Origin of the sequence: Dactylosporangium sp. CA-139114, from assembly GCF_050955725.1 — a bacterium.
In the GTDB taxonomy this organism is placed as follows: Bacteria; Actinomycetota; Actinomycetes; order Mycobacteriales; family Micromonosporaceae; genus Dactylosporangium.
Genome location: NZ_CP192080.1, coordinates 8,174,164 through 8,230,288, shown reverse-complemented (window position 1 = coordinate 8,230,288; position 56,125 = coordinate 8,174,164). Strand labels below are relative to the sequence as shown.

At 74.1% G+C, this 56,125-nt stretch carries 53 protein-coding genes (1 of these 53 cut by a window edge); 22 read left to right on the top strand and 31 right to left on the bottom strand.

Annotated features, from left to right (window positions below):
* Positions 1–169 precede the first annotated feature (169 nt).
* On the bottom strand, positions 170–1,336 hold the full coding sequence (locus tag ACQP2P_RS36730) for a S8 family peptidase (RefSeq protein ID WP_433608877.1): 1,167 nt from the start codon (positions 1,334–1,336) through the stop codon (positions 170–172).
* Positions 1,337–1,455: 119 nt separating this feature from the next.
* Between ACQP2P_RS36730 and ACQP2P_RS36725 the strand changes: the two genes are divergently transcribed.
* From ACQP2P_RS36725 to ACQP2P_RS36700, 6 genes are all read left to right on the top strand, one after another.
* Positions 1,456–4,263, top strand: coding sequence for an FHA domain-containing protein (locus ACQP2P_RS36725; RefSeq protein ID WP_433608875.1), 2,808 nt, complete (start codon positions 1,456–1,458; stop codon positions 4,261–4,263).
* 507 nt (positions 4,264–4,770) lie between these two features.
* Positions 4,771–5,505 carry a dienelactone hydrolase family protein gene (locus ACQP2P_RS36720; protein WP_433608874.1) on the top strand — a complete coding sequence of 245 codons (735 nt, stop codon included), beginning with the start codon at positions 4,771–4,773 and terminating at the stop codon, positions 5,503–5,505.
* 1 nt (position 5,506) lies between these two features.
* A complete protein-coding gene (locus ACQP2P_RS36715; RefSeq protein WP_350617431.1) occupies positions 5,507–5,785 on the top strand; it encodes a DUF6295 family protein in 279 nt (92 codons plus the stop codon).
* Between the two features lie 174 nt (positions 5,786–5,959).
* Positions 5,960–7,837 (top strand): propionyl-CoA synthetase, encoded by a 1,878-nt coding sequence (locus tag ACQP2P_RS36710; protein ID WP_433608871.1) that lies wholly within the window; start codon positions 5,960–5,962, stop codon positions 7,835–7,837.
* 163 nt (positions 7,838–8,000) lie between these two features.
* Positions 8,001–8,576 carry an ATP-dependent Clp protease proteolytic subunit gene (locus ACQP2P_RS36705; protein WP_433608869.1) on the top strand — a complete coding sequence of 192 codons (576 nt, stop codon included), beginning with the start codon at positions 8,001–8,003 and terminating at the stop codon, positions 8,574–8,576.
* Between the two features lie 87 nt (positions 8,577–8,663).
* Positions 8,664–9,878: a serine hydrolase domain-containing protein gene (locus ACQP2P_RS36700; RefSeq protein WP_433608867.1), complete on the top strand. Its 1,215-nt coding sequence runs from the start codon at positions 8,664–8,666 to the stop codon at positions 9,876–9,878.
* Between the two features lie 18 nt (positions 9,879–9,896).
* Here ACQP2P_RS36700 and ACQP2P_RS36695 read toward each other — a convergent pair whose 3' ends face one another.
* Positions 9,897–10,604 (bottom strand): hypothetical protein, encoded by a 708-nt coding sequence (locus tag ACQP2P_RS36695; RefSeq protein WP_433608865.1) that lies wholly within the window; start codon positions 10,602–10,604, stop codon positions 9,897–9,899.
* Positions 10,605–10,655: 51 nt separating this feature from the next.
* Between ACQP2P_RS36695 and ACQP2P_RS36690 the strand changes: the two genes are divergently transcribed.
* Positions 10,656–11,222, top strand: coding sequence for an O-methyltransferase (locus tag ACQP2P_RS36690; protein WP_433608863.1), 567 nt, complete (start codon positions 10,656–10,658; stop codon positions 11,220–11,222).
* A 67-nt stretch (positions 11,223–11,289) separates the two neighbouring features.
* Entirely contained in the window at positions 11,290–11,772 is a 483-nt protein-coding gene (locus ACQP2P_RS36685) for an STAS domain-containing protein (protein WP_433608861.1), read from the top strand.
* Here ACQP2P_RS36685 and ACQP2P_RS36680 read toward each other — a convergent pair.
* Positions 11,717–12,385: a pentapeptide repeat-containing protein gene (locus ACQP2P_RS36680; RefSeq protein ID WP_433608859.1), complete on the bottom strand. Its 669-nt coding sequence runs from the start codon at positions 12,383–12,385 to the stop codon at positions 11,717–11,719. The genes ACQP2P_RS36685 and ACQP2P_RS36680 overlap by 56 nt on opposite strands.
* Before the next feature lie 52 nt (positions 12,386–12,437).
* Here ACQP2P_RS36680 and ACQP2P_RS36675 point away from each other — a divergent pair, with 52 nt between their 5' ends.
* The 4 genes from ACQP2P_RS36675 (at position 12,438) to ACQP2P_RS36660 (ending at position 15,884) form a co-directional block, all read left to right on the top strand.
* On the top strand, positions 12,438–13,049 hold the full coding sequence (locus tag ACQP2P_RS36675; protein WP_433608857.1) for a TetR/AcrR family transcriptional regulator: 612 nt from the start codon (positions 12,438–12,440) through the stop codon (positions 13,047–13,049).
* Between the two features lie 106 nt (positions 13,050–13,155).
* Positions 13,156–14,049, top strand: a complete 894-nt coding sequence (locus ACQP2P_RS36670) for a CAP domain-containing protein (protein WP_433608855.1) — start codon at positions 13,156–13,158, stop codon at positions 14,047–14,049.
* A gap of 280 nt (positions 14,050–14,329) precedes the next feature.
* The gene (locus tag ACQP2P_RS36665) at positions 14,330–15,199 is read left to right on the top strand and encodes a DUF4397 domain-containing protein (protein WP_433608853.1); all 870 of its coding nucleotides are present in this window, start codon (positions 14,330–14,332) and stop codon (positions 15,197–15,199) included.
* A 19-nt stretch (positions 15,200–15,218) separates the two neighbouring features.
* The gene (locus tag ACQP2P_RS36660) at positions 15,219–15,884 is read left to right on the top strand and encodes a class F sortase (RefSeq protein ID WP_433608851.1); all 666 of its coding nucleotides are present in this window, start codon (positions 15,219–15,221) and stop codon (positions 15,882–15,884) included.
* Between the two features lie 231 nt (positions 15,885–16,115).
* Here ACQP2P_RS36660 and ACQP2P_RS36655 read toward each other — a convergent pair whose 3' ends face one another.
* A complete protein-coding gene (locus tag ACQP2P_RS36655) occupies positions 16,116–17,006 on the bottom strand; it encodes an AurF N-oxygenase family protein (RefSeq protein WP_433608849.1) in 891 nt (296 codons plus the stop codon).
* 48 nt (positions 17,007–17,054) lie between these two features.
* On the opposite strand from ACQP2P_RS36655, the gene ACQP2P_RS36650 reads away from it, so the two are divergent.
* The 3 genes from ACQP2P_RS36650 to ACQP2P_RS36640 are packed head-to-tail and all read left to right on the top strand — an operon-like array spanning position 17,055 to position 18,669.
* Entirely contained in the window at positions 17,055–17,336 is a 282-nt protein-coding gene (locus tag ACQP2P_RS36650) for a DUF4873 domain-containing protein (RefSeq protein WP_433608847.1), read from the top strand.
* A 53-nt stretch (positions 17,337–17,389) separates the two neighbouring features.
* Entirely contained in the window at positions 17,390–18,025 is a 636-nt protein-coding gene (locus ACQP2P_RS36645) for a hypothetical protein (protein ID WP_433608845.1), read from the top strand.
* Positions 18,025–18,669 carry a hypothetical protein gene (locus ACQP2P_RS36640; RefSeq protein ID WP_433608843.1) on the top strand — a complete coding sequence of 215 codons (645 nt, stop codon included), beginning with the start codon at positions 18,025–18,027 and terminating at the stop codon, positions 18,667–18,669. Before ACQP2P_RS36645 ends, ACQP2P_RS36640 begins: the two co-directional genes overlap by 1 nt.
* 69 nt (positions 18,670–18,738) lie before the next feature.
* On the opposite strand, the gene ACQP2P_RS36635 is transcribed toward ACQP2P_RS36640, so the two are convergent.
* The gene (locus ACQP2P_RS36635) at positions 18,739–20,415 is read right to left on the bottom strand and encodes a hypothetical protein (RefSeq protein WP_433608839.1); all 1,677 of its coding nucleotides are present in this window, start codon (positions 20,413–20,415) and stop codon (positions 18,739–18,741) included.
* A 262-nt stretch (positions 20,416–20,677) separates the two neighbouring features.
* Positions 20,678–21,109 carry an SsgA family sporulation/cell division regulator gene (locus tag ACQP2P_RS36630; RefSeq protein ID WP_344503366.1) on the bottom strand — a complete coding sequence of 144 codons (432 nt, stop codon included), beginning with the start codon at positions 21,107–21,109 and terminating at the stop codon, positions 20,678–20,680.
* A 525-nt stretch (positions 21,110–21,634) separates the two neighbouring features.
* On the opposite strand from ACQP2P_RS36630, the gene ACQP2P_RS36625 reads away from it, so the two are divergent.
* A complete protein-coding gene (locus tag ACQP2P_RS36625) occupies positions 21,635–22,057 on the top strand; it encodes a TIGR02611 family protein (protein ID WP_433608836.1) in 423 nt (140 codons plus the stop codon).
* A 354-nt stretch (positions 22,058–22,411) separates the two neighbouring features.
* Complete coding sequence (locus tag ACQP2P_RS36620; RefSeq protein WP_350617469.1) at positions 22,412–22,768, top strand: histone-like nucleoid-structuring protein Lsr2; 357 nt, start codon at positions 22,412–22,414, stop codon at positions 22,766–22,768.
* 491 nt (positions 22,769–23,259) lie between these two features.
* On the opposite strand, the gene ACQP2P_RS36615 is transcribed toward ACQP2P_RS36620, so the two are convergent.
* The 10 genes from ACQP2P_RS36615 to ACQP2P_RS36570 form a co-directional block, all read right to left on the bottom strand.
* Positions 23,260–23,682: an Hsp20/alpha crystallin family protein gene (locus tag ACQP2P_RS36615; protein WP_433608834.1), complete on the bottom strand. Its 423-nt coding sequence runs from the start codon at positions 23,680–23,682 to the stop codon at positions 23,260–23,262.
* A 108-nt stretch (positions 23,683–23,790) separates the two neighbouring features.
* Positions 23,791–24,363, bottom strand: a complete 573-nt coding sequence (locus ACQP2P_RS36610) for a response regulator transcription factor (RefSeq protein WP_433619414.1) — start codon at positions 24,361–24,363, stop codon at positions 23,791–23,793.
* 32 nt (positions 24,364–24,395) lie between these two features.
* On the bottom strand, positions 24,396–25,487 hold the full coding sequence (locus ACQP2P_RS36605; RefSeq protein WP_433608832.1) for a sensor histidine kinase: 1,092 nt from the start codon (positions 25,485–25,487) through the stop codon (positions 24,396–24,398).
* A gap of 13 nt (positions 25,488–25,500) precedes the next feature.
* Positions 25,501–26,238 carry an ABC transporter permease gene (locus ACQP2P_RS36600; RefSeq protein ID WP_433608830.1) on the bottom strand — a complete coding sequence of 246 codons (738 nt, stop codon included), beginning with the start codon at positions 26,236–26,238 and terminating at the stop codon, positions 25,501–25,503.
* Between the two features lie 2 nt (positions 26,239–26,240).
* Entirely contained in the window at positions 26,241–27,113 is an 873-nt protein-coding gene (locus ACQP2P_RS36595) for an ABC transporter ATP-binding protein (protein WP_433608828.1), read from the bottom strand.
* A gap of 123 nt (positions 27,114–27,236) precedes the next feature.
* Positions 27,237–27,797, bottom strand: coding sequence for a TIGR03086 family metal-binding protein (locus ACQP2P_RS36590; protein WP_433608826.1), 561 nt, complete (start codon positions 27,795–27,797; stop codon positions 27,237–27,239).
* A gap of 3 nt (positions 27,798–27,800) precedes the next feature.
* On the bottom strand, positions 27,801–29,906 hold the full coding sequence (locus tag ACQP2P_RS36585) for a xanthine dehydrogenase family protein molybdopterin-binding subunit (protein ID WP_433608824.1): 2,106 nt from the start codon (positions 29,904–29,906) through the stop codon (positions 27,801–27,803).
* A complete protein-coding gene (locus tag ACQP2P_RS36580) occupies positions 29,903–30,874 on the bottom strand; it encodes an FAD binding domain-containing protein (protein ID WP_433608822.1) in 972 nt (323 codons plus the stop codon). The genes ACQP2P_RS36585 and ACQP2P_RS36580 overlap by 4 nt, the downstream gene beginning before the upstream one ends.
* Positions 30,871–31,320 (bottom strand): (2Fe-2S)-binding protein, encoded by a 450-nt coding sequence (locus tag ACQP2P_RS36575; protein WP_433619412.1) that lies wholly within the window; start codon positions 31,318–31,320, stop codon positions 30,871–30,873. The genes ACQP2P_RS36580 and ACQP2P_RS36575 overlap by 4 nt, the downstream gene beginning before the upstream one ends.
* Positions 31,321–31,433: 113 nt before the next feature.
* Positions 31,434–31,859: a rhodanese-like domain-containing protein gene (locus tag ACQP2P_RS36570; RefSeq protein ID WP_433608820.1), complete on the bottom strand. Its 426-nt coding sequence runs from the start codon at positions 31,857–31,859 to the stop codon at positions 31,434–31,436.
* Positions 31,860–31,931: 72 nt separating this feature from the next.
* Between ACQP2P_RS36570 and ACQP2P_RS36565 the strand changes: the two genes are divergently transcribed.
* A complete protein-coding gene (locus ACQP2P_RS36565) occupies positions 31,932–32,993 on the top strand; it encodes a helix-turn-helix domain-containing protein (RefSeq protein ID WP_433608818.1) in 1,062 nt (353 codons plus the stop codon).
* Here the strand turns inward: ACQP2P_RS36565 and ACQP2P_RS36560 are convergent.
* The 10 genes from ACQP2P_RS36560 to ACQP2P_RS36515 form a co-directional block, all read right to left on the bottom strand.
* Positions 32,914–33,543: a maleylpyruvate isomerase N-terminal domain-containing protein gene (locus ACQP2P_RS36560; RefSeq protein ID WP_433608816.1), complete on the bottom strand. Its 630-nt coding sequence runs from the start codon at positions 33,541–33,543 to the stop codon at positions 32,914–32,916. The genes ACQP2P_RS36565 and ACQP2P_RS36560 overlap by 80 nt on opposite strands.
* On the bottom strand, positions 33,540–34,457 hold the full coding sequence (locus tag ACQP2P_RS36555; protein ID WP_433608814.1) for an ABC transporter ATP-binding protein: 918 nt from the start codon (positions 34,455–34,457) through the stop codon (positions 33,540–33,542). Before ACQP2P_RS36555 ends, ACQP2P_RS36560 begins: the two co-directional genes overlap by 4 nt.
* Positions 34,454–35,251, bottom strand: coding sequence for an ABC transporter permease (locus ACQP2P_RS36550; protein WP_433608812.1), 798 nt, complete (start codon positions 35,249–35,251; stop codon positions 34,454–34,456). Before ACQP2P_RS36550 ends, ACQP2P_RS36555 begins: the two co-directional genes overlap by 4 nt.
* Positions 35,244–36,020 carry an ABC transporter permease gene (locus ACQP2P_RS36545; protein ID WP_433608810.1) on the bottom strand — a complete coding sequence of 259 codons (777 nt, stop codon included), beginning with the start codon at positions 36,018–36,020 and terminating at the stop codon, positions 35,244–35,246. Before ACQP2P_RS36545 ends, ACQP2P_RS36550 begins: the two co-directional genes overlap by 8 nt.
* A gap of 12 nt (positions 36,021–36,032) precedes the next feature.
* Complete coding sequence (locus ACQP2P_RS36540) at positions 36,033–37,079, bottom strand: hypothetical protein (RefSeq protein WP_433608808.1); 1,047 nt, start codon at positions 37,077–37,079, stop codon at positions 36,033–36,035.
* A gap of 64 nt (positions 37,080–37,143) precedes the next feature.
* A complete protein-coding gene (locus ACQP2P_RS36535; RefSeq protein ID WP_433608806.1) occupies positions 37,144–37,746 on the bottom strand; it encodes a hypothetical protein in 603 nt (200 codons plus the stop codon).
* Positions 37,747–37,772: 26 nt separating this feature from the next.
* Complete coding sequence (locus tag ACQP2P_RS36530) at positions 37,773–38,252, bottom strand: hypothetical protein (RefSeq protein ID WP_433608804.1); 480 nt, start codon at positions 38,250–38,252, stop codon at positions 37,773–37,775.
* Between the two features lie 115 nt (positions 38,253–38,367).
* Complete coding sequence (locus tag ACQP2P_RS36525; protein WP_433608802.1) at positions 38,368–40,044, bottom strand: protein kinase domain-containing protein; 1,677 nt, start codon at positions 40,042–40,044, stop codon at positions 38,368–38,370.
* A gap of 223 nt (positions 40,045–40,267) precedes the next feature.
* The gene (locus tag ACQP2P_RS36520; protein ID WP_433608800.1) at positions 40,268–40,669 is read right to left on the bottom strand and encodes a hypothetical protein; all 402 of its coding nucleotides are present in this window, start codon (positions 40,667–40,669) and stop codon (positions 40,268–40,270) included.
* Positions 40,670–41,312: 643 nt separating this feature from the next.
* Positions 41,313–42,482, bottom strand: coding sequence for a S8 family peptidase (locus tag ACQP2P_RS36515; RefSeq protein ID WP_433608798.1), 1,170 nt, complete (start codon positions 42,480–42,482; stop codon positions 41,313–41,315).
* 95 nt (positions 42,483–42,577) lie between these two features.
* Between ACQP2P_RS36515 and ACQP2P_RS36510 the strand changes: the two genes are divergently transcribed.
* Together ACQP2P_RS36510 and ACQP2P_RS36505 are read left to right on the top strand one after the other, a co-directional pair.
* Positions 42,578–45,193 (top strand): CHAT domain-containing protein, encoded by a 2,616-nt coding sequence (locus ACQP2P_RS36510; protein ID WP_433608796.1) that lies wholly within the window; start codon positions 42,578–42,580, stop codon positions 45,191–45,193.
* Positions 45,194–45,280: 87 nt separating this feature from the next.
* Positions 45,281–48,460: a hypothetical protein gene (locus ACQP2P_RS36505; protein ID WP_433608794.1), complete on the top strand. Its 3,180-nt coding sequence runs from the start codon at positions 45,281–45,283 to the stop codon at positions 48,458–48,460.
* Positions 48,461–49,161: 701 nt separating this feature from the next.
* Here ACQP2P_RS36505 and ACQP2P_RS36500 read toward each other — a convergent pair.
* The 4 genes from ACQP2P_RS36500 to ACQP2P_RS36485 form a co-directional block, all read right to left on the bottom strand.
* On the bottom strand, positions 49,162–49,578 hold the full coding sequence (locus ACQP2P_RS36500; protein WP_433608792.1) for a hypothetical protein: 417 nt from the start codon (positions 49,576–49,578) through the stop codon (positions 49,162–49,164).
* Between the two features lie 139 nt (positions 49,579–49,717).
* Positions 49,718–50,728: an SDR family oxidoreductase gene (locus ACQP2P_RS36495; protein ID WP_433608790.1), complete on the bottom strand. Its 1,011-nt coding sequence runs from the start codon at positions 50,726–50,728 to the stop codon at positions 49,718–49,720.
* Positions 50,729–51,039: 311 nt separating this feature from the next.
* A complete protein-coding gene (locus tag ACQP2P_RS36490; RefSeq protein ID WP_433608788.1) occupies positions 51,040–51,546 on the bottom strand; it encodes a hypothetical protein in 507 nt (168 codons plus the stop codon).
* 47 nt (positions 51,547–51,593) lie between these two features.
* Positions 51,594–52,754, bottom strand: a complete 1,161-nt coding sequence (locus tag ACQP2P_RS36485) for a DUF2786 domain-containing protein (RefSeq protein WP_433608786.1) — start codon at positions 52,752–52,754, stop codon at positions 51,594–51,596.
* Between the two features lie 220 nt (positions 52,755–52,974).
* Between ACQP2P_RS36485 and ACQP2P_RS36480 the strand changes: the two genes are divergently transcribed.
* Entirely contained in the window at positions 52,975–53,940 is a 966-nt protein-coding gene (locus ACQP2P_RS36480) for a chitosanase (protein WP_433608784.1), read from the top strand.
* 465 nt (positions 53,941–54,405) lie between these two features.
* A complete protein-coding gene (locus ACQP2P_RS36475) occupies positions 54,406–55,329 on the top strand; it encodes a hypothetical protein (RefSeq protein WP_433608782.1) in 924 nt (307 codons plus the stop codon).
* Here the strand turns inward: ACQP2P_RS36475 and ACQP2P_RS36470 are convergent.
* Positions 55,319–56,125: the 3' portion of an MFS transporter gene (locus tag ACQP2P_RS36470; RefSeq protein WP_433608780.1), read on the bottom strand. It continues 408 nt past the right edge of the window; the window shows 807 of its 1,215 coding nt (coding positions 409–1,215); its start codon lies off the right edge, out of view; it ends in the stop codon at positions 55,319–55,321. The genes ACQP2P_RS36475 and ACQP2P_RS36470 overlap by 11 nt on opposite strands.

Genomic DNA, 56,125 nt, shown 5'->3' with positions numbered 1-56,125 from the left:
TGATCCCCGGCCGAAGCAGCCCGCAGAAGTGCGGCATTCTCGTGTTCACCGGGACTTTCGGGGTCGGCCATGGCTCCGAAGGGTAGCACCGTGACCACCGGGCGACGGGGCGCGGCGACCAGCGTGCCGCACCCCGTCACCACCCTCCCCCTGGTGTGATGCATGGCCCTCACGCCACCCCCGCGTAACGGCCGTAGCGCAGCCCCGCCCCCGCCACGACCGACTGCGCCGCCAGCCCGGCCGAGCCGGACTCCGGCAGCGCGTCGGCGATCGCCGCGGCGACATACGGCGCCGCGAACGAGGTGCCGCTCCACCGGGCCCAGCCGTCCGGGAAACCCTCGTGGTGCACATACGTGCTGAGCACGTCGGCCCCCGGCGCCGCGAGCGTCACCCACGGCCCGGTGTTGCTCCAGTTGCAGATGCGCCGGCCGTCGTGGGCGGCGACCGCGACCACGCGCCGCCGCCACGGCGCGCCCGTCCCGGCGTACGCGGCCGGCCAGAACGGCCGGTCGTGCTGGCCGTCGTTGCCGGCCGCCGCCACGACCACCCGGTCACCGCTCGTCAGCAGCTGCGCCAGCGCCGCCGTGAGCAGGACCGGTGGCCGGTCGTCGAGCGAGTATCCCCCCAGCGAGAGGTTGATGATCGGATCGTCGCCCGCCCGCCGGAGGGCCGCGACCAGGTCGCTCTCCCGGCACACCCCGAACGTGTCGACGATCCGCACCACTCTCGGCCGCACCCGCCGCGACCGGCCCAGCATCACCCCGGCGACGAAGTTCGCATGCCCGGCGTCGCCCTGGCGCACCCCCGCGCCGTCGTCCCCGGGCTCGAAGTCTTCGGTGACGTACCGCTCCTTCGGCAACGGGCTGTTCAGCCACACCCCGGTGTCCAGCACCAGGACCCTCACCCCGCCGGTCCCCTCCACCGGCGGGGTCAGCGCACCGGGCGGCGCGGGGCGCGGTGGCCCGTACGCTCCGGCGTGCGCGAACGGTGTCGAGACGAAGACGTGGTTCGGCGCGGCGGCCACCCTCGGGTCCCCGGCCGCCTCCGCCTGCACGCGCACGCGCCGGGCGGCTCGCGCGACGTCCAGGCCGGGCAGCCGCACCCGCCGGAAGCCGTCCGGGACATCCCCCTCCTCAACGATGTCCCGGGCGTCGAAGCCCTGCTCGGCGAACGCCTGGCGCGCGGTGCCGAAGTGATCCGCCCGCACGACGAGCTCGTCGGCGACGAAGCGCACCGGCGTGCCGTCCGCCCGGTCCTCGCGGCGCACCCACGGCAGCCCGGCCAGTCGCCGGGCGCGCCGGGAGCGCCACTCGTCCGGACGTGCGTCCGCGGCCATCGGGGCTCCTCCTCACCGTGCCGTCTTCGTTCTCGACACACATGAGGACCGCGACAGTTGTCCTGATACAAACCCACCCCGACTTCTTTCTGTCATACCCCCACGGCATGATGAGCGCCGTGGCGAGCATCGATCAGCGCACGGTCACCCGGGAGCTCACGGTCCTCGAGGTGACCAGCGGCGACAAGCAGGCGACCGTCCGCCCGGACGACACCGTGACCATAGGTCGCGACGCCGCCAACGACCTGGTGATCGAGGGCAACCTGATCTCCCGGCGGCACGCCGAGGTCATCTGGAACGACGACGGCTGGTTCCTGCGCGACCTCGACAGCCGCAACGGCACCTTCGTCGGCGGCGAGCGGGCGGCCTTCGTCGCCGCCACCGACGGCGGCGAGGTCCACCTCGGCTCGGCCGACGGCCCGAAGATCACGTTCCGGGTGAAGACGATCACCGAGCAGCTGCCCGTCGAGCCCTCGCCGCCGCAGCGCGAGGCGACCCGGCACGAGGTCGAGGCCGGGCGCATCCGCATCGGCCGCGGCGCCGACAACGACATCGTGCTGAGCGACCTGCGCAGCTCCCGCAACCACGCCGAGCTGCGCCGGACCGCGACCGGCGGCTTCGAGGTCGTCGACCTCGGCAGCCGCAACGGCACGTTCCACAACGGCAAGCAGGTCGCCCGCGAGGACATGCGGCCCGGCGACCTGATCTCGATCGGCAAGCACGAGTTCATCTTCGACGGCGCCCGGCTGCACGAGTTCGAGGACGCCGGCCCGTCCTCGCTCATCGCCGACGACCTCACGGTGCGCATCAAGGATGCGGTGCTGCTCGATGACGTCAGCTTCGCGCTGGCCGAGGGCAGCCTGCTCGCCGTCATCGGCCCCTCCGGCTGCGGCAAGTCCACGCTCGTCAAGGCCGTCGCCGGGCTGCGCCCCGCGACCCAGGGCACGGTGCGCTACGACGGCCGCGACCTCTACGCCGACTACGCCGAGCTGCGCTACCGCATCGGCATGGTGCCACAGGACGACGTGCTGCACCGCCAGCTCACCGTGCGCCGGGCCCTGCGCTTCGCCGCCGCCCTGCGCTTCGCCGACGACGTGCCGCGCAAGGAGCGCCGGGCCAAGGTCGCCGAGGTGCTCGAGACGCTCAACCTGACCGAGCGGGCCAAGCAGCGCATCGACAGCCTCTCCGGCGGCCAGCGCAAGCGCGTCTCGGTGGCCCTGGAGCTGCTCACCGAGCCGTCCCTGCTCTTCCTCGACGAGCCCACATCCGGCCTCGACCCGGCCCTGGACAAGGAGGTCATGGAGGAGCTGCGGGAGCTCGCGGACAAGGGCCGCACCGTCGCCGTCGTCACGCACAACGTCATGCACCTCGACCTCACCGACCGCGTGCTCGTGCTCACCGTCGGCGGCCGGATGGGCTACTTCGGGCCGCCCGGCGAGCTGCTGGAGTTCTTCGGCGCCGAGGACTACGCCGAGGTGTTCCGCGAGGTCACGAAGAACGCGGAGCACTGGACCCGCAAGTACCGTTCGTCCGAGCTCTACACGCGATACGTCACCGAGCAGATCGCCGAGGCCCCGCCCCCGAAGCCGGAGGTGGTGGAGCAGGTCACCGTGCCGGCCCAGCGGGTCGCCTCCGCCGGCGCACACGTGCCCTCGGCCCCGGCCGCTCCCGCGGCTGCGGCTCCTTCCGGGGCTGCGGCTCCTTCCGCGGGTGCGGCTCCTTCCGCGGCTGGGCCCGCGTCTCCGGTCGCGTCCTCGGGCGCGTCAGCGGGGTCGGCCGGTGACACGGCGGCGCTCGGGGAGTCCACGGCCGAGCAGGAGATGCCGCCCCGCCCCTCGGACCGTCTCGAGTCGCCGACCGCGGAGCAGCGGATGCCCGCCCGGCCCGCGTCCGCCGGTCCTGCGCCGGGCCCCTCCCCGGCGGCGGCGGCCCAGCCCGCGGCGGCCGGATCGGCGGTGGCGCAGTCGGCGGCGGCCGGATCGGCGGCGGGTCAGTCGGCGGTGGCCCGGTCGGTGGCGGGTCAGTCGGCGGTGGGCCGGACGGACAAGGCGGTCGGGCGGGCCCGGGTGAAGCTCGGCGGTGCGTCGCTGCGCAGCCGGGCACTGCACCCCGCGGCCCCGCTCCGCCAGTTCCTCACCCTGTGCCTGCGCATGCTGTGGGTGATCGGTGCCGACCGCGGCCTGAGCGTGTTCATGATCGGCCTGCCGCTGGCCCTGGCCCTGCTCACCCGCACGGTGCCGGGGGACAACGGGCTTGCCCCGGGCCTGCTCAAGTACAGCCTGGAGGCGCAGCGGCTGCTGGTCGTGCTCGCGGTCGGCGCCGCGTTCCTGGGCACGGCCGCGGCCATTCGCGAGCTGGTCAACGAGAGCACGATCTACAAGCGCGAGCGGGCGGTCGGGCTCTCGGCCGGCGCCTACCTCGCCTCCAAGGTCTTCGTGTTCGCGCTGATCATCATCGTGCAGACCGCGCTGTTCACCTGGCTCGCGCTGCTGGGCAAGAACCCGCCGAAGGACCCGCTGATCTTCCCGAAGCACTGGCTGGTGGAGATCACGATCCCGGTGGCCATGGTCGCGCTCGCCTCGATGGCGTTCGGCCTGCTGGTCAGCGCGCTGGTCAAGACGACCGAGCAGACGACGCCGGTGCTGGTGGTCGTGGTGATGGCCCAGCTCGTGCTCTCCGGCGGCCTCTTCGAGCTCGACGGGCAGAACGTCCTGGAGCAGATCTCGTGGCTCTTCCCGACCCGCTGGGGCCTGGCCGCGGGCGCGTCCACGGTGGACCTGCAGTCGATGATCCCGTTCAAGGACGCGCTGTGGGAGCACACCACCGGGGCCTGGTGGCGCTCGGTGCTCATCCTGTTCGTGCAGATCGCGCTGCTGATCGGCCTGGCCCGGCTGGCCCTGCGCCGCTCGGAACCCGGCCGCCAGTAGGACCGCTCGCGCCGGGCCGCCGCCGCGAGCAGGACCGCTCACGGCCGGGACGCGGCCGCTCACGCCGGGGGCGCGGCTACTGACGCCGGGACGCGGCTGCTCAGGCCGGGACGCGGCTGCTCAGGCCGGGACGCGACCGCTCACGCTGGGGCGGCCGCTCGCGCTGGGGATGCGGCTGCTCAGGGTGGGGTGCGGCTGCTCACGCCGAGGCGCGGCCGCTCACGCTGGGGGCGCGGCTGCGCAGACTGGGGCGGGGCTGCTCAGGCTGGGGGCGCGGCTGGTCGGGCCTGGGCGCGGCTACTCACGACGAGGCCCGGCCGCGGCATCGAGGCCTGGCCGCCGTGCCGGGCGATACCCAGGCTGTCGAAGGCGGTCCGGCCGCTGCCCCGGCTGTCGAAGGCGGCCCGGCCGCTGCTCGTGATGTCCCCGCCGATGCAGACAACGCGACGGCGGGGATATTGTTTGCCCGGCTAAGGAAAACCGCACCAGCGAACGACGGAGTGCAGCATGTCAGACGCGATCCGGGCCGAGACCGTGTTCATCGGCGATGAGCAGATCCAGGCGTACCAGGCCCGCCCGCTCGACCCCGGCCCGTTCCCGGGCGTCGTGGTCATCCACCACCTGCCCGGCTACGACGAGGCCACCAAGGAGATGGTGCGCCGGTTCGCCGCCAACGGGTACGCGGCGATCTGTCCGAACCTGTTCTGGCGCGAGGCCCCCGACGCGTCGCCCGACGACGCCTCCGCGTTCGTGCGCGGGCAGGGCGGCATCCCCGACGAGCAGATCATCCGGGACGTCGCCACCGCCGCGGCCGCGCTGCGCGCCCTGGACAACGCCAGCGGCAAGGTCGGCGTGATCGGGCACTGTTCCGGCGGCCGCCAGTCGCTGCTGGTCTCGACCGCCGTCGACGTGGACGCGGCCGTCGACTGCTACGGCGCCTTCGCGCTCGAGGCGCCCCCGACCGGGTTCCCGCTCAAGGTCACCTCGATCCAGGACCGCCTGGGCGACGTGCGCTGCCCGGTGCTCGGGCTCTTCGGCGACGACGACAAGTTCCCGGCGCCGGCCGAGGTCGCGCGCCTCGCCGAGCTGCTCGCCGCGCACGGCAAGAGCTTCGAGCACCACAGCTACGAGGGTGCCGGGCACGGGTTCTTCGCCGTGGACCGCCCGTCCTACCGGCCCGAGGCCGCGGTCGACGGCTGGAAGCGCATTTTTACCTTCTTCGGCACGCACCTGGGGGCCTGACATGTGCACCTACGAGACCGAGCTGGTCGACATCGAGGGCGCCGGCAAGGGCGCGACGGGCTGGTTCGACGTGACCCGGGCGGCGGTCTACGTCGACCACCCGGTGCACGCCCAGTTCGGGCACACCCTGAACATCGACTTCGCCAACCCGGCGCTCGGCCCGTCGGCCCGGGTCGCCGTCGAGCTCACCGAGGAGGCCGCGCTGGCCCTGGTCGCGGCCATCCAGCAGGCCCTGGCCAACGCGCCCGCGGGCCTGGCCAGCGCCACCGCGCCGGTCTGAGCGCCACTCGGGGGGCCGGCCACCGTCATTACGAAAAAAGCCGCATAACTGGCATAAGCCATAGGTGCTGCATGAGCGGGCGGATGCCGATAAATCCGGATATGTCGTGTCGTCGAAACAGGCGCGACATATCCGGCTCTACCGCAGCGCGCCCCGGCGGAGCAGGATCAGGGGATGGGCGCCTACCGCGACACGTATCAGCGCAGCCTCGAAGACCCCGAGTGGTTCTGGCGCGACGCGGCGGCCGGCGTCGACTGGGACCGCATGCCCATGCGCATCCTCGACGCCGACAACCCGCCGTTCTACCGCTGGTACCCCGACGCCGAGCTCAACACCTGCCACAACGCCCTGGACCGGCACGTGCACGGCGGCCGCGGCGACGACCTCGCGCTCGTGTACGACAGCCCGGTCACGGGCACCGTGCGCCGGTACACCTTCCGGGAACTGCGCGACGAGGTCGCCGTCTTCGCGGGCGCCCTGCGCAACCTCGGCGTCGGGCGGGGCGACCGGGTCGTCGTCTACATGGCGATGGTGCCCGAGGCCGTGATCGCCATGCTGGCCTGCGCGCGGCTCGGCGCCGTGCACTCGGTGGTGTTCGGCGGCTTCGGGCCCAAGGAGCTCGCGGCCCGCATCGACGACGCCAAGCCGAAGGTCGTCGTCGCGACCTCGTGCGGGATCGAGCCGAGCCGGGTGGTGCACTACAAGCCGCTGCTCGACGCCGCCCTGGACGAGGCCGGGCACCGGCCCGAGCACGTCGTGGTGCTGCAGCGCGAGCAGGCCCCGGCGCTGCTGCGCGACGGCGAGCTGACCTGGGCGGACGCGGTCAAGGACGCCGGCGCGGCCGGGTGCGTCGCGACGGCGGCCACCGATCCGCTGTACGTCCTCTACACCTCCGGCACGACCGGCCGCCCCAAGGGCATCGTGCGCGACAACGGGGGCCATGCCGTCGCGCTCACGTGGTCGATGGCGAACATCTTCGGCTGCGGGCCGGGCGACGTCTTCTGGGCGGCGTCCGACGTCGGCTGGGTCGTCGGGCACTCCTACATCGTCTACGCCCCGCTGCTCGCCGGCGCGACGACGGTGCTGTACGAGGGCAAGCCCGTCGGCACCCCCGACGCCGGCGCGTTCTGGCGGGTCGTCGCCGACCACGGCGTCAACGTCCTCTTCGCCGCCCCGACCGCGATCCGCGCGATCCGCAAGGAGGACCCGGACGGGGCCCGGATCGACCGCGAGCGCCTCAAGAGCCTGCGCACCCTGTTCATGGCGGGGGAGCGGCTCGACCCGCAGACCTACGAGTGGGCCGGCGAGCGGCTCGGCGTGCCGATCGTGGACAACTGGTGGCAGACCGAGACCGGCTGGCCGATCGCCGCGAGCCCGCGCGGCCTCGAGGAGCTGCCCACGAAGCCGGGTTCGCCGTCGGTACCGATCCCCGGCTACGACGTGCGCGTGCTCACCCCGGACGGGCAGGACGCCGCGACCGGCACCGACGGCGCCATCGCCATCCGGCTGCCGCTCCCGCCCGGGTGCCTGCCCACGCTGTGGGGCGACGACGAGCGGTACGTGCGCTCGTACCTCTCCGCCTACCCCGGCCACTACCTGACCGGCGACGGGGGCCGGTTCGACGAGGACGGCTACCTCTACGTGATGGGCCGCACCGACGACGTCATCAACGTCGCCGGCCACCGCCTGTCGACCGGCGCGATGGAGGAGGTGCTCGCGGGCCACCCCGCGGTCGCCGAGTGCGCCGTCATCGGCGTCGACGACGAGCTCAAGGGCCAGGTGCCGCGCGGGTTCGTGGTGCTCAAGGCGGGCGTGGACACCCCGGCCGAGACGGTCGCGGCCGAGCTCGTCCAGCTCGTGCGGGACCGCATCGGGGCGGTGGCGAGCCTGCGCAGCGTGCGCGTGGTGGCCGCGCTGCCCAAGACGCGCTCGGGCAAGATCCTGCGCCGGACCATGCGGGGGATCGCCGACGGCCGCGAGGAGCCGGTGCCCTCGACCATCGAGGATCCCGCGGTGCTCGACGCCCTGCGCCCGGTGCTCAGAGAGCCGTGACCGCCGGTGCTCGCACGGCCGTAGCCCGGTGTTCAGAAAGCCGTGACCGCCGGTGCTCGGAACGGCCGTAGCCCGGTGTTCAGAAAGCCGTGACGCTGACAGCGAACACGCTCACGGCGAACGGGGGATCTCAACGGGCCGCCGAGGCAATACCGTCGACAGCATGGCCGATATTGAGATCCCGTTCGACAGCGCCGTCTTCGAGCGCCTGCTCAGCAAGCGAATCATCGTGCTCGGGACCGAGGTGAACGACGAGAGCGCGAACCGCATCTGCGGCCAGCTGATCCTGCTCGCCGCCGAGGACTCCGAGAAGGACATCGCCTTCTGGATCAACTCCCCGGGCGGCTCGGTGTCCGCCGGCATGGCGATCTACGACACCATGAAGTTCATCAAGAACGACGTGTCGACCGTGGTCATGGGCATGGCCGCGTCGATGGGCCAGTTCCTGCTCAGCGCCGGGACGCCGGGCAAGCGCTACGCGCTGCCGCACTCGCGGGTCATGATGCACCAGCCCTCGGGCGGCATCGGCGGCACCGCGGCCGACATCGCCATCCAGGCCGAGCAGATGCTCTTCACGAAGAAGACCATGCAGCGGCTCATCGCCGAGCACACCGGGCAGACCTACGAGCAGATCGAGGCCGACTCGGACCGCGACCGCTGGTTCACCGCGCAGGAGGCGAAGGACTACGGGTTCGTCGACCGGGTCGTCGAGGGGGCCGAGCAGCTCGCGCTGTCCTGAGCCGGGATCGCGAGCGGCCCGAGCCTTCCCGGACCAGGGTCTCGGGTGGCTCGCGCTTTGCCGGGTCAGGCTCTACAGTCCCAAGATGTGAGCATTGATCGCGAAGTGGCGCCGGAGCAGGCCGGATTCGACGCACGGCGGCTGGCCCGCCTGGACGCCCACTTCGCGCGCTATGTCGACGACGGCCGCCTTGCCGGCTGGCAGCTCGCGATCGCGCGCGACGGCAAGGTCGTGCACCACAGCGTCTACGGGCAGCGCGACGCCGAGGCCGGGCGGCCGGTCGAGCCCGACACCCTCTGGCGGCTGTACTCGATGACCAAGCCGGTCACCTCCGTCGCCGCGATGCTGCTGTGGGAGGAGGGCCACTTCGAGCTCACCGACCCGATCAGCCGCTGGCTGCCGGAGTTCCGGGACATGCGGGTCTACGACAAGGGCTCGGTGAGCCAGCCGTTCACCGTCCCGGCGGCCGAGCCGATCCGGGTCTGGCACCTGCTCACGCACACCTCCGGGCTGACGTACGGCTTCCTGCACACCTCCGTCGTCGACGCCCTGTACCGCAAGGCCGGCTACGACCTGACCACCAGGCCCGGCGCCGACCTCGCCGAGGCCTGCCGCGACTTCGCCGCGCTGCCGCTGCTGTTCCAGCCGGGCACCGCCTGGGGCTACGGGGTCAGCACCGACGTGCTCGGCCGCCTGGTCGAGGTGGTCGCGGGCATGTCCCTGCCGGAGTTCGTGCGCACCCGGATCCTCGAGCCGCTGGGCATGCACGACACGACCTGGTCCGTGGCGCCGGGCGAGCCGCGGATGGCGGCGTTGTACGTCCCGGGCCCCGACGGCCGCCGCGTGCGCTTCGACGCCGTGGGCGACATGGCGTTCGAGGAGCCGAAGGCCCCGGCGGGCGGCGGCGGCCTGATCTCGACCGCCGCCGACTACCAGAAGTTCATGACGATGCTGCTGCGCCGCGGCGACGGGCTGCTCGCCCCGCGCACCGTCGCCTTCATGACCCGCAACCACCTGCCCGGCGACGTGGATCTCGACACGGTGCAGACCGGCGGCTTCGCCGAGACGACGTTCGAGGGCGTCGGCTTCGGCCTGGGCTTCGCCGTGGTCCGCGACCCCGTCCCGGCCCGCGTGTTCAGCAGCCCCGGCACGTACTACTGGGGCGGCGCGGCGAGCACCGCCTTCTGGATCGACCCGGTCGAGCGGCTCACCGTGGGCTTCTACACCCAGCTGCTGCCGTCGAGCACCTACCCGCTGCGCCCCCAGCTGCGCCAGCTCATCTACAGCGCGCTCACCGACTAGCCGCGCCGGCGGGCGGTCCTACACGAACGTGAGGTTGCCGCCGCCCGTGGCGACGTGCACCTTGTGCACCGAGCCCGGGTCGGTCTTGATCGACCCGGTCTGCTTGCCGCCGTCGAGCTGGGTTTCCATCGCGTACCCGTCCGAGGTCAGGCGCAGGTTCACGTTCCCGCCGCCGCTGTCGATGTCGATGCGGTCCGGGGCCTGGGTGACCTTGAGGTCGACCGGGCCGCCGCCGGTGCGCGCGTTGAACTCCGGCGGGGCGAGCCCCTCCCCGTTCACGCCGCCGCCGTCGGACTGCACGTCGATCAGGCCGGTGAGCCCGTGCAGCTCGATCCGCCCGCCGGAGCTGTCCAGCCGGACGCTCAGCGTCGAGGGCATCTCGATCTCGTAGGAGATCGAGCAGTCGTTCTTCGGGCAGCCGCCCGAGCCGAGGATGAGCTCCCCGCCGTCGACGTTCTGCTTGCGGCCCGGCTTGTCGCTCTTGAACTTCATCGTCTCGGTCACCTTGATGGTGGCCCCGTTGCCGGCCTTGATGGCGACCGCGCCGCCCTCGCTGTCGACCTCCACGACGCTCACGGCGTCCTTGACCTCGAACGCGTTGGTGGCGGTCTGCTCCGGGCCGTCCTTGGTGGCCTTGTCCGGCGACTGCGACGGGGAACCGCAGGCGCCCAGGGCGAGCAGGACGGCGGCGGCGGGGGTGAGGACGCGCAGCGGCAGTGACTTCACGGGGCACAGCTTTGCACGCGGAGCGCGTCGATCTTCGGTAGGGTCGCCGCCGTGAGCCTCGTCGATGCCGCGTACGCCCGCGCCGCCGCCAACGGCTTCGGGCAGTCCTGCGAGCCGGAGGTCGGACGGCTGCTCGCGGCCCTCGCCGCCGCCCTGCCGCCGGGCGCCCGGGTGCTGGAGATCGGCACCGGCGCCGGGGCCGGCACCGCCTGGATCGCCGAGGGCCTGCGCCCCCGCACCGATGTCACCGTCGACTCGATCGAGGCCGATCCGGCCGTCGCGGCCGTCGCCGCGACCGGGGACTGGCCGCCGTTCGTGCGCCTGCACGTGGCCGATGCGCTCGAGTTCCTCGCGACGGCGCCGGGCGGATACGACCTCGTGTTCGCCGACGCCTTCGGCGGCAAGATCGAGGGGCTCGACCGTACCGTCGCCAAACTCCACCCCCGGGGGACCCTCGTGGTCGACGACATGACCCCGGTCGAGGGATGGCCGGAGGACTTCCGGGCCAAGCAGGACGGGGTGCGCCGGGCGCTGCTCGCCGACCCGCAGCTGGTCACCGTGGAACTGGCCCACGGGTCGGGCATGATCGTCGGCGTCCGTCGACCCCCGGCGGGCTGAACGGCGCGGCGGGGGTCGGCCGCGCGGCCGCTGACGCCGGGGGAGCGGGGTCGGTACCGTCACTGCGATGAGTGCGGTCGTGCTGGCCCTGCACGGGCTTCTCGTGGAGGGGACCGTCGCGACGATCGAGCCGGTGCTCGCCGGACTCCTGGTCGCCGACGAGCCCCGGCTGGTGCTCGACGTGTCCCAGGTGACGGTGTGCGACACGACCGGCGCCGAGCTGCTCGTCGGGGTGGCCGGGATGGCCCGCGACCGCGGTGGGGAGCTGCGCCTGGCCGCGCCGTCGCCCGCGATCCGCTCCTGGCTCGGGGTCGCCGCCGGGATGAGCGGCATTGCCACCTTCGCCACCATCGAGGGCGCCCTGGAGTCCGACCCGCGCGACCTGCTCGGCCCGGCCCTGCCGGCGCCGGCGATCTGCGTCGAGGACCCGCCGCCGCCCCCGCTCAGCCCGGACGAGCACCGCACGTTCCCGCGCGGCCGCCCGCGCTGGCGGGTCAACCCTTCGGGCCGCGCACGATCACGCCGAGGTCCCGCATCACCGCGTCGGTGAGCCCGGGCAGCTGTGCCGGCTCGATCGTCACGCCGCGCAGGCTGGTCATCCCGCTGACCTCCGACAGCTGATTGCCGCGCAGATCGGCGCCGCGCAGGTCGCAGCTCTCGAACGACATCTGCCGCAGCCGGCAGCCCTGCATCGCCGCGTGGGGCAGCACGCAGTCGCGCAGGTTGGTGTTGACCAGCACGCAGCCGACGAACCCCGTCGGGCCGGTGGTGTTCACCTCGTTGAGCGTGGCCCCGTCGAGCCGGCAGCCCTCGAACAGCACGTCGGACAGGCGCGACTCGCCCAGGTTGGCCCACGTCAGCTTGCAGTTGACGAAGTGGACCCGCTCCAGGGTCAGCCCGGTCAGCCGCGCCGCGGTGAAGTCGACCTTCTCGAACCGGCAGCCGGTGATCGTCACGTCCTCCCACACCACCCCGTTGAGGTCGAGGTTCTCGAGGTGGGAGCGGCGCAGCCGGGCGTCGATGAGCGTGGTGCGGATGGCGCGGCCGGTCTGCACGTGGGCCTCGTTGAGGTTGCCGCCCCAGGGAGCGCTGACCGGCTCCAGCTCGCCGGAGTCGAACGCGGGGAGCTCGATGTCGATGTCGTGCACGCTGCGCAATGCCACGTACCTCACCGTAGAGGGTCGCCCGAGGGTGTGGCACGTAGGCTGTCAGGTCATGAACGAAGCGGGAGTGCGGCCGCGGGTGGACGGGCGCACATTACGGGCCGAACGCACCCGGCAGGCGATCACCGACGCGCACTTCGCGCTGCTCGAGGAGGGTGAGCTGCGGCCCACCGCCGAGCGGATCGCCGATCGGGCCGGGGTGTCGCTGCGCGCGCTGTGGACCAACTTCAAGGACATGGAGGGCCTGTTCGCGGCGGCCGGCGAGCGGCTCATGGAGCGGCAGCGCGCGGAGTACCGCCCGATCCCGGCCGACCTGCCGCGGGACGAGCGCATCGAGCGATACTGCGCCCAGCGCGCCCGCCTGCTGGAACTCATCGCCCCGGCCGCCCGCGCCGCGCGCATCCGCGAGCCGTTCTCGGCGCAGCTGCGCAAGAACCGGGCCTGGTATCTCGAGATCGCCCGCGAGGAGCTGCAGACGCTCTTCGCCGCGGAGCTCGAGGCGGCCGGGGACGCCCGCGCCGAGGTGGTGGACGCGCTCACCGCCGCCGTGACCTTCGCGAGCTGGTCGATGTGGCGCGACGAGCTGCACCTCGACGTGGCGGGCGCCACGGCGGTGCTGCGCCGCGCGGTGAGCGCCCTGCTGCCGCTCGCAGGCACGGCATAAGTTTGGCTTAGACCGTCGTTAAATCGGCTTCCGCGGGCGAATCCGGCGCTCCCGGCCTTCTAGTGTCAGGTGCGGCTTGGATTCGCACGCATGCCTGGAGGCTCTGGTGTCATCGTACGGCGACGGTTACCCGGACCGGTACGACCGCTACGACCCGTACGGTGCCGAGCCCGCCCGCGACGGCTGGGGCGACCGCGGTGGGCGGCCGGAGCGGGGTTTCTACGACGAGCCGGGCCCGTACGGCGGCGGTTACCAGGACGCGCCGGAGCCCGAGGACGCGCGGCGCGGCAAGCGCATGCTGCTCGTGGCCGCCATCGGCGCGGTCGCCCTCGTCGTGGTGGGCGCGGTCGCGTTCGGCGGCTCGCTGCTGCTGTCCAAGAGCTCCAACGCCTCCCCGCGGTCCAACCTCGCCGCCGCGGCCGCGGCCACCACCGAGGCCGGTGACCTGTTCGCGGGCGCCTCCGGCGACCCGAGCGCCGCCGGCTCGAGCGCCCCGGCCGAGAACGCCTCGACCGCGCCGGCCCCGACGACGAAGGCGCCGGGCACCACCGCCGCGGCCCCGAAGCCCACGCCGACGACCAAGAAGCCCACGACCGCGGCGGGCGGGGGCAGCAACGTGGCGTACGAGAACCAGGTCCTGGCGATCGTGAACACCGAGCGGGCGAAGGCCGGCTGCCAGCCGCTGGCCTACAACGCGAAGCTGCGCGCGGCCGCGTACAAGCACTCGGCCGACATGGCCGCCAAGGACTACTTCTCGCACGACTCGCAGGACGGCACCTCCTTCGCCACCCGGATCTCGAACGAGGGATACCGATGGTCGAACGCGGCCGAGAACATCGCCAAGGGCCAGCGCACGCCCGAAGAGGTCATGAACTCCTGGATGAACAGCTCCGGGCACCGCGCCAACATCCTCAACTGCAAGCTCAAGGACCTGGGCGTGGGCCTGGCCTACCAGGGCAAGACGGCGATCTGGACCCAGGATTTCGGCACCCAGATGTAGGGGGGCCGGCGGGAGAGATCCTTGATCAAGGGATCGATCGGTACCGAAGAGTAAGTTCCTTCGTCCGTCCGGAGGTTGTGCCGCAGCACAGCGTCGGGCACTGTACACAAGGCGCGATGATCCCTGCCCAGTGCGGGTGGCGCGTTGCTCAGCGACGTGCCAGACTCACCGCGATCAGTGCTCACGGTGCCCGCGCGGATTACTCACCTTCGAACCCCCGCCGGGTGCGTTCCACTCGGGAATCTCCAGCATTCGCTGTGCGCACAGCAGGGGGTACAACGTGTTCGCTGCTCCCCAGCGGCGGCGGCTCGCGGCGCTGGCCGCCGCGGCGCTCCTGGGCCTGGGACTGGCGACGGTGGACGCCTCGCCGGCGGCTGCGGCCGGGGTCGGGTACGTCCGCCTCGCCCACCTCTCGCCCGACACGCCGGCGGTCGACGTCTATCTGAGCTCGGTCACCGGCGCCATCCCGCAGCAGAAGTTCGACGCCGTCGCGTACGGCACCGTCTCCAAGTACCTGCCGCTGCCGCCCGGCACCTACGCGGTGGCGATGCGCAAGCAGGGCGACCCGGCCTCGGCCGCGCCGGTGCTGAGCACCCAGGCGACGGTGGAGGAGGGCAAGGCCTACACGGTCGCGGGCACCGGCAAGTTCGCCGACCTCGGCCTGAAGGTGATCGCCGACGACCTCGGGCTGCCGGAGCCGGGCAAGGCGAAGGTGCGGGTCATCCAGGCCTCGGTGCGCCAGCCGGTGCTCGACGTCTCGGTGTCGGGCGGCGCGAAGATCGCCGACGGCGTGCAGTTCGCCACGACGACGGCGTACCAGACCGTCGACCCCGGCCGCTGGACGCTGCGGCTGGCCGCCCCGAGCGCGACGGGCGCCGCGACGACGGTGACCGCCCCGCTGAAGGCCGGCGCGGTGTACTCGCTGATCATCCTCGACGGCAGCGGCGGCCTGACGGCGCAGCTGCGCACCGACGCCTCCAGCGGCGGGGTGCCGGAGGGCGGCGTGGACACCGGCGCGGGCGGCACGGCCGGCGAGCGGGGCCTGAACCCGCTGCTGCCGATCGGCGGCGGCGTGGCCGTGCTGATGCTGGCGGTGGCCGGCGGCCTGCTCTGGCGCCGCGGCCGTTCCCGCACGGCGGCGGCCGCCTGACCGGCCTACGCTCGACCGCATGGGCAGGACCGGGAGGGTGGTCAGGCACCGGGCGCTCCGGCGGCGCGCGGACCTGACCGCCACCCGGCGCCGGACCCTCATGCTCATCGGGTGCGTGCTGGCCCTGGCCGCGCCGATGATCGCCGGGGCCGCGACGCTGGTCGGCCGCCGGGTCGGCATCGACGCCGGCGACGCCACCTGGATCGTGCCGCACAGCATCGACCTCTCGGCCGCGAACGCCGCGCCGGACGCGCCCCCGACCCGCCTGCGCATCGCGAGGCTCGGCGTGGACACGCCCCTCGAGGACCTGCGGATGGACGCGGCGGGGGTGCTGGAGAGCCCGAAGGTGTTCGGCGAGGCGGGCTGGTTCACCGGCGGCGCCTACCCCGGCGACGCGGGCCCGGCGGTGCTGGCGGGGCACGTGGACTCCAAGACCGGCCCGGCCGTCTTCTACCGGCTGCACGAGCTCGCGGCGGGGGACACGGTCGAGGTGCGGCGGGGCGAGGGCTGGCTGACGTTCCGCGTGACGGCGAGCGAGCACTACGCGAAGGCCCAGTTCCCGAGCGCGAGGGTCTACGGCCCGACGCCGGTGCCGGAGCTGCGGCTCATCACGTGCGGGGGCACCTTCGATCAGGCGCGCCGTTCGTACCGCGACAACCTGGTCGTCTACGCGGTGCTGATCTGAGCGCCCTGAACCGAGCGGCCCCGGACCGAGCGCGCTGATCCGAGCGCGTGATCCGGGGAGAACGTTTGGGGTCGGTGTGCCAGGTCGCCTCGCGGCGATAGGCGCGACACGGCTCCAGCCGAACGGTATTCCGTGAAGGCAGTGTGGTGAGGCCCGGGGACACACAGCACACCGACTCCATGAACAGTAGCGCGGTCGCCACGCGTCGTCCCGTGATCGAGGACACAGCACTCAGATGAGCGCGGCGGCCCGCCAGACGGACTTCGCCGGCCCCTCGACCAGGCCGAGCTCCTGCAGATACGTGGTCACGCGGGTGCCGGCCCACCGCAGCGTCTCGCGGAAGCGCGGGTTCGCCCAGGCGGCCGCGCGGGCCCGGGCCGGGTCCAGCCCGACCGCCGCGTACGCCTGCGGGTTGATGAGCGTGTGGGTGACCGTGTACGCGGCGCGGGCGACGATGATCTGGCAGTACCACCGCCGGGGTCTCCACGCGGTGGCGACCTGCCGGGCGAGCTCGTCGCGCGCGAACCGGATGTGCCGGGCCTCCTCGACCACGTGGATCCGCGAGACCATCCGCACCAGCGGCTGGAGGCTCTCGTCGGCCATCGCCTCGCGCTGGAGGGCGTCGAGGATCTCCTCGGCGATGAGCGCGGCCGCGAACGTCTGGATCCCGCCGGCGGTCGCGCCCAGGTAGCGCCCGAGCGCCCGGTGCACCGCGGCCGGCTGGTAGGCGGGCGTGCCGAGCGCGTCGATCATCCGGCCGAACATGACGCTGTGCCGGCACTCGTCGCCGACCTCGGTGAGCGCGTACTGCACGTGCCCGCTGCGCGGGTCCATCCCGGTCACGTGGCGCAGCAGCATGCGCATGAGCAGCACCTCGAACCAGATGCCGATGCTGGCGATGCTGGCCACCTCGTGCTTGGAGAGCTCGACGCGCTGCTCGGGGGTGAGCGCGTCCCACAGCTCGGTGCCGTAGAGCGACAGGCGGCGCTCGGGGGCGTAGAGCAGGCCGGCGGGCTGCGGCGCGGCCCAGTCGATGTCGATCCCGGGGTCGTACGAGTTGCCGGCCGAGATCTTCAGCAGGCGGGCGGCGGTGGCCTCGCGAGCGGCGGCGACATCCGGCATGGCGGGCTCCTTGACGTTACCGGCCGGTAGTTGGTACTAGTCAGTACCATGCCCGAGGAATCGTCGCCGGTCAAGGCCTCGCTGCTGTCGCAGGGGCGCACCTACGCCGTTGAGCTGCGCGTTTCCGGCCAGTTCCAGCCCATCGACGGCCGGTTCCACTGGAGCGCGCGGATGTCGGCGGGCCCCGAGGTGGTGGCCCTGCTGCGCTGCGGGGACCGGGACGTCCTCCTGGCGGGTCTGGACGGCGCCGACCCGGTGCCCGCGCGGCTGCTCGAGCTCAACCCGTGGGGCGAGATCCGGGTGGCCGGCACCGGGCGGCCGCCGGGCTGAGCGGCTTTCGCGGGCCCTCGGGCGGCGCCCCGGCTTGTCGTATGCTCTGCGGCGTGGCGAGCCCAGGGGCAGGGACGGCCGAGCCGCCGCCGGCCGGACGGCTGAGGCTGGCGCTGCTCAACGCCCCCGTGCGCTGGCTCGTGGCCGGCATCGCGGCGGTCGCGGTCCTGGTCTGCGGCGCGTTCGGCGGCTTCGACAAGGCCGCGCCGGACGGGCCGCCGCCGTTCACCGTCGGGCAGCCCTACGCGGCCGGCGGCTGGACCGTCACCGTGCACGGCGTGCGGGCCCTCGACGAGCTGCCGCCGCTGCGGCACAAGGAGAACAGCGGCTGGCGCTGGATCGTCGTGGTCGCCACGGTCGAGGTGACCGACGCCGGCCAGAGCACCCTGTTCTACCCCCAGGCCCTGCAGATCCACGGGGTCAAGGGGGTGCCGGGGAAGTTCGCAGACCACGTGGCCGGCGCGGCCGACGCCGCCGAGAACGCGGCCGTGCACCCCGGCGTGCCGGCCCGGTTCGGCTACTGCTGGGAGCAGCGGGCCGAGGCGCCGGTCCCGACCGAGCTGCAGGTGGGCATCTTCGCCCTCACGTACACCTTCGACAACGCCACGAACAAGGGTGCGTGGCTGCCGGCGAAGGAGCGGCCGGCCGCGGCGGCCATGGTCCCGATCGACACGAAGCCGGCCTCCTGATGGTCGCCACCGACCAATCCGCGCCCCCGGGCTCGCCGCCGGCCGCCGCTCGGCACCGCCGGGCCGGGCTGCCGCTGCGGACCCGGATCGTCACCGCGCTGCTGGTGCTGGCGACGGTCGCGGCCGGGGCGCTGGTCGTGCGCCTCAAGCCCGACCAGGAGCACGGCGGCCGGCCCTTCCTGCGGCCGGGGACGGCCGGCGGCGTCGTGGACGTCGGCACCTTCCAGGTCGTCGTGCTCGACGCGGCGGGCGGCACGAAGCTCAAGCACCCGCGCAACGGCCTGACCCTCGACACCACGGGCGTGTGGGCGCTGGTCCGCGTCCGGGTGGCGGCGACGCGGGAGCCGGTCATCCTGCGGTACGCGCGCCTGCGCGACGACCGCGGCCGCACGTTCAGCGCGACGGGCCGCGTCACCCAGCCCCTCACCGACGGCCGCGCGTTCCAGCCCGGCGTCTGGGTCGAGGGCCACATCGTCTTCGAGGTCGCCAGGGACGCGAAGGCGCTGACCCTGCTCCTGGGCGAGCACTCGGGCCTCGGACCCGGCCTGCTGACCCTGGCGGAGGTGCCGATCGCCGCGGCGGTACCGCGGTGGCTCGGCCAGTCGACGCCGCTGGACGTCCCGGACGCGATTCTCGCCGCGTGAGCGGGGGCTGGTGGCGACGCAACCGCTGGGGCCTGCTCCTGCTCGCCCCGGCCGTCGCCTCCCGTTCCCCTAGAGCCGCCCGATCTCGCGCGTCGGCTCGTCCTCGGGCCGGACGCGAGGCGCCAGCACCTCCTGCGTCACATCGTCCGGCGTCACGTCGTGTGGCGGCGCGGTGATCAGTGACGCCGGCACCTCCTGCGTCGCGTCGTCCTCCACGGGTGGAGGCGGATCGGCGGGCGCGGTGATCAGTGACGCCGGCACCTCCTGCGTCGCGTCGTCCTCCACGGGCGGAGGCGGATCGGCGGGCGGGGCCCCGAGCGGCACCGCGAACGGCGCGTCCGGGTTGCGCGCCGGCGCCTCCGGTGCGGGCGCCCACGCCGCGGCCGGGGCGGGTTCGGGGTCGTCGGCGGGCTCCGGGAGGGCGGCGGCCTCGCGCTGCTCGGGGTCCAGCCGCTGGGCGAGCACCAGCCGGTCGACCGCCGCGCACAGCAGGCAGATCAGCACCACGTCGGCGACGATCTCGTTGAGCGGGTTCAGCATCCGGTCCAGCAACAGCCACGTCTGCTCGTCGCGCGGGCCGACGATCCAGCGCTCGAGGTCCCACAGCCACGCCTCCAGGCCGCCGAGCCGGTGCCCGTCCACGACCAGCGGCGAGACCGCCACGAAGAGGAGGCAGAACAGCAGCAGCGGCCGGGTGCTGCCGCGGGCGAGCAGCCGCAGGCCGACCAGCAGCGGGCCGAAGCGGTCGTTGAGCTCGCCGCGGACCTGGCTCCTCGCCCACTGCCGCACGAAGCCGACCCGGCCGGCGTGGCGCTCCCCGTGATCGCGGGCGAGGTCGGCGAGGCGGTGGCCGTAGACGACCGCGCCGACGGTGAGCCACGCGACCGGGGCGAGCACGACCGTCTGCGCGTTGGCCAGCAGCAGCCCGGCGACGACGAACACGGCGCCCGCGGCGATCGCGAACGGGTTGCCGATCTCGCCGAGCCCGCCGGTGACGTCGTCGCGCACCGCGCCGAGCCAGGCGGCGGCGCGCAGGCCGCCGAACCAGTCGCCGGCGAGCCCGGGGAGCGCGGCGAGCGGGATGAACACGAGCATCAGCCAGACCGACTCGAGGTAGGTGGCGAGCAGGCCCAGCCAGTGCGGGCCCCGCGGCGGGGCGCCCGCCTCGCGCGGCCTGCGCAGCCGGCCCAGGCCCCAGCACGCGGCGAACGCGACGGCGACGACCGCGAGGACGGCCGGGGAGAGGCCCAGGTCCAGCCGCTGGGCGTCGGTGAGCGGCATCGGGCCGCCCTCGAGCACGGCGGCGAAGCGGGCCTGGTGGTAGTCGTCCCAGACCGCGGACCGGTAGCGCTCGATGGTGTCGTCGAGGTACCCCTGCGCCGACCACACGGCCAGGAAGGGCAGCAGCACGCTGCCGAAGTGGTCGAGGATGCCCCGGTGCCAGGTGCCGGCGCGGTCGTGGGCGGCGCGGGCGAACGGCAGCGAGCCGCGCACGACGCGCATCATGAGCACGTAGGTCATGAGCACCAGCAGCGGCACGACCATGAGCAGCAGCGCGCCGGCGAGCGGGTGCCAGGAGCTCGCGACGACGGCCAGGCGCGTGGCGCCCCACCGTGCGGCGAAGCCGGCCGCGGCGACCGCCAGCAGCGTGGGGAAGTGGCGGCCGAGCAGGCGCAGGGCGGTGCCGGCGAAGGACCCGACGCCGGCCGGTCCGCGCCTGGACGCACCCAGCAGGCCCCCCGTCACGCTCGGAGGCTATCCCGGTGCGGGCGCCCGGCTCAACGCGCCGGGCGCCACGCTGGCCCCGGTCCCGGCATCTGGCGGAGTGCCGGAGGTGGAGGGCATCGCGTGGCGCCCGGTTTCGCTCGTGTTCGGGTGTACCGCGGGTGGCAGGTGAGGGCCGGCGGGTACTGGTCGGCGCGGATTCTCCGGCGGGCGGGTGGTGCCGCGTGGTGGCCGCGGCACGTGGTCCGCGGCCGGCCGGTGAGGGGCGCGCCGTCGAGCTGGTTCAGCGACCGGCGAGGAGCCGGCTCACCGCGTTGTCGACATCGAGGTGGTCGGTCTCGTGCCCGCGCGGCACCACGCTGTACGTGCGCCGCAGGAACCGCACCAGCACACTGCGCGGCACCTCGAAGAGGGCGTTGCCGTCGGGCGAGGACAGCGCCAGCGCGACGAAGTCGCCACGCGGCCCGTTCCACGGCCAGACGCGCACGTCGCCGATGCCCGCGGGCTCGTCGAGCCCGGTGAACAGCAGCTCCCGTGCGAAGGACCAGCTGACCGGCTCGCCGCCCGCGGACTCCGCGTGGAAGAGCACGTGGACCGCGTACGGGTCGTTCGGGTCATAGCGCAGGCTGGCTCGCACCGGCAGCGCGGTCGCGTCGGGCGCGACGAGTCGTAGGGATGTCTCGACCTCGACGGTCGATGGTCGGATAGCGCTCATGTCGTACTCCCCCCGGCACCGCTCGCGGAGCATGCCGTGCCCCGCCTCTCCTATGTTGAGGCGATTCCCAGTGTTACGCGCAGTGATTCTACGATCTCACTCTGTAGTGTTTCTGGGCCCGATTTGCCGTCAACCGAACATCCTGCGTGCGATGTCTGGTTTTCTGGGCGCGGTCGGGGTCCTTGACGTGACGTGTGGGCCGTACGTCAATTCATTCCGGTAACGTCCTGTGGCGCATGGGAGTGACGGCTCTTTGCGTGATGGGAACGAGAATTGCGCGGCAGTGAGGTGGACGGGTCGGGCGTTACGCCTGATTCCGGACCTCTGCCGGCTCGCGAGGGTGACTTTCGGCGTGTCGTGGCCGTGGTTGTGCCGGCCGCATGGATGCGGACTTCGCTGATTCTCGTCCCGTATGTGGTGGCTGTGCGTAATTAGTCCGATTTGCCGGGCACCGCGCTCCCGGGTCGTCGGGGCGTCGACCGTTGCCGAGGCGTCGACCGTTGCCGGGGCGTGGATCATGGAACGGTGCCCGACCAGCCACGCGACACCGTCACCGCGCCCGACCGGCCCGTCCTCGCGCCCGGGCGGGCGCGAGTCCACCGGGTGCGCGCTGCCTACCTGCGCATGCGAGCGCGGGCGTACGCCACCCCACTCGGCCGCCTCGGCGTGAAGATCGCCGTCGCGGTCGTCGGCACCCTGGTCATCGCGGTCGGCGTCGTGCTCCTGCCGCTGCCCGGTCCGGGCTGGGTCGTCATCCTGGCGGGCCTGGCGCTGCTCGCGATGGAGTTCGCCTGGGCCCGGCGGCTGCTCGGCTTCACCCGTGCCCAGTTGTTGCGCTGGACCCGCCTGGTGCGCGAGGGCTCGTGGCTGGTGCGGATCGCCTCGGTCGGCGGGCTGCTCCTTGTGGTCGGTGGCGCGTTGCTGCTGTCGCTGCGGATACTCGCCTGACTCCACGACTGCGATGTTGTGCGGCTCTCGGGTGAGTTCCCGCCATCCGGCCGGGGTGGCCGTTGACGCGATCGGGGCACGCCGATCACACCTATTCGCCGCGTCGTCTTTACCGATCGTGTGCGTTTCGTGTTGTATGCGTTTCGTGACATGCCGATTTCGGTGCCGAGCGGACGAAAGAGCTAGTGTGGAGGTAATCTCGCCCGAGTCATGGGCGTAGCATGTCGCCAAGTAATGTGTTTGTGTCCGAATGATACGGCCGGTGCGCTCGGTGCCGAGCCCCGGATCGGTTCGGTCCGCATAGTTGTGCACAACGGTTCTCTACACCTGGGTACGACCGAGGAAAGGCCACTCATGGCAAAACGCGTCATCCACGAGCTGATCGACGACATCGACGGCAAGCCCGCCGCCGAGAGCATCGTCTTCGCGCTCGACGGCGTGCAGTACGAGATCGACCTGTCCGCCGGCAACGCGGCCAAGCTGCGCGACGCGGTGGCTCCCTTCGTCGCCGCCGCGACGAAGATCGGCCGCGGCGGTGTCGTGGCGACGTCACGCGGCCGGGAGGCCCGGGGCCGCAGCGTGACCCGCGGGGATCGCGACCAGAACCGCGCGATCCGCGAGTGGGCGCAGGCCAAGGGCATCGACGTGTCCGACCGGGGCCGCATCAAGCAGGACATCGTCGACCGCTACCACGCCGAAGCGGGCCGCTGACCGCACGCCCGCGGGCGTGCCGTGATCGAAGCGGACGGGCCGGGTGCACGAATCGTGCACCCGGCCCGTTTCGCATTCCTGAGGCCATACGGTCGTTCGGGCAGCCGCTTTCCCCATTCGGCGCCCGCACGCCGGGCGGATTCGCGAAGACCCCGTCGCATTGCCGAGCGATCCGGTCGCCTTTGCCGCCGGGGCCGGTCCCGTTTGCCGCCGGGGCCGGCCGCCGCAATTGCGCGGACCGCCCGTCGCGACGGCGGCACCCTCGCCGCCACCCTTTGCCGCCGGGCCCGTCCCACCCGTCGGACGGCTCGCCGCCGCCTCCGGGGCATTTCGCCACCGGGCAAATGCGCCGGATGATCACCGCGAGCGCATCGGGAATGACCGGCTGTGGCGATGTCGATCGATTCCGAATCGCCCTGGAAACGCGACGGCCGCGGCCCCCTCGGGCAACCGCGGCCGTCGGCGCCCGTCAGCGCGGGGGCCGGCATTCTTTACTGCGCGGTGGCGAGTTCGCGCTGCGTCGTGCCGATCTCGATTCGGCGCGGCTTGGCGCGCTCGGTCACCGGGATGCGCAGGGTGAGCACGCCGGCGTCGTAGCTCGCCTCGAGCCGCTCGGTGTCGAGGCTGTCGCCCAGGACCAGGCGCCGGGTCACGGTGCCGGTCGGGCGCTCGGTGATGACGCGGCGCACGCCCTCGCGCTCGGTGCGGGTCCGCTCCGCGCGGACGGTGAGCACGTTGCGGTCGACGGTGGCGTCGATGCTCGCCGGGTCGATGCCGGGCAGGTCGATCTCGACGAAGAAGGTGTCCCCGTCGCGGTACGCGTCCAGCGCGGCGGTGGCGCCGCCGCGAACCGGCGAGCCGAAGAAGTGGTCGAACGCGTCAACATTCCGAAACGGTGCGGTGCGCAGCAACATGATGCGAGTCCCTCCAAGGTTGAGCCCGTGTCGCTCAAGTCTTACAACCTCGGGGGTGCCCACCGTCTTCCATGCCCGAACGTGACCTGAGTCACCTAGACTCAACTTTCAGAGCCACCCGCGGGCCTGCGCCACGCCCGCCGCCTCGATCCGGTTCCGCGTCCCCGTCTTGGTGATCGCCGCCGACAGGTAGTTGCGCACCGTGCTCTCCGACAGGTGCAGACGTTTGGCGATGTCCGCGACCGTCGAGCCGTCCGCCGCCTCGCGCAGCACGTCGCGCTCCCGCTCGGTCAGCGGGTCCGGCCCCGCCGCCAGCGCGGCCGCGGCCAGCTCCGGGTCGACCACCCGCTCGCCGGCGAGCACCCGCCGCACGGCCGCGGCCAGGGACTCCACCGGCCCGTCCTTCACCAGGAAGCCGCTGGCGCCCGCCTCCATGGCCCGCCGCAGATACCCGGGCCGCCCGAACGTCGTCAGGATCAGCACCCGGCACCCGGGCAGCCGCCGGCGCAACTGCGCGGTCGCGCTGATCCCGTCCCCGCCCGGCATCTCGATGTCGAGCAGCGCCACGTCGGGCCGGGTCCGCAGGGCCGTCGGCACCACCGCGTCGCCGCTACTGACCTGGGCGACCACCTCCAGGTCGGGCTCCAGGCCGAGCAGCAGCGCCAGGGCGCCCCGCATCATGCCCTGGTCCTCGGCCAGGAGCACCCGAATCGTCACAGCGGCAGCCTCGCAGTCAGCATGAATCCACCCTCGGGCCGGGGGGCCGTCTCCAGCGCCCCGCCCGCGCCGCGCAGCCGCTCCCCGAGGCCGCGCAGGCCGTTGCCGGGCTCCGGTGCCGGGGCGTGCGGGGCGAAGTCGCCGTCGTCGCTCACCCGCAGGACCGCCGCCCCGTCGGTCATCGTCACCGAGATGTCGCACCGGCCCGCGCCGCTGTGCCGGATGACGTTCGTCACCGCCTCCCGCGCCACCCACGCGAGCAGCCGGTCGGCGGCGTCCGGCAGCGGGTCGGCGGTGCGCAGCACCTCGGCGGCGATGCCGGCCGCGGTCAGGGCGCCCTTCGCGCGGGCGAGCTCGGCGGTGAGGCCGGTCTCGCGGTAGCCGGTGACCGCCTCCCGGATCTCGACCAGCGCCCGGCGCCCGACCTGCTCGATGTCGGCCGCCTGGGCCGCCGCCGCGGCCGGGTCGCGCTCGGCGATGCGCCGCACGACCTCCGCCTTCACGACGATCACGGACAGGGTGTGGCCGAGCAGGTCGTGCAGGTCGCGGGAGAAGCGCAGCCGCTCCTCGGCGACGGCGGCCTCGGCCAGCGCCTCCCGGGTGTGCTGCAGCTCCCGCACGAGCCGCATCATCTGCCGCACCGCCCCGACGAGCAGCGACGACAGGATCGTGCCGACGATGACGCTGCCGGTCTGCCACCAGCCGGCGCCGACCGCGAGCCCGATGCCGATCTGCGCGCCGAGCGCGCCGGCGAGCACCCACACGGCGCCGACCGGCCGCTCGCCGCCGGCGTACACCGCGACGCCGCACACCGACACGAAGAGCAGCAGCACGATCCAGTGCGAGCCGTAGGCGAGCGCGAGCCCGGCCCCGAGCGCCGCCACCAGCCCGAAGAGGACGTGGTGGCGGCGGGTGACGCCCGGCGAGTCGAAGCCGAGGGCGGCGGTGAAGACGTACAGCAGCTCGAACGCGACCAGCGCGGCGACCGCGGCCGGGCCCGTGGCGTTGGCCAGCGGATCGACGAGCGGAAACGTCCACACCGCGACCCAGATCATCCCGCCGATCGTGGGGCGGTTCCCGCGCCTCATGCCGCCCACCCTTTCACAGCACCGCGATGTTGCGGACCGAGCGGCGGTAGCCGAAGGCCGCCAGCCCGGTGAACACGACCAGCCACACGAGCAGGGTCACCACGTCGCCGAGGCTCGGCGCCCCGCCGAACGCGACCCGCCACGACATGTCCGCGTACGCGTGGGTGGGCAGCAGCCGCCCGATCGACGCGACCCAGGACGGCATGACGGACAGCGGCAGCCACAGCCCGCCCAGGATGGACAGCCCGAGGTACACCAGCAGGTTGAGCGGCTGCGCGGTCTGACTGGTGGCCAGGTAGCCCAGCCCCAGCCCGAGCAGCGCGAACGGCAGCGCCCCGGCCCACAGCAGGGGCAGGATCGCCAGCCACTGCCGGACGTCCAGCCGCACCCCGTTGATGAGCACCGCGGCCAGGCACAGCGCGAGCACCGGCGGCAGCCCGGCGGCCATCGCGACCAGCCCCTTGCTCAGCACCACCTTGACCGGCGGCAGCGGGGTCAGCCGCAGCTGCCGCAGCCAGCCGACGGAGCGGTCGATCACGAGCCCGGAGGCGTAGTTGAGCAGGCCGCCGACCGCGCCGTACCCGGCCATCGACACCATCGTGTAGACGGCGGCGACGCTCTTGTCCTGCCCGGTGAGCGTGGTGATGTTCGTGAACAGCACGTAGCTCAGCAGGGGCATGAGCACGGTGAAGATGAGCAGCCCGGGGGTGCGGGCCAGGCGGCGCAGCTCGAGGCGGACGTAGGGCAGCATGATCAGGCCTCCGGTCGGGTCAGGGCGAGGTAGGCCTCCTCGAGCCCGGCGCCGACGACCTCGAGGTCGCGCAGCAGGCCCGCGCAGGCGAGGGCGAGGACGGTGGCGTCGGCGTCGGTGCTGGTCAGCACCGTGCGTCCGGCCCGCTCGGCGACCGCCACGACGCCGGGCAGCGCGGCATAGTCGGCATCGAGACTGGCCACACTCACCGTGCGCACCGACACGCGCCGCTTCACGTCGGCGGCGGTGCCGTCGGCGATCACCCGCCCCCGGTCGAGCACCACGATGCGGTCGGCGTTGTCGTCGGCCTCCTCGAGGTAGTGCGTCGAGAACAGCACCGTGCGGCCCTGGCCGGCGTAGGCGCGCATCGCCGACCAGAAGTCGCGGCGGGCCTCCACGTCCAGCGCGGCGGTCGGCTCGTCGAGCACGAGCAGGTCGGGGCGGCCGACGAGCGCCATCGCGAAGCGCAGCCGCTGGGCCTGGCCGCCGGAGAGCCGCTCGGCCGTCCGCCCGGCCAGCCCGGTCAGGCCGGCGAGCTCGAGCGCCTCGGCGATCGGCATCGGGTGGGGGTACACGTCATGCAGAAACCGCAGCAGGTCGCCGACGGTGGAGCGGGGGAGCAGCCCGCCGGCCTGGGGCATCGCGCCGACGAGCCCGGCGGCGGCCGCGGCCGACGGCTCCCGGCCGAACAGCCGCACCGTGCCCGTCCTCGGCGGCAGCAGCCCGAGCAGCATGAGCAGCGTGGTGGACTTGCCGGCCCCGTTGGGGCCGAGGACGGCGACGACCTCGCCGGTCCGCACCGACAGCGTCACGTCCTCGACGGCCCGCACGCCGCCGTAGGCGTAGGAGAGGTTGCGCAGATCGACCGCGTTCATGGCATTGACGCTAGGGTCGCGGCCGGCCGCCGGGCAGATTCGTCCGTCGCGGCCAGGCGGTGACAAATGTCCTGTCGCGCGATCCCCGAGACCGTCGCGGTCACCGCCACCGAGGTCGAGGCGTCAGCGCGGTACGCGCCCGAGGCGTAGCAGGATCCGGTCCATCGTGGACGCTCCCGCCGGCACGGGAAGCGGGGCCGCGAACGCCTTCGTCGCGTCGGGCACGCCCTCGGCGATCGGCCACGTCGTCTCCAGCACGTCCTCGGGCAGCTCCCACGGCCGGCCGAGCGTCGTGGCCACGTCCCAGCCGTGCACCACGTAGTCGATGGCGTGCGCGCCGATGCCCCGCCGGACCGGGATCGGCACCGGCGCGAGCTCCGCGAAGTGTGCGTCGCGGTCCAGGTCCGCGGCGGCGAACGCGGCGATCACCTCGTCGGCCGCGGCCGCGTAGCCGGCGGCCGGGTCGGCCCCGAGCGGTCGCGGCGCCCAGCGCTCGAGCGGCCACGACTCCCCGCGCGCGGCGGCGGCGAAGCCGAGGTGCTGGACGGTCATGTGCGCGAGCAGGTCGGCGAGGGTCCAGCCGGCGCACGGGGTGGGCAGGGTCAGGTCGAGCGGGCCGTCGAGCAGCTTGACGCTTGCGCGCACGGCGGTCGCGTCCGCGGCGCGGTAGTCGGGAATGGCCATGCCTCATCCTGGCACGGCCGGCAGCAGCAGGGCGGGCGTGATGGGCAGCGATCGGCAGCGCACGCCGGTGGCGTGGTACACCGCGTTGGCCACGGCCGCCGCCGCGCCCACGATCCCGAGCTCGCCGAGGCCCTTCGAGCCCATCGGGTTCAGGTGCGGGTCCGTCTCGGGCACGAACGTCACGTCGATGCGCGGGATGTCGGCGTTGACGGCGACGTGGTACGCCGCCAGGTCCGCCGTCACGAACGCGCCCGAGCGCGCGTCGAGCACCGTCTGCTCCATCAGGGCCATCGACACGCCCATCGTCATCCCGCCGATGAGCTGCGAGCGGGCCGTGGTCGGGTTCACGACGCGGCCGCCCGCGAACACGCCGAGCATCCGGTCCAGCCGCACCTCCCCGGTCTCGGGGTCCACGCGCACCGCGCAGAACTGCGCGCCGAAGGCGTGGCGGGCGTACTCCTCCCGGCCGGCGATGTCCTCGGTGGTGTCCGCGGTCACCGCGACCCCCTCGGGCGGGACCTCGCCGCCGTGCACCCGGTCGATCCGCTCGCGCAGCAGCCGGCACGCCTTCGTCACCGCCCAGCCCCACGACGACGTGCCCATCGAGCCGCCCGCGACGGTCGCGTAGCCGATCGCGCTGTCGCCGACCCGGATCTCTATGCAGATCTCGTCGCAGCCGAGCGCGTCCGCGGCGATCTGGCGCAGCACCGTGCGGGCCCCGGTGCCGATGTCGGCCGCGTTGACCGCGACCTCGAAGTGGTCGTCGGCGGTCGCCCGCGCCGTCGCCGTCGACGGCCAGGTGAGCGCCGGGAACGACGCCGCCGCGACCCCGGTGCCGAGCAGCCAGCGGCCCTCGCGCAGCGCCGCCGGGCGGGGGTCGCGATCGGCCCAGCCGAAGCGGCTCGCCCCCTCGCGCAGGCACTCCACGAGGTGCCGGCTGGAGAACGGCCGCCCCTCGGCGTCCCGGTCGGTGTCGTTGGCGATGCGCAGCCGCACCGGGTCCCAGCCGCCGGCCACCGCCAGCTCGTCGATCGCCGACTCCAGCGCAAACGCGCCCGGGCACTCGCCGGGCGCCCGCATCCAGGTCGGCGGCGGCACGTCCAGCGCCACGACGCGGTGGGTGGTGGTCAGGTTCGGCGGCGCGTAGTGCACGCGGCTGACCACCGCGCACTGCTCCGCGTACTCCGTCAGGCGCGAGGTCTGGCTGATGGAGTCGTGCCCGATCGCCAGCAGCCGCCCGTCGCTGCCGGCGCCGAGGCGAATGCGCTGGATGGTCGGGGTGCGGTAGCCGCCCAGCGCGAACACCATCGAGCGCGGCAGGGCCAGCTTGACCGGGCGGCCGACACACCGGGCGGCCAGCGCGGCGAGGACCGTGTTCGGCCGCGTCGAGCCCTTGGAGCCGAAGCCGCCACCCACGTGCTCGTTGTGCACCCGCACGCGCTGCGGCGCGAGCCCGAACAGCGCGGCCAGGGTCTCGCCGACCGTCGAGGACGCCTGGGTCGCGTCGAACACTTCGAGCCGCCCGCGCTCCCAGAACGCGGTGGTCGCGTGCGGCTCCATCGCCACGTGGTGCTCGGTCGGGGTGCGGTAGGTGGCGTCGACCCGCACCGCCGCGGCCGCGAAGCCGGCCTCGAAGTCGCCGCGGTCCAGCCGGCCCCGGTAACCGGCGTTGACGATCTCGGGCTCGTAGAGGCCGGGGTGGTCGGCGCGCAGCACGGCGTCGGGCGGGGACACGTCGGCGCGGACCGTCACGGCCTCGGCGCCCTCGCGGGCCCGCTCCGGCGTCGTGGCCACGACGAGGGCGACGATCTGGCCGTAGTACGACACCTCGGGCGACTGCAGCACCAGCAGGTTGGGGTCGTCGCCGGGCTCGAGGCGGGGCGCGTTCGCGTGCCAGACGACCGCGAGCACCCCGTCGAGGGCGAGCGCCGCCTCGGCCTCCACGGCGGTGATCCGGCCGCGGGCGAAGCCGGCCGCCACGGGCCAGGCGTGGCAGGTGCCCGGCATCGGGTGGTCGGCGGCGTAGCGCGCGTGCCCCGTCACCTTCTCCCGCGCATCGAGCCGTGGCTCCGCGCGTCCGATGTGGACGGTCGTCTCGAGGAGGGTCACGGCGTCAACTCCCGCAGCAGCTCGACGGTCAGGTTGCGCAGGAGCGGGATCTTGTACGCGTTGTCGCGCAACGGTTTCGCGAAGGCCAGCTCCTCCTCGGCGGCCCGGGCGAAGTGCTCGGGCGTGGCCGGCCCGTGGCGCAGCGCCCGCTCCGCGGCCCAGGCCCGCCACGGCAGGTGCGCGACCCCGCCCCAGGCCAGCCGCACGTCGTGCACGATGCCGTCGCGCACGTCGAGCGCGGCCGCGACCGAGCCGGCCGCGAAGGCGAAGCTCGCACGGTCGCGGACCTTGCGGTAGCGGGAGCGGGCGGCGATGGGGCATTCGGGCAGGACGACCGCGGTGATCAGCGACCCCGGGGGCAGGTTGGTGTCCAGGTCCGGGCGGTCGCCGGGCCGGCGGAACAGATCGTGCACGCTGATCGCGGCCGGGCCGTGGGGCCCGAGATAGTGCACCGACGCGTCCACCATGGACAGTGCCACCGCCAGGTCGGACGGGTTCGTCGCGACGCACTGCGGCGAGGCGCCCAGGATCGCCAGATCGTGATGCTCCCCGTCGCGGGCGTCGCAGCCGCTGCCCGGCGAGCGCTTGTTGCACGCCTTCGTGACGTCCTGGAAGTACCGGCAGCGAGTGCGCTGCAGCAGGTTGCCGCCGACGGTCGCCCGGTTGCGCAGCTGCCCCGACGCCCCGGCCAGGATCGCCTCGGACACCACCGGGTAGTCGCGGCGGATCGTGTCGTCGCGGGCGAGCCCGGTGTTGGACACCAGCGCCCCGATGCGCACCCCGTCGCGCGTCTCGATGCCGTGGTAGGGCAGGCCCGTGATGTCCACGAGCAGCTCCGGGGACGTGACGCCGAGCTTCATGAGGTCGACGAGGTTCGTGCCCCCGGCCAGGAACACCGCGCCCGGCCGGTGCATGGTGGCGACGGCCCCGTGCCCGTCGCCGGGTCGTTCGTACTCGAATGGCCTCATACCGCCACCGCCGCCTCGTAGACGGCCGCGGCGATGTGCGTGTAGGCCCCGCACCGGCAGATGTTGCCGCTCATCGCCTCCCGGATCGCGGCCGGCGACTCGGTCTCCTCCGGCGTGAGCCCGACCGCGGAGCAGATCTGCCCCGGCGTGCAGAACCCGCACTGCAGTGCGTCGTGCGCGATGAACGCCTCCTGGAGCGGGTGCAGCCCCCGCCCCGCGCTGAGCCCCTCGACGGTCGTGACGGCGGCGCCGTCCACCGAGCACGCGAGCACCAGGCAGCTGACCACCCGCCGCCCGTCGAGCAGCACCGTGCACGCCCCGCACTGCCCGTGGTCGCAGCCCTTCTTCGCCCCGGTGAGCTCGAGCTGCTCGCGCAGCGTGTCGAGCAGCGTGGCGCGATTGTCGAGCCGCAGCTGGTGTTCGCGCCCGTTGACGTGCAGCGTCACGTCGCTTTCGGTTTCAGTCCCGCTCACGCCGCAGCCGCTACCCGCCCTGCCCGGAACCATGCTTGCGGTCCCGGGGTGGTTCCCCGCGTATGACCGGGGCGTCCCGCGTGCGCTCAGCAGTCGCAGGAGACGGCCCGGTGCGGGGCGGTCAGGCCGTCGGCCGGCCGCTGCCGCGGGCCCCGGCTCGTCTCGAACGCGAGCCCCTCGCGCACCCAGTACTCGAACCCGCCGATCATCTCCCGCACCCGGTATCCGAGCTGGGCGAACTCGAGGGCGGCCCGGGTGGCGCCGTTGCAGCCCGGCCCCCAGCAGTAGGTGACGACCTCCCGGCCGGGGTCGACGAGGTGGCGCGCCCGGGCGGCGATGTCGGCGGTGGGCAGGTGCACGGCCCCCGGGATGTGCCCCTGGGCCCAGGCCTGGTCGCCGCGGGAGTCGACCACCACGAGGTTCCCGTCGCCGGCCGCCAGTGCCGAGTGCACGTCGCTGACATCGGTCTCGAACCGCAGCCGCCGGGCGAAGTGCTCAATCGCTTCACGCATACGGACGATCCTCCGGTCGCGGTCCGGCCCCACACCAGTGGCGAAAACGCCGCTGCTGGCTAAGATCTCGCCATGCGTGCCGCAGTCCCGAGCCCCGCCGGCGAGTCGGTCGCGGTGCTGGCCTTCGCCGGGATGTCCCTGTTCGAGACCGGCATCGTGACCGAGATCTTCGGCCTCCCGCGCCCCGAGCTGGACATCCCCTGGTATCGCCTGACGATCTGCGCCCCGGCGCGCACCCGGCCGGCGCCCCCCATCCCCGTCGTGGGCGGCGCGACCCTGCACCCGCCGGCGGGCCTGGACCTGCTCGCGTCGGCCGGCACCGTGATCGTCCCCGGCGTCGAGTCCGTGCACGCCGACCCGCCGCCGGAGGTCCTCGAGGCCCTGCGCGAGGCCCGCGCCCGCGGCGCCCGCATCCTGTCCATCTGCTCGGGCGCGTTCGCGCTGGCCGCCGCGGGTCTGCTCGACGGCCGCCGCGCCACGACCCACTGGCGCTACGCGGACGTCTTCCGCGCCCGGTTCCCGCACCTCGACCTGGACCCGGACGTGCTCTACATCGCCGAGGGCGACGTGTGGACCAGCGCCGGCAGCGCCGCCGGGCTCGACCTGTGCCTGCACGTGGTGCGCACCGACCACGGGGCGGCGGTCGCGAACGCGGTGGCCCGGCGCCTGGTCGTGCCGCCCCACCGCGACGGCGGCCAGGCCCAGTTCATCGAGGCCCCGGTGCCGGCCGAGGCGGACGACGACCGGATCGCGGCGAGCCTGGCGTGGGCGCTGGCGCACCTGCGCTCGCCGCTGACCCTCGCCGAGCTGGCGCGGCAGGCGCACATGTCACCGCGCACCTACCTGCGGCACTTCACGCGCGCCACCGGCACGAGCCCGATCCGGTGGCTGCTGCGTCAGCGCATCCAGGCGAGCCTGCCGCTGCTGGAGACCACCGACGCGCCGATCGAGCAGGTGGCGGCGGCCGTGGGCTTCGACGCCGCGGTGACGTTCCGCCACCACTTCACCAACGTGATGCGCACGTCGCCGTCCGCGTATCGGCAGGCCTTCCGGACTACCGCTGCGCCGGCGGGCGGCCGTCCCACCGCCACGACGTCCGTGCCGCCCGGCCGGGCAGTTCGGCCCGCCCGGTAGCCCACAACAGGACCAGCCACGGGTCGTCGCGCTCGGGCACCTCCACGAAGAGGCGGTCGAGCACCCCGCGGCACAGGTCGGCCGGCGGCGTCCACGCGCGGTTCACGCTGTCGGCGACGTCCCAGGCGTGCACGAGCACCTCGACCACGCCCATCGCGGCGAAGCCCTCCGGGTCGCTCACGCCGTAGGGGTGGTAGCCGCGGCGCGAGGCGGGCGCGGCATCCACCACGGCCGCGAGCATCGCGCCGCAGGCCGACAGTGAGCGCAGCAGGCCCAGCGTCCCGCTCTTGGCCTCGACGAAGATGGTGTTCGCCGGGCCGCCCTCGCGCAGCGGGCGCCACGCGAACGGCACGTAGGTGTCCTCGGGGGAGTCGGGCACGGCGATCTGGCCCGCGTAGGCGAACAGGTCGTCGGCCATGTGCTCCATGGTCTCCCAGCACGTCCACGACAGCGTGCCCGCCGGCCGGTCCCAGCCGTCGTCGGGCACGTCGGCGAAGGCGGTCCGGACGAGGGAGACAGCGCGCAGGACGTCAGCACCAGCCAGGGTCACGGGCTTGACGCTAGCAAATAGAGCTGCCGCACCACGCCCTCGATGTCGGGCTCCTCGATCGTGAGGTCGTGCACCTGGGCCGTGGCCGCCACCGAGGCCAGGATCGCGGCCACCGTCGTCGTGCCGGGCGCGAACGACAGCCGCTGCCGCAGCCCGCCGGCCTCCACGCCGACCAGCCGCGCCCCGGGCACCGCGTCCAGCGGCGGGGCCGGCTCGGCGAGGTCGAGCACGAGGATGCGCTCGGCGCCGACCTGCCGGGCCAGCGCGTCCAGGGGGCCGTCGAAGGCGAGCCGGCCGTGGTCGACGACGAGCAGGCGGTCGGTCAGCCGGCGCACGTCGCCCATGTCGTGCGTGGCCAGCAGCAGCGTGGTGCCGAGCTCGCGCTGCTCCACGAGGAAGGTGCGCAGCCGCTCCTTGCTCAGCACGTCGAGCCCGATCGTCGGCTCGTCGAGGATGAGCAGCTCCGGGGAGTGCAGCAGGGCGGCCGCCACCTCGCCGCGGATGCGCTGGCCGAGGGAGAGCTGACGCACCGGCGTGTCCAGGAAGGGCGCGAGGTCGAGCCGCTCGCTGAGCTCGGCCAGGCGCGGACGGTGCTCGAGGCGGTGGATGGCGCCCAGCGCGCGGTACGAGTCGCGCAGCGGCAGGTCCCACCACAGCTGGCTGCGCTGGCCGAAGACGACGCCGATGCGCCGGGCCAGGCGTCGCCGCTGCCGCATCGGCTCCAGGCCGCAGGTGCGCACCGAGCCGGCGGTGGGCCGCAGGATGCCGGTGAGCATCTTGATGGTCGTGGACTTCCCGGCGCCGTTGGCCCCGATGTAGCCGACCGCCGCGCCCGCCTCGATGCCGAACGAGAGCCCGTCGACGGCGGCCACCTTGCCGAAGTGCCGCCGCAGCCCGTCCACCTCGATGATCATGATCCCGCTCCCGTGTAGTGGCGCAGCCCGGACCGCCAGCCGAGCAGCGCGACGGCCCACACCGCCGCCGCGGCGAGCGGGGCGCACCAGCCGATCCACAGTGGAAACCCCGGCGGTGGCGGCAGCCGCAGCAGGGTCAGCGCCGGCAGGTAGGCCACGAACGCCGTCGGCACCACGAACGTGAACAGCACCCGCACCGGATCCGGGTAGATCGTGGCCGGGAACTGCGACGCGTACTGTCCACCGTAGACGAACGACGAGGTGATGTCGGCCCCGTCGACGAGCCAGAACTGCACCGCGGCCGCGGCCGTGAACAGCGCGGCGAAGACGGCCGCCCCGCTGAGCACGGTGAGCGCGACGAGGGCCACGTTCGCCGCCGTCCACCGCACGTCGAGCCGGGCCAGGACCAGCGCCGCGACGACCGCCCCGGCCGCGGTCCGCCCGAGCCGGCGCAGCGACAGCTCGGCGCTGATGAGCTGCGGCAGGACCGGCAGCGGGCGCAGCAGGAACGCGTCGAGCGTGCCGGCGCGCAGGTAGGTCGGCAGCACGTCGAGGTGGCCGAAGCACAGGTCGGCGAGGCTCATCGAGATGTGCCCGAGGGCGAAGACGAGCAGCGCCGCCGGCAGCGTCAGGCCGCCGAGCGCGGGGACGTTGGCGAAGACGACGTACATCTCGCCCAGCCCGCTGACGGTCGCGCCCACGCTCGCGAACAGCTCGATGGCGAACGAACCGCGGTAGACCGTCTGGGCGCGCACGTGCATGCGCGCCAGGGTGAGATAGGGCCGCTCAGCCACCCTGGACCACCAGCTTGCGCGCCCCGAGCGCGAAGACGAGGCGCCCGAGGACGAGCAGACCGGCGAGCCAGAGAGCCTGCGTCAGTACCGTGGCCGCCCCGGCTTTGCCCGTGAGCACGTCGATCGGCGCCTGCAGCAGCGAGGGGAACGGCGTCGCCGAGGCCAGCACGGCGAGCCAGTGCGGGAACCAGCGGACCGGCACCACGAGTCCACACAGGACGTTGGACAGCACCAGGTACAGCGTCATCGGCCCGCGCAGGTCCAGCAGCCAGAACGCGCTCAGGTTGACCAGCCATCGGCACGCGAACGCCAGCGCGCTCGCGATCGCCACGCTGAGCGCGCCGAGGACGTAGGGCCCCGGGACGTGCGGCAGCGCCAGCCCGGTCACGAGCGCGCCGACGAGCAGCGGCGGGATGCCCCGGGGCAGCAGCGAGAACGCGGCCCGGCCGAGGTCGGCGGCGAGGAAGGACAGCATCGGGTCGGCGGGGCGGGCGAGGTCCACCGCGATGTCCCCGGAGCGGATGCGCTGCGCCAGCTCGCCCCAGCCGAAGAGGCCGACGGGCCCGGCGAGCGCCTGGCCGAGCCACACGTACGTCGCCGTGGCCGTCCGGTCGTAGCCGCCGAGCGTCCCGCCCGCGGTGGTGACGACGGCGAGCATCACGGCCGAGCGGATCAGGCCGAACACGCAGTTGGTGAACGCGGCCCCGAAGGCCGCGGTGCGGTATGCGGACCAGCGCCGGATCCCGAGCACGAAGAGGGTCGCGTACACCGCCGGATTCTGTCAGCTCGCCAGGCGCAGATCGACCGGATTCGGGCCCGTGTCCCGCCAGTGGCGCAGCATCGGGGTGACGGTCCAGCCGAGCTCCCACTCGCGGAAGGCGGCCTCGGCGCACCGGGCGGCCCAGTCGCGCGCGGCGCGGGGGAGGGGCCGCCCGTCGCCGAGCAGCTCGTCGCGCAGCGCGAACAGCACGGCCGCGGCGTGCTCGAACGCGGGGACCTCGCGCTCGCGGTCGCCGAGGCCGGCCATCCAGTCGAGGTCCCGGCCCGCGCAGACCGGGCAGTCGCAGGACCACAGCCGCGGGTCGGGACGGGTCCGCTTGGCGCGCTGGATCGCGCTGATCCGGCGGTACGACATCGTGGGCCGGAAGATCGTCGACGGCGGGCGCACCCCGTCGGCCTCGCGGGGCGCGAGGTGGCGCAGCGCGGCGACGGTGCCGACGGCCGCCGCGACCGCCCCGTGGCACAGCGCGCCGAGCGAGGACAGGTCGCAGCGCAGCAGCAGGACGGGCACCCCGCAGCCGAGGACCGCCAGCAGCCCGGGCACGCACCCGTCGAGCGCGAACGGGTCGGCCCGCGCCTCCAGCACCAGGGCGACCGGCACCGCGGCGGCGCGCAGGTGGCCGGTGAGGACGCTCAGGTGGAGCCGGTCGCGCAGCCAGGCCGGGTGCAGCGGCAGCACGGCGACGGCGCCGGGGATCGCCATCGTGCGGCGCAGGATGCCGGCGAGGCCGCGCTCGTCGCCGGCGTCGACGTATCCGGAGTCGGTGAGCACCGGCAGGCCCAGCTCGCGCTGGCGACGCAGCCAGCGCGGGTTGAACGGGGCGCTGGCCGGCAGCCGGTCCGGACCCGCGTACCGGGCCGCGTCGAGCAGCAGCGGGGCGCCGAAGCGGGCGCGTCCGCGCAGGTAGGCCGCGGTCTCGAGCAGGCCGCGCTCGTCGCCCTGGTGCGGCGCGACCACGAGCCCGCCGTGCGGCCGGTCGGCGATCGGGGCGCAGCGCAGGGCCTGGTTCGTCGTGCAGTACACGAGCAGGCTCCGCGCGTCGAGCATGGCCGATCATCCCCGTCACGGTTGGTACATAGATCGTAACCAATCGTGGGGGATTCACGAACATTCATCTGCCGCAGTCGACCTCGATGACCGTCGTGGCGCTCGCGGTGCTCGGCTTCGACACGGCGACGCGCACCTGGTGCCCGCCCTGGGACTGACCGACCGTGGCCCGTGTCGTCTCGCTGAAGGTGGTGCCCGAGGCCGTCCGGCGCACGGGGGACGTTTCGTTGATCGTGTACTGCACCTGCAGCCCCGGCTCGCTCAGCGTCATGCGCACGGTGAGCTTGGTGACGAGCGTGCCGCGGCAGGTGGTGAACCGGTCCGGGTCGGCGGTCACCGTGACCGTGAGCACCCGCGGCCCGGCCGGGCTCGTCGGCGCGGCCGAGGCCGGCCGGGTCTTCGTGGCCGACGGCCGCGCCGACGCCGTCGTGCGCAGTGCGGTCGCGGCCGGCCCGATCGTCGCCGGGTCCTCGGGCACGACCGGCTGCGGCGTGTCCCGCACCGCCGCCGGTGGGCGCGGACGATCCCCGTCGCCGGTGGTCAGCGCCACCAGCGCGACCCCGACCACGAGCACGGCCGCGAGCCCGCCGCCGGCCAGCAGCGCGACGGCACGCCGCGACAGGCCCTCCGGTGGGGGCGCCGGAAAGCCGCCAGGGCTCCCCGCCAACCCCTCTTCCGCTGAGCCGGGTTCGGTCATCGCGGTCCCGGGAGCGAGGGCTTCGGCGGCTTGTGGGTCGGCTTGCCCTCGGGCTTCGTGGTCTGCGTCGCCGGCTTGGTGGTCTTGGTGGCGCCCGGGTTGCCCGGGTTGGCCGACGTCGCGGGCTTGCCGCCGGGGATGTCGTCGTTCTTCAGCTGCGGCCACGACTGGGTCGGCTGGGCGGCGTCATCGACCGGCACCGGTGCGGCGGAGGACGACACGCTCGCCACCGAGGACTCCGGGTTGGCCGCGGCGGGCGTGGCGTCCGGCCCGCTGCTGGTGCTCAGCGCCGCGACGACGAGCCCGATGATCAGCACGAGGGCCGCGCCGCCGCTCGCCACGAGGATCTTGGTCTTGCGATCCATCGGACCGTCGGCCTGGTCCTCCTCGGGCCGCGGTGGCAGCTTGATCTCGCCCGTGTACTCCCCGTAGATGAACCTGGGCAGCCCGTCGCGCGTGGCGTCGTCGTCGGTCATGCGACCACCTTCCGGCAGATGACGGTCAACGTGCTGCGGTCGTAAACCTAGACGCACATCGTGGTGTGTTGCGTTGTCGCCCGGCGCAACATCCTAGACGAACGCGAGCGGTGCTCTAGGGCTTGGTGCAGGCGTTGGTGAAGGTCAGCGAGTCCGTCGTGGTGCCCGGGCTGGTCACGCTCAGGGTCATCGGGAACGAGTACTTCCGGCTGCTGTCGACCCGTACGCGATAGGTCTCGGTGTAGGTCCCGTCGACCGCGGTGACCGTCTTGGCGGCCCTGCCCGTGGTCGCGAACGTCACCTTCGTGCCGGGCTGATTCGTGGTGATCGTCACGGTCACCTGGACGTCGAGCCCGTTGCCGGAGCAGGGCCCGCTGTACGTCACCGGGTTGAGCCCGATCTTCGCCGACGTGACCGTGGGGGGCTTCGGCGAGCTCGTCGTGGGGCGGGTCGTCTTCGGTGCCCGGGTCGTGGTCGGCGGCTGCGACGATGGGGACGGCTCGACGCTCGGCGAGGGGGGATCGTCGGACGGTGACGGGGAGGGCTCGGTGTTCACCAGGGCCGCGTCGGTGGCGGAGCTCGTCTGGGCGGCGGCCTGGTTCGCGCTCGTGGGGCTGCCGCCGTCGAGGAAGAACGCGACGGCGATGAGGAACGCGAGCACGCCGGCGCCGATGAGCGCGGCTACCTTGAGCTCGGAGCGGATGCCCGGCGGTGCGGGGCGCTCGTGCTTCGTCGCTTGGGCGGCCTCGGCGGATGCCGGTGCCGCGGGCGCGGCTTCGGGCGGCAGGGTGGCTTCGGTGAGCGCGGCGGTGACGAGGGGCTGCTCCTGCGTGACGTCCGCGCCGTCGCGCCCGCTCGCCGAGGCTGCGGGGCCGTTCGGGCTTGCGGTGGTTTCGGGGGCTTCGTCTGGTGCGCCGGATTCGCCGGGTGTGGTGGTGTTGTCCGCGGGCTCGGGCTCGGTCGGTGTGCCGCTGAGGGCCATGGCGATCGTGGTCGCGGCGGGGCCCGCTCCGACGGCGCCGGCCGTGCCGGGCTCGGTCGCGGGGGCCGAGGTGTCCGTCCGGTCGGGTGTTGCCGGGCCTTCGGGGAGTACAACGGCCGGATGCCCGGCCACGACGGACAGCGCCGCGCGCACGGCCTCGAGCGACGGCCGGGCCCGGGGGTCCTCGTGCATGAGGGCGGCGACGATCTCGGGCGCGGCGTCGGGGGAGGCGAGCGCCAGGGTCGCCCCGAGCGAGTAGAGATCGGCCTCGGGGCCGCCCTCGCCGGTCTGGCGGCGCTCGGGTGCGACGAACGCGGGGTCGCTCAGCGGGAGGTGTCCGTCGAGCATGGCGGCAACGGCGAAGTCGGTGAGCAGGGCGGTCCCGTCCGCCGGGAGCAGCACGTTGGCCGGCTTGACGTCACCGTGCGTGATGCCCGCGGCGTGCGCGGCCGCGAGGGCGTCGAGCAGCACCAGGCCGAGCCGCGCACCCTCGGCCGCCGGCAGCGGGCCCTCGGTGCTGACGCGCTCGCCGAGGGAGCGGCCCTCGACGAGATCCATCACGATCCACGGCCCGTCATCGGTGACGACGACCTCGTGGACCCGCACGATCGCGGGGTGCTCGACGCGCCCGGCGGCCCGCGCCTCGCGGTTCACCCGGTCGCGTTCCGCGGTCGTCATGAGCTCCGGCAGCCGTACTTCCTTGATCGCCACCATGAGCTGCCGCCGCAGGTCACGGGCGCGCCACACGATGCCCATGCCGCCCGCGCCGATCGCGTAGTCCAGCCGGTACCGGTCCGCCAGCGTTTTCAAGATCAGATCCCGCCCAGTTGCCGTGAAAGGGACATCTCAGCATGCCCGCGCCCGCCGTGCAGGTCGGGCAATCGGTTGGTTCACTCTGTCGTATAGGTGCCTATGAGTCGAACCTCTTCGATGTCAAGTCTGCCCTGCGACTGCCTGAGCACCACGTCATCGATCCGTCGTTCATCCCGCAGGCGCACGACCGTCGCCCGTTTGTGGGCCAGGAGTTGCAGCTTCAGCGTCGTGTACTGTTCGTGTTCGATCCGCTCCACACGGTCGTGCTTCTCGTCGCCCGCGAGATGCTGCTCGTACTCCTTCCGCAACCGCGAGACCGCCAGCTCCTCGGCGGCGCGTCCAGCGCCTCCCGGACCGCCGTGGACTGGGCCGGCAGCAGCTCCTGCCGCCCGCCGCCGTCCTCGGGCCAGCGCGCCCAGCGTACGACGGCCGGCGCGCGGAGCCCGAACAGCAGGGTGAGCACGACGACGCCCGACGTGACGAAGACGATGAGGTCAGGTTCGGCCACCGCGGAGGGTACCGCGAGCGCGGGGGCCGGCGACACCGCGCCCCGGAACCCCGCGAACGCGGTGACGAGCCGCGCCCGGTCGCCGACCCGCCGGAGTCGCCGCTGCGTGAGCACCGCGTGAAGGAGGCCGGCCCTGGGCGCGCTCGAAGTCGTGGTGGCGCTGCGACCGTGCTCGCTTTGCGGCTCGTCGCCGATGTGCTCGCTTCGCGGCAGGTTCGCCGGGCGGCCCATGCTCTGACGCGCCGGCGCCGATTCGTCCGTTCGCTCACCCGCGTTGCTGGCGCCACGCCGTCTGCTCGGCCGGCGCCTGGCGGCGTGCGGCGGTGTGCGGCCGCTCGGGGCGCGCAACCTCGCCCGGCGGTCGGCGGCCCGCTCGGCCGCGTGCGTGGCGGTTGCGGCGGCCCCGGACGCCGCAGTCCGGTCGTGCCGGGGGCGTGCGGAGGTGCGCGGTCCACAACGGGCGCGGTGATACGGCGACCCCTTCCGCAGGCGTGCGGTGGGGCGGTCCGCTGCGCGAGTGGCATCGCGTGGGGCTCAGGGTGCGTGAGTGTGGCGGTTCGACCCTTCCGCAAGCGTGCGGTGACGCGACCGCTGCGCGTGGCATCGCGTCGGCCTCAAGGCGCCGCGCGTGTGGCGGTCGCGGCGGCACCGGAGGCCGTGGTCCGGTCGTTCCGGGGTTGTGCGGAGGTGCGCGGCGCGGCCCACACCGGGCGCTGCGGTTCGCCGCCCGCAGCGCCCTCCCCCGTGCGATCCTCGCTCAGCGCAGCGAGGGGAACCCGCCCAGCTGCTGCTGCGAGGCCTCCGCCCGCACCTGGTCCGCCGCCGCCACCACGGACCCGGCCGCCGCCGTGCGCTCGACCAGGGCCGCCACCACCTTCGGCGTCGCGAACGAGGTCCCGCTCCACGCCGCCCAGCCCGACGCGAAGCCCGGGTGGTGGATGAAGGTGCTGACGATGTCCGCGCCCGGCGCCACCAGGCTCACCCACGGCCCGCGGTTGCTCCAGTCGCAGACCCCGTTGCCGTCGTGCGCCGCCACCGCGAGGATCTGCCCCGCCCACGGCGAGCCGCTCGCGGCGAACGCCGCCGGCCAGAACGGGCGGTCGTGGACGCCGTCGTTGCCCGCCGCCGCGACGACGACCCGCCCGGTGCCGGACAGGAAGGTCGACAGCGCCGCCGAGAGGATCGCCGGCGGCTGGTCGCCGACCGAGAACCCGCCGAGCGAAAGGTTCAGCACGTCGACGTCGGTGAGCCCGGTGATCGCGGCGGCCAGGTCGGCCTCGGTGCACATGCCGAAGCTGTCGAGCACCTTCACGATGCGGATCTGCGCGGCGTCGGTGCCCTGCACCACGACCCCCGCGATGAAGTTCGCGTGCCCGACGTCGGAGTCGAGCTCGCCGTCGTTGTCGCCGTCGAGGACGGTCTCGACGTTCTCCGCCGTGGCCGAGTAGCAGCCGGCCGGGAGCGGGCTGTCGACGTACACCCCGGTGTCCATCACAACGACCCGGACGGACGATGCACCTCCGGCCGAAGGGGCGAGCTTGGACGGGGGAGCATCGGCGGCCACGGGCGGGCCGAACGGGCCGCCGTGCTCGTGCGGGGTCGACAGGAACACGTGGTTCGGGCCGACGACGGCGTCGGGCAGCTGGCCACGCAGCTGGCGGACGGCGGCCGCGATGTCGAGCCCGCGGGTCTTGAGCCGGCGCAGCCCCGGGTGCGGCTCGTCCTCCTTGATGTCGCTGGACCGGTGGCCGAGGCCGGCCAGGGTGCGGTGCGCGATCCCGGCCCCGTGGTCGGAGACCAGGATCTCGTCGGCGACGAAGCGCACCGGCCGGCCGGACTGTACTTCGGTGCGCAACCACGGCAAGGTGGACAGGCGCTCGGTGCGGACCTGCTCCCACCGTCGAAGACGATCATTCGGTACGGACATGAATGCTCCCCAAAACGGATCAACAATGAGGCCGGTGACATGAGTCGCGCTCCGGGCCCCGTGATACACATCCGAGCCTTTGGCAGGATGCAACCATGACGGCAGCGTCCGTGCTCCCCGCCGCCGACGACGAGCTGGCGCAGCGGCTGCTCCCGATTGTCATGGCGGACCCGGGCAAGGCCAAGCATCTCGCCGAGGCGGCGCTGCGTGACGCCCGCCGCGACGGCGACCCGGGCCGCGAGGCGGTGGCCCTGCGCGCCCTCGGCCTGGTGGCCCGCGCCCGCCACGACGCCGCCGGGGCCGCCCGGCATCTTCGCGCCTCGATGAGCGTCGCCCGCCGCCACGGGCTCAAGGTCCACGAGGCCGAGGCCCGCATGAGCCACGCCCTGATCCTCGACGACCTCGGCCGCCCGAGCGCCGCCCTCAAGGAGATCGACCGGGCGGTCGCGGAGCTGCACGGCCCCCGGCGCGCCCGCGCGACCATGCAGCGGGCCCTCATCCTGCGCCGGCTCGGCTTCGACCATCAGGCCATGGAGCTCTACCGCGGCGCCCTGCGCGCCTTCCGCACCACCGGCGACCAGGTGTGGGAGGCGCGGACCCTCACCAACCGCGGCGTCCTGCACGGCTTCCGCGGCAACCTCAAGCAGGCCGAGGCCGACCTGCGCGCCGCCCAGGCGCTCTACAACCGGCTCGGCATGGCCACCGCCGCCGCCCAGGTGGAGCACAACCTCGGCTTCGTCGCGGCCCAGGCCGGCGACGTGCCCACCGCCCTGGCCCGCTACGACCGGGCCCACGACCGGCTGTGGAGCACCGGCGTCGACGCGGTCAGCCTGCTCGACCGCGCCGACCTGCTGCTGTCGGTGCGGCTGCTGCCCGAGGCCGACGCCGCGATCCGGGCCGCCATCGACGCCTGCACCGACGGCCACCTCGACTCGGTGCTCGGCCAGGCCCACCTCATGCTCGCCCGGCACGGCCTCGCCGCCGGCACCCCGGACGAGTCGAAGACCGCGGCCGCCACCGCGCGCCGGGTGTTCCAGCGCCAGGGGCGCAGCGTGTGGATGGCCCGCGCCCGGGTCGCCGAGCTCGCGGCCGTCGTCGCGCTCGGCAAGGCCAACCGCGGCACCCTGCGCGACCTGCGCACCGTCGCCGCGCACCTGCTCGAGGCCGGCTGGCTGCAGCCCGGCTGGGACGCGCTGCTCGACGCCGCCCAGCTCGCGGTCGACCTCGGCGAGCTCTACACGGCCCGCGAGCTGCTCACCGAAGCGGGCGGCGCCGCCAAGCTCGGCCCGGCCCCGCTGCGGGTGCGGTGGTGGCACATCCGCGCCCGCCTGGAGCTCGCCTCCGGCGCCGTCGCGGAGTCGGTGCGGGCGGCCACCTCCGGCCTGCGCCAGGCCGACGCCTACCGGGCCAGCCTCGGCGCCACCGAGCTGCGCGTGCGCGGCAGTGCGGAGACGGCGGCCCTGGCCGGCCTGCGGCTGCGGCTCGCCCTGGTCCACGGCGGACCGGCCTCCGCCCTGGCCTGGGCCCAGCGATGCCGCGCCGCCGCCCTCTCCCTGCCGCCGACGCACCCGTCCACCGACCCGGTCGTCGCCCGGCACCTGACCGAGCTGCGCCGGATCAACGGCGAGCTCGCCGCGGCCCCGACGGGACCCCAGCGCACCAGCCGGCTGCTGCGGCGGCAGCGCGTGCTGGAGGCCGAGATCCGCCGCCGCTCGTGGCGTGCGCCCGGTTCTTCGCCCAACGCTGTGGAGTTGTCCCTCCCCACGCTGGCCACGGCGCTGGGGGAGCGGGTGCTCGTCGAACTGCTGGACATCGACGGGCGCCTGCATGCCCTCGTCGTGCGCGGGCGCAGGGTCACGCATCGCATCGTCGGCGAGATCGAGGCGGTGCGAGCCGAGCTGGAGTCGCTGAGGTTCGCCCTGCACAACCAGGTGCTGGGACACGCCGCGGGTGGCGAGCGACTCGAGCGGCGCGCCGAGGTGCTCGACCGGCTCCTGCTGGGCCCGCTCGCCGATCTGCTCGGCGACGGGCCGCTGGTCCTGGTGCCGACCGGAGCCCTCCACGCGCTGCCGTGGGGAATGCTACCCCGCCTCCGCGGGCGCTCACTGACCGTCGCACCCTCCGCGACGATATGGTTGCGCTGCGCGACATCGTCCACTGTGGACGGCAAGCTGGTGCTGGTGGGAGCCCATTCGGCGGAGCAGGCGGCCGACGAGGTGCGGGAGATCGCCGCGGACCGTGCGGGCGCCACGGTGCTGGCCGGCGACCGGGCGCGGGTCGAGCCCGCCCTGACCGCGCTGGACGGGGCCGCGATCGGGCACATCGCCGCGCACGGGGAGTTCCGGGTGGACAACCCGCTGTTCTCGTTCCTCATGCTCGCCGACGGGCCGCTCACGGTGTACGACCTCACCGCCCTGCGACGCCCGCCCGGCCTGCTGGTGCTGTCCGGCTGCGACACCGGCCTGGCCGCCGTGCACCCCGGAGACGAGCTCATGGGACTCGTGGCGGCACTGCTGAACATGGGTACCGCCACCGTCATCGCATCCACCGGGCCCGTCGACGACGGGGCCACCCGCCACCTCATGCGCGCCTTCTACGGCCGGCTCGCCACGGGACTCGGCCCGGCCGCCGCGCTCGCCGCGGCCCAGGCCGCCGCCGGGCCCCGCGACCGGGCCAGCGCGGAGAGTTTCGTCTGTTTCGGCGCCGGCTGAGCGGGCGAGTCACCACGCCAGCACGCACAGTCATGCCCGGGTGATCACTCTCGGAATTTGTCGGACCCCGGGCCTACGATGCCGAACGTGACCCGACGACGTGCTCGCATCCCGCTCACCGCCCTGGTGGTGCTGCTGATGCTGGGCGCGCTCGTGGCCTTGGGCGTCGGCGGGGCCCTCGGCCTGCGCTTCGACCGGGCCGCGATCCCGGTGGAGCGCTCCGCCGTCGCCGAGGTCGGCCCGGCCGCGCCCGTCGCGATCGCGTCGATCTCGGTGCCGTCCTCGCCCCGGCTCAGCCTGGCGGCCACGGCGGTCGCCGACGCTCTCGTGGCCCGCGGGAGCGCCCGGCCGGTGATCGGCGCCGACGGTCCGGCCGATTTGACGGTACATGTGGATGAGGCCATTCCCGCGGGCTCCTACCGCCTCGACGAGCCCCTCGCGCTCACCGGCGGCGACGAGACCGGTGCCGCCTCCGGGCTCTACGCACTGGCCGACCGCATCCGCTCGGGCGAGCCGCCGCTGCCCGAGGACCGGCGGGGCGAGGTCGTCAAGCCCCGCCTCGGGCTGAGGCTCACCGACGCCGGCTCGGTCGGCCGCGAGCCCGACGTCGCCGCGTTCGCCGCGGGCACCGACTACTCGCTCAACACCGACGTCGTCGGCGGCGCCCTGCTGCCGGCCGCGCCGTGGGTCGACCAGGTCGCCGTCGAGCGGATCTCCCGGCAGTTCCACCAGTTCGTCGACCACTCGCTCGCCCAGGGGTACAACGCCGTGGTCCTGCCCGGCTTCCTGGAATACCTCGCGTTCAGCCGGGTCGGCGACGGGCACGCGGTCTATCCCCGCGACGACTCGCACATCGCCCGCGCCGAGGCGCTCACCGCCGCCTTCGCGCCCGTGTTCCGCTACGCCGCCGACATGGGCATGAAGGTCTACCTGCTCACCGACATGCTCGCGCTGTCGCCCCCGCTGCAGCGCTACCTGGAGCGGACCTACGGCGGCCTGAAGGTCGAGGATCCGCACTTCTGGCGGGTCTACGCGCTGGGCCTGGCCGAGCTCTTCGAGCGCATGCCGTTCGTCGGCGGGCTCATGATCCGCGTGGGCGAGGGCGGCGACGTCTACAAGCAGCCCGGCTGGGACTACGCGTCGCGGATCGCGGTCACCACCCCGCGGGCCGTGCGCACCATGCTCGATACGCTGCTGCAGGCCGCGGGCGAGGCCGGCCGCGACATCATCTTCCGCACCTGGACCGTCGGCGTCGGCGCGGTCGGTGACCTGCACACCGACCCGGCCGCCTACGAACAGGTCCTCGGCGACTTCGACAACGCGCACCTGATCGTGTCGACGAAGTACACGCTCGGCGACTTCTACAGCCACCTGCCGTTCAACGCGACGCTGGAGGTCGGCGCGCAGCGGCGCATCGTGGAGTTCCAGTCGCGGCGGGAGTTCGAGGCGTTCGGCTCGCTGCCCAACGACCTGACCGGCCTGCACCAGCAGGCCCTGCAGCGCTTTCTCGCCGCCAACCCCCACGTCGAGGGCGTGTGGACCTGGACCCAGGACGGCGGTCCGCTGCGCGCCGGGCCGATGACGCTCCTGCTGCGTTCGGGCTTCTGGCAGCTGTACGACCTCAACTCCTACGCCCTCGGCCGGCTCGCCTGGGACCCGGCGATCCCGGCGGCCCGGATCACCGCCGACTGGGCCCGGCAGACCTTCTCCGACGACCCGGCGACCGTCACCGCGATCTGCCGCATGATGTCGATGTCCCGTGAGGCGGTCACCAAGGGTCTCTACCTGGGCCCCTACGCCGACGACAAGGTCGAGGCGCTCGGCCTCGAACCCCCGCCGATGATGTGGATCTTCGAGTGGGACATCGTCACCGGTGACTCCGCGGCGCTGGACAGCATCTACGCCGTCAGCCGCGACCACCTCGAGCAGGCCATCGCCGAGGGCGACCGCGCCGTGGCCCTGGCCGCCTCGATGCACGAGACGATCGCGGCCACCGACCCGGTGACGTGGCGCGACGCGACGCTGCGGGCGAAACTGCTCGACACCCTCGCCTACGAGACGGACCTGTTCCGCACCCTCGGCGCCTACCGCGCCATGGTCCTGCGGCACGCCCAGTGGCTCGACACCGGCTCGGCGTCGGCGCGCACGGCGTGGCAGGACGCGGAGGGGCGGTATCGCGCGGCCCGCGACGCGCACACGGCGCGCTACGGCGGGGACGTGGACCTGCCGGCGTACAACTTCACCGCCGCCGACATCGGCGCGGCCCGCGCCGACCGCGACCCCCTGATGGCCGTGCTGGCCCGGATCCTGCTCGGCCTCGTGGTGCTCCTGCTGCTCGTCGGCGCCGTCGGCCGCTCCACCGGGATGCGCGCGCTCTGGCTCGGCGCGACCCGCCCGTGGCGCCTGGCCGATCTCGCACCGCTGCCGAGCCGCCTCGACCGCCTGCTCGTGATCGCGATCCCGGTCGCCGCCCTCATGCTGTCCCGGCTCGTCTACACGTGGTTCGCCGCGCCCGCCCACCTCGTGGTCAGCCTGGGCGGCTGGCTGCTGTTCGCCCTGACCGCACGGGTCCTGGCCGGCCGCCGCGACCCGTTCCACCTGTGGGCCGCCATCGGCGGCGTGGCCATGCTGCGCACCGTGATCCTGCTGACCGCGATGATCCTGCGCGGCCCCGGCGGCTACTGGTTCGCCTTCTGGACCGACCCGGTGCGCCGCTCGGTGTACGTCGCCATCGCCTTCGCCGCGTTCGCCTGGCTCTTCGTCGCCGTGGCCCTGGTCCTGCGCGACCGCTACTCGCTGCCCCGCCGCCGGGCGACGGCCGTGGTGCTGGCCGGCGTCGGCGTGCCCCTCGTCGTGCTGGGCGGGCTGGTGTCGTTCCTCGGCCTGGAGCGCGCCCTGACCATCTGGAACGACCAGATGGCCCTGCTGCCGTGGGGCTTGTCGCGAATCCTCGGCATCACGGTGTATCTGGGCATCCCCACCTACCTGCCCGAGGCGGCCGTGGCCCTGGGCGCGGTCCTGCTCGGCGCGGCGGCCCTGCTGTCGCTGCGCCGCCGCTCGCGCGCCGCCTTCGAACCGCCGCGCCCAGCGCTCCCGTCGGGCCCGTCGGGCCGCCGCTCCCGCAACGCCCCCGACCAGACCGAGGAGGAACCCACGAGCTCCGCGCCGCTGCCGGCGCTGCCTTCCCGCCGCCCCGCCATCCCGCTGCCGACCCGAATCCCGCGACCAGACCGAGACCAGGAACACCGCCCCCGCCACGCCCTCTGACGCCCGCCGCGCAGCGCCACCCGCCGCCGCTGCTCCGCGGGATCGCCACCGGGCCGCGAGGCGGTCATGCCGCGTGGGAGACCTCTTGCCGTGGGCCAAGACGGCACCGAGGGCGGGGCCGCCGCGGGGCGGGACCGAAAGGCGGGGCGGGCCTGCACTGGGTTGAGAAGGCGCGGCCGGGTCGGGACGCTCGCACCGGTCGGCGGCGATGTCTCGGGGTTTCGGTCGGCTCGTCGCCCGCACGGCGACAGGTCGGGGGAGTTGCGGCCGATGGCCGAGGCGCCGGCTGTGCCCCGGCTTCCGTCGCCGCCTGCCTGCTGCTGGTGGCGGGCGGTCGGCTCGTCGCCCGCACGGCGACAGGTCGGGGGAGTTGCGCTCGATGGCCGAGGCGCTGGCTGTGCCCCGGCTTCCGTCGCGGCCTGCCTGCTGCTGGTGGCGGGCGATCGGCGGCTGCGGTGCGAGCCGGTGCCGTGCGGTTCGCGTGGTCGTCGAGCCGAGAGGTCTTGCCGCGGCGCTCGTCACAGGGTGGCGCGGCCGCCCCGTGCGCGGTGGTGGCGCAGCTTTCGCCGTCGGGTGGGGTCAGTTAGCGGCGGATGGCGGCTGTGGCGAGAGCCCAGGTTGTGGTGTCCTCGGCGAGGGTGGCGCCGCCGCCTCGTGCGCGGTGGTGGCGACCCTTCGCCGTCGGGCGGGGGCGGGGTCAGTTAGCGGCGGGTGGCGGCCGTGGCAAGGGCCCAGGTCACGGCGTCCTCGGCCAGGGCGGCGGGGAGGGTGGGCCAGTGGCGGTCCTCGGCGTACGCGCGCCAGCGGGCGCCCGCGACGCTTCCGGCCGCCGCGGCCGCCGCCGCCACGAGGGCCGGGGCGATCGGGTTGCTCCCCTCGCGCCGGGCCAGGGCGGCCGCGGCCAGGCCGGCGAAGACGAGGCGTCCGGCCAGGGGAGCGGCCCCCAGGCGGTTCGGGGCGGCCGGCAGCTTGTCGACCACGAACTCGCCGGCCGCCGCGGCGGCGGTCGCCAGTCGTAGCGCCCGGGAGCCGCTGCCGAAGGCCACGGCGGCGGGGGCTGCCAGGCTGCGGCCGCCGGAGGCGATGCCCAGCAGGGCGGAGCGTGCGATCAGCCACATGAGCGTGACGCTACCCGCCACCTGCCTGCGGCAAACGCGGTTCCGGACCACGACGGCCGCCGGGCGCCCGGATCGGTTGGCGGTCCTGGGACCTGCCGCCGGCGCGGGCGGCAGGTCCCAGGCCGGGCTCAGGAGCGTGTCAGCGGCGGCGGGCCACGGCGGCGCCGGCCAGGAGGACCAGGCCCGCGCCGGCCGCGGCCAGCAGGCCGTGGTGCTGCGACGCCCACAGCTGCGGCGCCCGGCGCGTCGCGCGGTCGTCGAAGGCGCCGTGCGCGCCGTAGTCGGTGGTGCGGTCGGCGGGCTCCCAGAGGTTGCGCGGCTGGTTCGGGCTTCGGCGCTGCGACGTCTGCTGCGACTCGTACCCGGTCCGGGCCAGGTACCGGTCCAGCACCCCGGGAATGAACTTGTCCGCGATGAGCGTGCCGACCGTCGAGGCGCCCACCCAGTACTCGCGCCGGCGCGGATGGTCCGCCGCATACACCACGGCCTTCGCGGCGATCTCGGGCTGGTAGATCGGCGGCACCGGCTGGGCGTGCCGGCCCAGGCGGGACAGCACCCAGTCGAACTGCGGCGTGTTCACGGCCGGCATCTGGACCATCGTCACGTGCACGTTGCGCTTGTCGTGCAGCAGCTCGGCGCGCAGAGACTCGTGGAAGCCCTGGATCGCGTGCTTCGCCCCGCAGTACGCGCTCTGCAGCGGGATTCCCCGGTAGGCCAGGGCCGACCCGACCTGCACGATCGTGCCCCGGTCGCGGGGGATCATGCGGTCGAGGGCGGCGCGGGTGCCGTAGACGTAGCCGAGGTACGAGACCTCCGTCACGCGCTTGAACTCGTCCGGCTCGATCTGCATGAACGGGGCGAAGACCGACGTGAACGCGTCGTTGACCCACACGTCGATCGGGCCGAGTTCGCGCTCGACCCGGCTCGCCGCGGCGTCCACGGCGGGCTGGTCGGCGACGTCGACGGGGATCGGCAGCGGCCGCCCGCCCAGCTTGCGCACGTCCTCGGCGGCCGCCTCCAGGCCGGCCTCGCCGCGGGCGAGCAGCGCGACGGAGGCCCCGCGCGCCGCGAACCGGCGCGCCACCGCGCGCCCGATCCCGCCGCTGGCCCCGGTGACGACAACGACCTGCCCAACGCCCTCATGCTCCATGAGCAACGCATACCCGGCGGCAAACCGGGCGTAACAACCGGAGAGCGCTCTCCCCCAAAAGCCCGAGGTGCCGTCTTGACAGGAACGACCACAAGGAGAACTCTTCAGAGAGCGCTCTCTCACCCGAAGAGCGCTCAAGCCTCTCCGCCAAGAGGTCAGCCATGCACCATGCCCGCACGCGCGCCACAGGTCGCCGCGAGTTCCGGGGCGAGCGCCACCCTCGTGTGGACGACCACGCCCTGACCAAGACCCCCTGAGGGCGGGGGAGGCGGGGCCGCGCACACCAGTTGGCGGAGTGCGCGGCCCCGCTCTTAGAACCGCTGCGGGGCGGCGCCGTACTGCAGCGCCTGCATGAACCGCGGGTCGGACTTGGGCACCTCGACGAACTGCCCGTCCTGCGACACGAACGCGCCCGCGACCGTCTGGGCCGCGCTGCGCGCCGCGATGATCAGGCCGACGAGGAAGGCGACCAGGCCCAGCGGGATCATGATCGGCCCGGCGTCGCCGTCGATGGTGGCGACGCCGACGGCGAACAGCACGATGCCGAGCCCGAGCACGGGCAGGCCGATGCCCAGGTTGCGGGCGCGGGCGGCCTTGCACTGCGCGCACCACGGCCAGGCGGGCGCCTGGACGGTCTTGCGCAGGACGGTCACCACGATGACGTACACGATGACGGCCAGCAGGATCAGCACCGGCGTCCAGGCCGGCGGCTTCGAGATCAGCTTCATGCGCTTCATCTCGATCGCCGGCTCGCCATGGCGCGGGCAGACGTGCGGCAGATGGCCGTTGGCGACCTGCGCTGCGGGAATTCTGAGCATGGGCGGGAGGATCCCACGCGATCCGCCCGGCCGCCTCGGACGTTCGATCAGTTCAAGACCGCCCGGTCGGCCGCCTCCCGGCCCGACTCCCAGCCCTCGCGGCTGTCGACCCGGCTCCCGCGCCCGCGCACGGTGCGCGGGAACACCCGCGCCATCGTCTCGCGCACCTGCTCGTCGCGGGAGCGCAGCACCGGCAGCAGGTCGCTCGCCGCGGCCGCCTCCTCGATCGCCAGCTCCGTCGCGTGGGCCAGCCGCTCACCGATGCGCACCGCGTACGCGACGAGGAACGACTGGCGGAACGTCTTGAGCCGCGCCCGGCCCGCCTTGCCGCCCGGCGGCTCGGCCTTCGCCATGGCCCGCCCGGCCTGCACGAGCAGCGAGGTGTAGAGCAGGTCGACGGCGTCGATGTCCGCGTCGAACCCGAACACCGTGGTGAAGCCGAGGTCGGGCGACCACACGGTGTGGCAGCGGTTCGCCTGCGCCACGGCGCTGAGCAGCGAGGCCTTCTCGCCCTCGTACGGGTGGTCGACCCCGATCCGCCGCGCGAACGGCACCACCTCGGCGCCGCCCTCGCGCCCGGCCAGCAGCGCCTCGTCGATCGCGTGACGGGCGATGAGCTCCTGCGCCTTCGCCGTGTACGTCTCGGCCTCGGCCGGGTAGCCGGTCGACTCGGCCTTGGCCAGCAGCGCCCGCACCCGGTCGAGCAGCCGCTCGTCGACCCTCGACGCGCTGGGGCGGCGTCTCGGGGCAGACCCCGGCGGCGGTACCAGCACCTCGATCGCCGGCAGCTCGGCGAGCACGACGAGCAGGCCGACGAGATCGTCGACGACGGAGATCCGGTCGAGCCGGCGCCGGGCCGCGAGCTCGCCGACATAGCGCGCGTCGGCGCTCCACCACACCTTCGCCGCGAGCTCGTCGGCCTGGGCGAGCCAGCGGTCGTCGACGCTCTTGCGCTCGTAGCGCCGCAGCAGCCCGGCGATCCCGTCCACGACGGCATGGGCGAGCAACGGCCGGTCCGTCCCGCCGCGGCGCACCACGACCCGGTGCAGCTCGGCCGGCTGCCACCCGCCCCGCACGAGCCGGGCGACGGCGTCGGCGACCGCGGCGAACAGGGCGGGGTCGACGTCGGCGGCGGGGGCGACGGCGAGGAGGTCGAGCCCGTCGTCGTAGGCCACCGCCCCGCGCACGAGGTCGTCGATCTGCTTCACCGCGCCAAGGCTACTGGCCGAGGTTCGCGGGCTCGTGCGCCCACGGTCAGGCCGTCGCCCGCTACGGGCCGGCGGGGCCGCTTCCTTTAGCCGTGTCACCCGGAAGTGATGCGGCGGGCTGAGGCTTGCCTGAAATCCAGCTTTAGCGCGCAGTCAGCGGACCCTCACGCGTGGTCCGATCCTTCCGTCGCAACCGTGAGGCCGGGAGGGTCCGATGCACATGTCTCGCAGGCTCGCCGGGTGGCTCGCCGCCGCCGGGGTGCTCGTCGCGCTGCCGCTCGCCGTCTGGGCCGACGCCGGCGCCGAGGCCGCCACGGAGGCGCTGCTGCCGGCGAGCCGGCCGGCCGAGGCTTCTTCGGGCGACGCCTCCGCCCCGCGCCGCCCCGGCCGCGCCTCGCAGGCGGCCCCGGTGAGCACCTCCGGCGCCCCGCGCCCGTCGAGGCCCGCGAACCCCCGCACGGCCACGGCGACGGCCGCGGGCACCGGCCTGGCCGACCCGCGCAAGAAGGAGATCGCCATGCAGCTGGTCTCCTCGGCCGAGAACTCGAGCCTGGACTGGAAGGCCCAGTACCGCTACATCGAGGACATCAACGACGGCCGCGGCTACACCGGCGGCATCATCGGCTTCTGCTCCGGCACCGGCGACATGCTGGACCTCGTCGAGGCGTACACGGCGCGCGTCCCCGGCAACCCGCTCGCGAGGTTCCTGCCCGCGCTGCGCAAGGTCGACGGCACCGACTCCCACGCCGGCCTCGACGGCTTCCCGGAGGCCTGGCGCTCGGCCGCGGCCGACCCCGCGTTCACGAAGGCCCAGGACGACGAGCGCGACCGCGTGTACTTCGACCCCGCCGTGACCCAGGCGAAGTCCGACGGCCTCGGCGTGCTGGGCCAGTTCGCGTACTACGACGCGATGGTCATGCACGGCCCCGGCCCCGGCGCGGACAGCTTCGGCGGCATCCGCAAGGCGGCGCTGGCCAGGGCGAAGTCCCCGGCGCAGGGCGGCGACGAGGCCGCGTACCTGACCGCGTTCCTGGACGCGCGCGCCGCGGCGATGCGCACGGAGGCCGCGCACAGCGACACGAGCCGCGTGGACACCGCCCAGCGCCAGTTCCTCCGCGACGGCAACCTGGATCTGCACACGCCGCTCGCGTGGAAGGTGTACGGGGAGAGCTACCGCATTCCCTGAGATCCATGACTCGGGTCCGCGTCACGATCTGACCGTTGCTCCCGCCAGACAAATGGGCGGGCCCGAGGGCCTTCGGCCGGAGGGGCCCGCCCAGCCAGGTCCGCGGTGCCAAGAACCGGATGTGCCGGGCGCTGGCGCGCCCGGCACATCCGACATTTCGTATATGTGCAGAGGGGTCGTATGCGGCGCCGGGGCTGCGCGAAGCGTTCGATTTCGACGTCGGCGGGGTGGGGGGTCGCCGCCCGCGCCGCGCTCGCCGCCGGCCGGCCCGGGCCGTCAGGTGGCCGTTGACCACCCGGCGCATCGATCCCGTCCCGGGCCGTGATCGGCAAGCGCCGGGCGCCCCTTTGCGCGGGTGCGTACGATCGCTGGCGTGGCGCTGGCGATCTTCGATCTCACTGCATCCCCGCGCGCGGCGGACGCGCCCGCGCGCCGGGCCCGGCTCGGTGCCGGCGGGCCGTCGCGATGACCGCCCCCGAACCCCTGGAGCTGTGCACCGAGGCGCTGGCCACCGCCCGCGTGCAGGGCCTGAGCGCCGACGCCCCGATCCACGCGCTCGCCGCCACCCTGGGCGCCGAGTTCACCGAGCACACGGACCTCGACGGCCTGTACCGCGACTTCGGCGACGTCGAGGTCCACTACGAGCGCCTCGGCCCCGACGAGCCGTGGCAGGGCCGCTTCATGGTCGTGCGGGCCGACCGGCTCCCGGCCCGGGTCCGCCTCGACGATCTGCGGGAGGAGCTGCGCCGGGTCGGCCAGAGCCTGGTCCAGCTGCCCGCGACCCGGGCCGGCGCCACCGACCAGACCCTGCGGGCGCCCCTGAGCGGCTCGACCGTCACCGTGGCCGACGACGGCACCGTCATCGCGATCGCCGCGCCCGTCTGGCCCGTGCCCGACCTCCCGGCCCTGCCCGAGTCCCGCTGGCGCGCGGTCTGCGAGAGCCTGTCCCTGCTGCTCCCGCTGTCGCGCACCGAGCGCGCCGAGTGGCTCGCCGACCGGGTCCCGGACACCTCCGAGGCCGCCGACTGGTGGACCTCCCTGCTGCACCCGCTCGCCACCCTGCGCTTCGGCGACCCCGACCACGCGGCCGACTGGGCCGGCCTGGAGCTGTGGCTGCTCGACCAGGCCGCCGACGCGGGCGTGTGGCCCCGCGACGAGTGGGTCTGGCGCTGGATGTGGTTCGTGCGCAGCCTGACCGCCCGCGCCGCCGGGCCCCACGCCGCCGACCTCACCCGGCTGAGCCTGGCCAACCTGCCGATGACGGTCGCGCAGCTGCACGCCCTGCCCCCGGACTGGCGCGCCCTGACCGCCGCCGACCTGCGCCGGGCCCGGACCGCCCGCGCGCTGCTGTCCGTCGCCACCGCCTACGGCGCGCGGGTCATGGGCTGACCTCGGCGCGGCGATGCCCCGCGGCCGGTGGACCGGCCGGCCCTGACGGCCCGGACGGCTGCGTGAACAAGTACCCCGCGCACAGCACGAGCACCGCCGCGATGGTCGCCAGCAGCGCCTGGTAGCCGGCGACGGCGATCAGCCCGGCCCCGAGCGCGATCGACGCGGTCTGCGGCACGGTCACCGCCATGGTCGCGGCCGCGAAGACCCGGCCCTGCATCCCGTCGGGCGTGGCGCGCTGCAGGCGGGTGGTGAACCCGACCGTCAGCCAGGGCAGGCTGATGCCGAACAGCGCGGCCCCGGGCAGTACCGCCGCATGGGCCGGAACCGCCTGCAGCAGCGCCCCCGCCGCCCCGGCCAGCATGCCCGCGGCCATCAGGCGCGCCTCGCCCAGCCGCCGCACCAGCGGTGCCGCGCTCGGCCCGCCCACCAGCGCCCCCGCCCCCTGCACGGCGGCGAGCACCCCGACGAAGGCGGGGGAGCGGTGCAGCCCCTGCCCGGCGACCGCGAACACCGTGGTCTCGCTGAAGCCGAAGACGCACAGCGCGCCCGCCGCCGCCAACACCACGGGCCGCAGCCGGGGCGAGCGCGCGATGAACCCGAGGCCGCCGCCCCCGCCCGCGAGCCGCTGCGGCCGCCGCTCCTCGACCCGCAGGCGCAGCAGGCAGGCGATCGGCACGGCGCAGCTGACCACGTCGACCAGCACCGCCGCCTTCGGCCCGGCCGCCACGAACAGCCCGGCCCCGAGCAGCGGCCCGACCAGGCGCAGCGACTCCTGGGCGGTGCGCAGCAGGCC

Excerpts from the sequence above, each read along its gene's own strand:
- ACQP2P_RS36730 (WP_433608877.1), bottom strand. The coding sequence starts at position 1,336 with ATGGCCGCGGACGCACGTCCGGACGAGTGGCGCTCCCGGCGCGCCCGG.
- ACQP2P_RS36720 (WP_433608874.1), top strand. The coding sequence starts at position 4,771 with ATGTCAGACGCGATCCGGGCCGAGACCGTGTTCATCGGCGATGAGCAG.
- ACQP2P_RS36715 (WP_350617431.1), top strand. The coding sequence starts at position 5,507 with ATGTGCACCTACGAGACCGAGCTGGTCGACATCGAGGGCGCCGGCAAG.
- ACQP2P_RS36710 (WP_433608871.1), top strand. The coding sequence starts at position 5,960 with ATGGGCGCCTACCGCGACACGTATCAGCGCAGCCTCGAAGACCCCGAG.
- ACQP2P_RS36705 (WP_433608869.1), top strand. The coding sequence starts at position 8,001 with ATGGCCGATATTGAGATCCCGTTCGACAGCGCCGTCTTCGAGCGCCTG.
- ACQP2P_RS36685 (WP_433608861.1), top strand. The coding sequence starts at position 11,290 with ATGAGTGCGGTCGTGCTGGCCCTGCACGGGCTTCTCGTGGAGGGGACC.
- ACQP2P_RS36675 (WP_433608857.1), top strand. The coding sequence starts at position 12,438 with ATGAACGAAGCGGGAGTGCGGCCGCGGGTGGACGGGCGCACATTACGG.
- ACQP2P_RS36660 (WP_433608851.1), top strand. The coding sequence starts at position 15,219 with ATGGGCAGGACCGGGAGGGTGGTCAGGCACCGGGCGCTCCGGCGGCGC.
- ACQP2P_RS36655 (WP_433608849.1), bottom strand. The coding sequence starts at position 17,006 with ATGCCGGATGTCGCCGCCGCTCGCGAGGCCACCGCCGCCCGCCTGCTG.
- ACQP2P_RS36650 (WP_433608847.1), top strand. The coding sequence starts at position 17,055 with ATGCCCGAGGAATCGTCGCCGGTCAAGGCCTCGCTGCTGTCGCAGGGG.
- ACQP2P_RS36640 (WP_433608843.1), top strand. The coding sequence starts at position 18,025 with ATGGTCGCCACCGACCAATCCGCGCCCCCGGGCTCGCCGCCGGCCGCC.
- ACQP2P_RS36630 (WP_344503366.1), bottom strand. The coding sequence starts at position 21,109 with ATGAGCGCTATCCGACCATCGACCGTCGAGGTCGAGACATCCCTACGA.
- ACQP2P_RS36620 (WP_350617469.1), top strand. The coding sequence starts at position 22,412 with ATGGCAAAACGCGTCATCCACGAGCTGATCGACGACATCGACGGCAAG.
- ACQP2P_RS36615 (WP_433608834.1), bottom strand. The coding sequence starts at position 23,682 with ATGTTGCTGCGCACCGCACCGTTTCGGAATGTTGACGCGTTCGACCAC.
- ACQP2P_RS36610 (WP_433619414.1), bottom strand. The coding sequence starts at position 24,363 with ATGATGCGGGGCGCCCTGGCGCTGCTGCTCGGCCTGGAGCCCGACCTG.
- ACQP2P_RS36605 (WP_433608832.1), bottom strand. The coding sequence starts at position 25,487 with ATGAGGCGCGGGAACCGCCCCACGATCGGCGGGATGATCTGGGTCGCG.
- ACQP2P_RS36600 (WP_433608830.1), bottom strand. The coding sequence starts at position 26,238 with ATGCTGCCCTACGTCCGCCTCGAGCTGCGCCGCCTGGCCCGCACCCCC.
- ACQP2P_RS36595 (WP_433608828.1), bottom strand. The coding sequence starts at position 27,113 with ATGAACGCGGTCGATCTGCGCAACCTCTCCTACGCCTACGGCGGCGTG.
- ACQP2P_RS36590 (WP_433608826.1), bottom strand. The coding sequence starts at position 27,797 with ATGGCCATTCCCGACTACCGCGCCGCGGACGCGACCGCCGTGCGCGCA.
- ACQP2P_RS36580 (WP_433608822.1), bottom strand. The coding sequence starts at position 30,874 with ATGAGGCCATTCGAGTACGAACGACCCGGCGACGGGCACGGGGCCGTC.
- ACQP2P_RS36570 (WP_433608820.1), bottom strand. The coding sequence starts at position 31,859 with ATGCGTGAAGCGATTGAGCACTTCGCCCGGCGGCTGCGGTTCGAGACC.
- ACQP2P_RS36565 (WP_433608818.1), top strand. The coding sequence starts at position 31,932 with ATGCGTGCCGCAGTCCCGAGCCCCGCCGGCGAGTCGGTCGCGGTGCTG.
- ACQP2P_RS36555 (WP_433608814.1), bottom strand. The coding sequence starts at position 34,457 with ATGATCATCGAGGTGGACGGGCTGCGGCGGCACTTCGGCAAGGTGGCC.
- ACQP2P_RS36540 (WP_433608808.1), bottom strand. The coding sequence starts at position 37,079 with ATGCTCGACGCGCGGAGCCTGCTCGTGTACTGCACGACGAACCAGGCC.
- ACQP2P_RS36530 (WP_433608804.1), bottom strand. The coding sequence starts at position 38,252 with ATGACCGACGACGACGCCACGCGCGACGGGCTGCCCAGGTTCATCTAC.
- ACQP2P_RS36515 (WP_433608798.1), bottom strand. The coding sequence starts at position 42,482 with ATGTCCGTACCGAATGATCGTCTTCGACGGTGGGAGCAGGTCCGCACC.
- ACQP2P_RS36510 (WP_433608796.1), top strand. The coding sequence starts at position 42,578 with ATGACGGCAGCGTCCGTGCTCCCCGCCGCCGACGACGAGCTGGCGCAG.
- ACQP2P_RS36500 (WP_433608792.1), bottom strand. The coding sequence starts at position 49,578 with ATGTGGCTGATCGCACGCTCCGCCCTGCTGGGCATCGCCTCCGGCGGC.
- ACQP2P_RS36495 (WP_433608790.1), bottom strand. The coding sequence starts at position 50,728 with ATGGAGCATGAGGGCGTTGGGCAGGTCGTTGTCGTCACCGGGGCCAGC.
- ACQP2P_RS36490 (WP_433608788.1), bottom strand. The coding sequence starts at position 51,546 with ATGCTCAGAATTCCCGCAGCGCAGGTCGCCAACGGCCATCTGCCGCAC.
- ACQP2P_RS36480 (WP_433608784.1), top strand. The coding sequence starts at position 52,975 with ATGTCTCGCAGGCTCGCCGGGTGGCTCGCCGCCGCCGGGGTGCTCGTC.
- ACQP2P_RS36475 (WP_433608782.1), top strand. The coding sequence starts at position 54,406 with ATGACCGCCCCCGAACCCCTGGAGCTGTGCACCGAGGCGCTGGCCACC.